Here is a 57,671-nt window from a genome sequence, read left to right on the forward strand (position 1 = left end):
CGGTTACCCGGATACACACGCATGTGTTGTCCGGGAACCGTCTTTTTATATAGTTATGACAATAAAGAAGCCGGATCTAAATGTTCCGCTTCGATATCTTTAAAGTAGCGATACGTTCCTACTTTCAGTTCGACAGTCGCTGCATCATCACACACAATGATACCCTTTTCGTGCATTTGCAAGGCGCTGATTGTCCACATCTGTGTAATAGCTCCCTCTACTGCATGATACAGTGCACGGGCTTTGTTGTGACCATTCACAATAATCATCACTTCGCGAGCCGATAAAACGGTACCCACGCCTACTGTCAACGAAGTTTTAGGTACTTTATTGATATCGTTATCGAAGAAACGAGAGTTGGCGATGATGGTGTCGTTAGTCAACGTTTTCTGACGGGTACGCGAACTCAACGAAGAACCCGGCTCGTTGAAAGCGATGTGTCCATCGGGACCGATACCTCCCATAAATAGGTCGATACCTCCATAAGACTTAATTTTCGCTTCGTAGCGAGCACACTCTGCATCGAGGTCGGCAGCATTTCCATTGAGGATATTTGTATTCTCACGCTTGATGTCGATGTGACCGAAGAAGTTGTTCCACATAAAAGAATAGTAGCTTTCGGGGTGTTCCTGAGGCAAACCTACGTATTCGTCCATATTGAATGTCACTACGTGTTCGAACGATACGATGCCCTTCTTATTCAAATCAATGAGACCCTTGTACATACCCAATGGAGAAGAACCGGTGGGACATCCCAACACAAATGGTTTCTCTGCTGTAGGTTTAGCTGCTCTGATTTTGGCGGCAACATAATGTGCGGCCCATTGAGATACCGACTGATAGTCCGGCTGAATGATTAATCTCATGTCGATTGTTTTTTTAGTAGGTTATTATGTTAGTTAAGAATTAACTTTTAGTCTTTCGGCCATTGCCCGTGCCAGGTTTTCGCACTGTTCGTAGGTGATGTCTTTCATAGCTTGCTTCATCTCCACCGGATCGCCTACCAATTCAAATTTACTCTTTTCTGCAAATTCGGCCATGCGTTTTACAGCTGCACCTGCCCACGTAAAGGAGCCAAATGTAGCCAGATAGCGACCTTTCAATTCGCGAACCAATATCTTCGAGAGTAACGATTCTATTTCCGGAAATATCTGGTTGCTATACGTAGGTGAACCGATAATCAATCCTTTGTATTTGAAAATATCCATCAAGATATACGAAGCATTGGTTTTGCTTACATTGTGCAACACGATATTTTTCACTCCTTGCGCCGATAGTTCGGCAGCAATGGCCTCTGCCATTTGCTCGGTATTACCGTACATACTTCCGTAGGCAATGACAACACCATCTTCGGCCGCATAGCGACTCAATTTATCATAGATGCCCACCACCTTGGTGATATTCTCAGTCCATACCGGGCCATGTGTAGAGCAGATAGCCGAGATAGACAATCCGCCCAGTTTCTGTAACGCTTTTTGCACAGGGCTGCCATATTTACCAACGATATTCGAATAGTAACGCACCATTTCGTCCCAATAGTGATCAGTGTTGATACGGGTATCGATAAATCCACCGTCCAATGTTCCGAAGCAACCGAATCCGTCACCCGAGAAGAGTACTCCGTCTGTTTCATCAAACGTCATCATCGTTTCGGGCCAATGCACCATCGGTGTAAGGTAGAATCTAAGTTTGTGATGTCCTAATGCTAAAAAATCACCATCTTTTACCACATATTGTTCGCCTGTTACCCCATAGAATCCCTCAATCATACCGAATGTTTGCTTATTGCCCACAATGACGATATCGGGATAATGTTGCTTAATCAAACGAATAGAGCCCGAATGATCCGGCTCCATATGATTTATAATTAAATAGTTGATCGGACGATCGCCAATCACTTGTTGTATCTTACGTAGATATACTTCAAAGTAACAAATATCGACTGTATCGACCAATGCTACCATCTCATCATCTATTAGATAAGAGTTATACGAAACCCCGTAAGGTAGCGGCCACATCCCCTCAAAAAGATGTTTATTACGGTCGTTAACTCCCACATAGTGAACGTTTCCTTTAATTCTTGTTTTCTCTTTCATTCTTATTTATAGATTAATATCTTCTGCAAAAATAGCTCTTTTTTCTGAAACCCCGAACTTCTTTCCTTGATAAGCACCCCTTTCTTTCATTCTTTTTTGAACTTGGGCGGTGAATTCATAATTTTTCAGACCCCAATGAGGAGCAATAAGCAGCTCGCGGGGCGACTGTGATACAAAACGTTCCAATACGATATCCGGACGCAATCGTTCGATGTAATCAATGACCAAATCGATATACCGATCCACTTCGAAAAGCCTAAAATCGTCGGGGCATTGCTCATATTCATGCGCCATGCGTGTGCCTCGAATGAGCTGCAACTGATGCATCTTAAGCGTAGTTAACGGTAGTTGCGATAACACGCCCGCTTGTTCCAGAATCTGCTCGTTACTCTCGCCGGGTAGCCCGAGTATCACATGACCGCCTACCCGAATACCACAATCTGCGGTACGCCGAACGGCTTCTATCGTATCGGCAAACGTATGCCCCCGGTTGATTCGTTTCAATGTTGCGTCGCACGTACTCTCAATGCCATACTCCACCAATAAAAAGGTCTGTCGGTTCAGTTCTTCCAGATAGCGCAACAAGGCATCGGGCATACAATCGGGACGTGTACCAATGACCAGCCCCACTACATTGTCCACACGCAATGCCTCTTCATACTTGCGCTTCAAACCCTCCAACTCGGCATAGGTATTGGTGTATGCCTGAAAATAGGCAAGATACTTCATTTCAGGATATTTGCGAACGAAGAACAGCTTCCCTTCTTCGAGTTGCTGATGAATAGACTTCTCCGTTTTACAATAGTCGGGATTGAACGTTTGGTTGTTACAGTACGTACACCCACCCTGCCCCTTGGTTCCATCCCGGTTGGGACAAGTAAATCCGGCATTCAAGGATATTTTCTGAACTTTATATGGAAAATGGTTCTTTAGAAAAGTAGAGAAATCATTATATAAAGGATATTCGGTCATAAACGGTGCGTCTTATTATTCATTAAAAGCAAGCAAACATAAGCAAAAAGAACGAGAAACAGCAGGAATGACTCAATTAAAAAAGCCCCTTCTCTCGAAGCGGCTTTTCTTGTTTGCCTCCCTCTTGTATAGCGAAGGGGTAAACCTTAAAGATGAAAAAAGGGGAAGTCTCACGACTTCCACATTTTTTCTAACCTTAAATCTAAATCTCTATGAAAAAAACGTATTGCAAATATAGTGGTTTGTTTAATACGAGGTTGTTAATTAAACTTATAAAAAGATGATAAAAAATTAATATACTCCAAAAGCTTGTTAAACATTTTGCTCCCTTACTAATTTTATCAAATTTAAGTACAATCGGTTCTCCATTAACAGCTCCCGAACGCCCGTTAAAAACAACTGCTTCCGAGCACGAGTCAGCGCTACATTTAGCTTTCGGTCAATCAATATCCCACGTTCTTCTGTGAGGTTGGAAAGTAGACGTAATTGGTATGGATAGTTAATGCAACAAGAGTAAATAATTACATCGCGCTCGCTCCCTTGAAATCTTTCGACCGTATCGACCAAAATTGAATCTAAAGCAGGAATGGCAAGTGAGGCTATTTCCTGCCGTATCAACGCAATCTGGCTACGGTACGGTGTGATAATGCCCAAGGTAGTAGCTTCATCAAAGTTTTCGGCATACTGCTCATAGATTTCGGCGGCTAAACGGGCAACAATGCGGGCTTCCGAATGGTTCGTTTTGGGAGGCATCCCTATCGGCTCTGCCTCGGAAGGATAGAAAGCCAACCGAACGATATCCTCCGAACTTTCCATCTGATGGGGCAATCCCACAGGGAGCAATCGGCTTTCGTAGAAAGCTCGATTCGCAAAAAGTGCCACATCGGGGTGCATACGCCCCTGCTTGCAAAGCATATCGTAGCAAGGATGCGCAATAGCCTGGCCATCATCGACCAAGCAGATGTTGCGATATAAACGTTCAAACAGAGAATCCTTAAGGTTCTTCAACCCGATGCCACGCAAAGCTTCGTCGTGTACCTCGGCGTGTTCTTCGCGCAGCAACACCACTGCCGGCAGTTGCTTGTGATCGCCAATGAGGATAAACTTGCCGACAGCATTCCCTCCCGCTACATTGCGCATACAGAGAATACCCAAGAGTTGGGGCTCGAGAATCTGAGTCGACTCGTCTACAATCGCCACATCGAAACTCTTGAGTTGAAACAGTTCGGGCTTAGCCGACACAGAAGCCACCGTACCCACAAAGATACGGCAACGGGCAATGCGTGCATTCACCTCGGCTCGTCGGGAGCAAGGGTCCAGTACATTTTCCATCAGGTGTGCCCGATACGCCTCATCGCACGATAATTCACTACCCACGCGAATAAAATCGACCTCAGGCGAAATACGGGAGAGGGCTTTGCAAATCTCATCGACTGCCCGGTTGGTATACGATAGCAATAGAATCTGCGTGTTCTCATTCGCATAAAATGCTTCGACCATCTGCTTCAATGCCCACGATGTTTTGCCTGTACCGGGTGGGCCGATGAGCAAAAAATAGTCGCGCGCTGCTTGTGCTTTGAGCACCACACGGGCAAAATCATCCGAAGCCGTAGCAATCCGTGCATCAAACGAGGTATCAAAGGCGGGTGGACGTTGCCCCAGCAACAAATCGCGCCGGTCTTGATTGGCTGACAAGAAAACCGAAAGCCCTTGATACATACTCCGAAAGGAGGTGTCCATCGCGTCGTGCTCAATGGCATAGCGACTACCCGAGGGAAGTACGGCTGCGTTCTGCTGAGTAGCACGGAGTCGAATGCGTATTTCCTGCGCCGTCAGCCACTCGATATTGCCTTTAAAAACCATCTGATTGGTTACATTGTCCGTATCGGCATTGCGCTGATAAAGAACAATGGCATCGCCGTAGCGAAAGTTGGGCAATGTCGTTTCCGTTTGCGGGATCGTGAGCGTGAGGCTCGGCTTGTGCTCGTCGCCCGCTCGGTTCTCGCAGATGAGTAAATCGTAGAGTATTTCGCCTGCCTCGCACTTTTCGGCCAATGTAGACAGCCACAAAGAAGCAGCTCCTGCACGTCCGTCGTAGTCGGCATCACCCGATTTCGATGTATAGAGTTCTTTGGTGATAAAATTATAAAGGGTGTAGAAATAAGCCCGTTCGAGGGTTGACCGCTCGCGCAGGCGATCGGCAAAGGCATCGATGGAGGGACGCAGGTATTGCTCCCAGAAGCGTCCGGTGAGTGCCCGCTCGTTCAGGGTTGCAGCATTGATTTCGCTCAACTTACCGGCCGTATAATCGAGGTTATTGTGCAACTGAATACCGTATTCGTTTGCCACAATCCGGTTGCGCAGGTTGATGGCACGACGCACCATCGCCCACGACGGACGAGCCGGATAGAGCAGCGGATAGCGCGTATACAACAGATAGGGTTTTACCTTGGCATGCGGCTGTCCCATGGCATATTGCAACACCGCCTGATAGAGCATCATCTGCACTTTGTTGTTCTCTTTGGGCTCTACTTTGCCACGAATCACATATTCATCGGCCTTGCCCGATTTCATCTCGATAAAGGCCGACATATCACGCTGCATATAGTCCAGTCGACCTTGCAGCCCCAACGCCTCGCAAATATAGGATGGTTCGAGCACCGCATCCCGCTTGTCGAGTTCATAGCCGGGCGCATGAAAGGTTTCGGTAACCACGCGCTTCAGGTGATCGAAGTGTTTGCGGCAATCGGCAAAGAACTCCCGTTCTTTGGCCGGATCGCGAAGATCCTTGCAGGCAGCCAGTTCGATCGGATAGCGGCGAAAGGCTTTCTGCATACAAGCGGCATAATCTACCTCGCCTTCGGCATGTATCCATTCATCGAGAAAGAGGTTGGCGATGTTTCCCAGCAGCAACGGACGGGCATTATCGATGGACTGAAAACGGGCATAAATATAATTCATCGGGTGATGTCCATAGTCGCGAAAACACTCGGCGAGCGTACTGATATCGACCAGATAATCGGGTTCGAGCACTATAAACGAGGGAGTAAGTATCCCGGCATCATCAATGGCCACATCGAGCAGGTTGATCTGTGCATGAGCCCATAACGCAGCGCACGTATCGTTGAACTCATCATTGACCTGTGACACGCCGTAGCGCACACGCAGCGGTTCGTCAGACAGTTCCTCGGTAGGCATTACGTAGAGATACTGCTCGTCGGCATATTGAAAGCAAACACGCATGCGGTTGCGGCGTTCGCGGGCAGGCGGAGCCACCAGATAGGTGGCATCGGCACGGGGCAATAATCGGTACAGCTCGGCGGGAATCTCCTCGCCCGACAATTTACGGACAAAAAAAGCCAGTGTCTTGACATCGCGCAACAGTTGTTCGCGCGTGGGTTCGCTCTTCCTGTTCAAAATAGCATTGGAGGTAAGTCGAAAAGTATGTAGACGGTTTTGCTCCACCACAGACAACCCCACTCGTGCCGCTACAAAACTGATACGTGCCGACAAATCGGTCATTTGCAGGCTCTGATCCGTCATCTGTGCCCGGCAAAGACGCTCGAGCAGATCACGCAATTGTTTATAGTCGGTAGCCAAATGGGTATCGTCGGTGCAACAAGCACCCAGTAGCAGTTCGAAAGATTCTTTTATTGCTTGTTCCATACCAAGCAAAGGTAGAGAAAATTTAGAAATATCCAATGGTAAGGGGCAAAGGTTCCGACCATCCACCAGAAAGATTCCGACCATTTGCCCCAAAGGTTCCGACCATTTATCTACTTAGAATTTGCACCAGCCTTGCGTCCACTCGGGATACACCACCTGTCGACGCTCCTCGAAGCGCACGTCTTCCATCCCCCCGGGCGTACCTTCGACCTGCGAAGGGTATCCGCTAATGGTAGCACCTACAATCGAGACCTGTGTATGCACATCGAGCTTAAGCGCAGCACCGAACAGCCCCAGCAAACTTTCATTGTCGGGGCGGAGATTTCCGCCATTGATGTAAGCGGGCGTATTGACAAAGTTCGGGTCAGCATCGGCAGGACCGAAGATGGTAACCTGTTCAAAGCGTGGCGCAGTGATGGGAGTGGCCGGGCTGTCTTGCCCATTATTGCTGCATTCGAATGCGTGCGACTGGGTTACATCTGCCAATCGAGGATGACGGATGCCCAACAGATTCGTACAAGTACCCCGATAGCCGTTATCGGCATCAAAATCATCATCCCAGGCACGATAAGCAACCAGATGGGTGCAGTTGACCGTCCCGCCAAACCACTCGAAAGCATCATCGTTCGAGTAGCTCACCTGAATGTGATCGACCTGCGTTCCACTGCCTACCGAGCCAAAGGTAAGCCCGTTTATCTCCTGATCTTTTTTAAACGGGTGTCCGGCATATTCAATGCGTAGGTAACTGAGCACACCCGAGTTATCGGCATCATTCGATCCGCCGTGCAGGGTGCGCGGGCCACCTTCTATCTGCATAATGGCTTGGTTGTTGCGCGCATTGCCACAAACGATGATGCCGCCCCAGTCGCCCGGTCTTTGCGCTCCATCGGGCATGGCAGAGGTAAAAACGATGGGAGCATCGACAGTGCCGCGGGCAATAAGTTTGCCACCCGGCTCTACGATCAGTGCCGCGCGTGTTGCTTTATCTCCCTTAATAACCGTTCCGGCCTCAATGGTAAGAGTCGATCCGTTGGTAATGTAGCACCAACCTCTCATCACATACGTGCCCCGGCGAATGTATTGGTGATCGCGGATTTCGAATGTTTGCTCGCCGTTGCCGATCAGGTTGCCGCCATAGATAATGCCGTTTTGTGTAGGGTCCGAAGAGGTACAGCCTACAGATACGAGCATAAGCAACAAAGAAATAAATAGTGAAAAACGGAAGATGACAGTGAATCGTTTCATCAATTGAGAATTAAAATGAAGAGTGAAAAAATATAGAGTGAGTGGTTGGTTAACAGCAGGAATGGACGGTAAGCAACTCTTTCTTGCCAACCGCCCACTTCCCGTGATTAATCAATAGATTATAGCTTCGACCAGCCTTTCGTCCAGTCATTGTCGGCACTTACCGCACCCTTATAAGGAGCGTTGATGAAGAAGTTATCTTTCGTAGAAAGATCGGCTCCTCCGGCTTGCGTACCGATGATGGTTTTGGTGAACGTGATATTCTGATTGATCGCATTGTTGTTGGCAGCGGCCGTAAAGAGTGCCGATGAGTAGCCTCCGTCTCCCTTGGCACTGATATCGCCGACAATGGCGATGTAGTTCAGTATCGAGGTTCCGTCTACCAAATATCCTTCGGTCTGGCGCGTTTCGGTAGTCAGGTTGCTGCTCTTTCCGGTCACAAGGGCATTGTATATCTTGGCTTGTGTGCCGGCACGCAGACGAACACCGCGTTTTCCCTCAGGATTGTCGGCACCGATCAGTGTGAGGTTGGCCAGTGTAGGGCTCGATACGGGTTTCGCATCCATGTTCTTATCGTAATTATCGGCTTCGATCAAGCAGTCGCAAGTATAGCCCAGCGTAGCAGCCGATTCTTGATAGGCAACAAGAAACTGTGCCTTACCGCTCCATCCCTCTGTCCAGTCGAACGAGTCGTCGCTGTTGCTTACCGACATCAGGTATTTGGCATTGACCGTTCCGCCAAACCATTCGAAACCATCGTCCGAACCTTTGTAGGCTTCGAGGTATTCGAGCGTAGTACCGCGTCCCACTCCGTAGAAGGTGAATCCGTTGCACTCCTTTTCGCTGGTGAATTTGTATCCGGCATATTCCAGACGGATGTATTTGAGCGTACCCGAATTATCATCGGCATCGGTACCGCCATAAGGAGCATCTCCTACTTCCGATTTGCCGGTAGAACCGATATTGATCGGTGCCCGTCCGCAGATATGCAAACCGCCCCAGGCGCCTGCCTCCTCGTTTTCGGCAGTCATTACAATCGGTGCAGCGGCCGTACCTACGGCTTCGATCTTTCCGCCCTGTTCTACGAGGATGTAGTCGATCACGTTATCGTTGCTCTTGGCGGTGATGGTCACCCCTTCGGCAATACGCAGCGTACTTCCTGCCTTTACGGTATACTCTCCACTGAGGGTAAAGTTGAAACCTTTGCTCAGGATGATGGTTTTCTCGCCATCGATGTCGCCGGTCAGGGTGGCGTTGTTGGCCAAAACGAGTTCTTTCTCGTTGTCCTTACCATTGTCTCCACCATTTTCACTTGTACTACAGGCAGTCAGTGTGGCAATGCTCATCAGAGCAAGCAGCGACCATACATTTCCATTCATTAAGTTACTTTTCATAATCGTGATTTGTTTAGAGTGATTTGTTTCATGTGATTTTATTGAGAGTGATCTCTTTGTCTCTTTATTAGAATTTATATACGACTCCGATCTCGGCACGGGTACCGGGGCGGAAGGATTCGACGGTGATGTTCTCGCCCGTTTGCGGTATCTCCTGCTTCAGACGAATGGTGCTGTTGAGGATGTCTTTCACCTTGAGGCTGAACGAGAAGTGACGGTTGAGGGTATATCCGGAGATAAAATCGAGCGTGTGCAGCGTTTGCTGCTTTATGTTGCCGGTTTGGTAGATACCTACCGTTTCGATGCGTGGTCCCTGCACGTTGTAAACAGCTGCGAGCGACAGGTTGCTCTCCTCGCCCAAGCGTGGAGCGTACGTCAAGTCGGCATTGATAAGGAAGGGCGAAGCTCCCTGCAAGGCACGCTCGGTGTCGGTATACACACCGCCTTCGGGCAGAACGACGTTGGTGTACATATACGAACCATTGGCACCGACGCGCAGGTTCTTCACAATCTCTTTGCGGAACTCGATCTCCACCCCCATGGCTATGCCGTCTTCGGCATTGCGGAAAGAGCGTACCACGGTTCCTCCGGACGACTCTTGCGTCTGCTCGATCGGTGCGTCGAGTTTCTTAAAATATCCGGTGATGGAGAACATATCGCCGCTTCCGTTTTGCGAGAACAGGTCGTAGCGCAAGTCGGCATTGTAGTTATAGGCATTCTTGAGTTGGTCGTTACCGCGGATGTAGGCGCTTCCGTAAGATTGTTGGTAAAGGAAGGGAGCCATTTCGATAAACGAGGGGCGCGTCACGGTGCGCGAGAGCGAGAGGCGCAGGTTGGAGGCCTTGCTAAGCGTATATTTTAGATTCAGTGCCGGGAAGAGGTCGCCCTTGTTCAAATCGGTTTTCACCTCCTTGCCCCCATCGGTCCAGTAGCGCACCCATTGGTTGGCTTGTTCGTAGCGCAGACCGAGATTGACCAGCAGCGATGCCGTAGGGTAGTATTCGACCTCGGTGAAGGCTGCCCACACATCCGTTCCGGCGTAGTAGTTATAGCGCGGCTGTGCATCGAGGTTTACTTTGATGGTGCCGTTGGCGATGTTCTCGTTGTTGAGGTAGCTGTCGGTATCGTAAATCGTGGTTATATCGGCATTGAGTGCATTCAGATCGTAGTAGAAGTTGGCACTCTCGAAATCGCGCTTCTTGTTCTTATACGTTCCGCCCAGCCGAATCAGGTTGCTCTCGCCCCAACGGTAAGAGGTACGGAGATCGGCCACACTTTCGCGTTCTTCGAGCTGACCGAAGTAGCGGTTCGTGGTTTGGTTTAGTTTGAACAGGCTGAGCTTATCGTTGCTTTCGCTTCCTTCGCGGAAGAAGATAATCTGCCGGCGGTCGGGCTCGTCGCTGTTGGTGATTCCGTAAGATACACTCCAGTTTACATCCCAACGCGAGGAGAGTTCGTGATGTCCCAACAGCTGATTGTTGAGCAGGGCATACGAGCGGTAAGCACTGTTGCTCGAAACGATGTTGTTGCGTTCGGCATCGATACCCTCGCGGCGCATATAATCGTCTACGGCGTTGCGGGCATAGAAGAGTGTGTAATTGATGCGGTCGGCCTTGCCGAAGCTGTAGCCCACGTTGGCGAGTGCGGCCATTTTCAGTGTAGTGGCATAGCTGTCGTAGCTGAACTCATCGAGGTGCGTGCCTTGCGCGGTCATGGTGGTTACGTATGCATCGCGAAGCACTTGATGATCGTTGCTCAACCCCACAGAGGCCAGTGCGCTCCATCGGTTGCCATTGGAGAGTGTCCAACTCTTGCCTGCACCGATATTGGCACTTAGTTCGGGCAGCGAGGTGCGGCGGTTGATCGAGAAGGAGGTTCCGAAGGGATCGTTCGTGCGGGCATATTCGCGAAACTCTGTACGGCTCATGCCGAGCAGAAGGTCTTTGTTGCGCAGGTTGCCCGTACGGAAAAGTCCGCCTTTGCGATCGCTGTAATAGAAGTCTTTGCCCAAGGTATTGATGCGTCCACCCGTAGCGAAACCGATCGAGAAGAAATCGCTTCCGGTGTTCTCTTTGGTGCTGATGTCGATGTGTGCGCCCGAGTAGTCGGCAAACGCACCGGCTTGGTACACCTTGCTCACGGTGATATTCTGTACGGTCGACGAGGGAAAGAGGTCGAGCGGAATGAGTTTATTGTCGGGGTTGGGCGATGCGATGGGCAGTCCGTTGAGCGTCGTGGTGCTGTATCGGTCGCCCAGTCCGCGTACGATCAACTGTCCGGCACTGGCAATGGAGATGCCGGTGATTTTCTTCACCCCGTCTTCTACGTTCGACACGCCTTTGAGGCTCATCTCCCTGGCTCCCATGCTTTCGATGGCGAGTGTAGAGAGTTGGCGTTGTTGCATCAGTGCCTTTTCGCCTTCGAGGTTTTTGCGAGCCACCACGGCTACTTCCGAAAGTACTTGGGCATCGGCCTCCATCTCGAAATCGAGTGTGAGTGGTTGCGCTGTGTGAATGACCACACCGTTGCGGATGATATCGCGGTTGCCGATATACTTCACTTCGATGCGATACGTTCCGTTTTGAATGTCGGGAAGCTGATAACGACCCTCCATGTCGGCCACTGCGCCGAGCGAGGTTCCTACAATCCGCACGGTGGCTCCCATCAAGGGTTCGCGGGTTTGTTTGTCGATGATGATTCCTTTGAGCACTCCCGCTTGTGCTGTCAGAGTCAAGGCGGCAATCAGTAAAAGGGTAGCAAACGTTCTGCTTAATGCTTGTTTCATTTTCATTTCTATGCGTTACTTTTTCAAGTGCAAAGATGAAGCAATAGCATGACAGCCGTATGACGCAAATAGTACATTTCATTGACGTGAATATGACAATCGTGTTATCATTTTCTCGCCCCCCAATACCGAAACAGGCTATTCTTGATCCCAATTATTGCCGGGGGTACAAGAATGCAGCGTTCTAAGTCCGATTTATTTTTTGGGGTATGAGAATGCAGCGTTCTGAGCTTAACTTATTTTTTTTAACCCAAGAATGCTGCATTCCGAGTCCGATTTGGATTTTTGGATACAAAAATGCAGCGTTCTGAGCTTAACTTCTTTTTTTAGCCCAAGAACGCTGCATTCCGAGTCCGGTTTAGGTTTTTTGGTGCAAGAATGCAGCATTCTTGCCTATTTTTTCTCCGTTGCGAGCAATTTACATGCCGAAACTCAACTTATCGATGTTTCCATACACCATGCTAAGTACTCCCAAGCCAATAATACCCAGCGTGCAGAGTGCCAACGCCAAACGGGTATGGTTATCGGTACGGAAGGCAGGAGCCGGATCATCCGAAGGATTGATATACATCGCCTTGACAATGAGCAGGTAGTAGTACAGCGAAATCACCGTATTGATGAGCGCAATAAATACCAACAGGTGGAATCCTGCCTGAAAAGCAGCCATGAAGATGAAGAACTTCGAGAAGAAGCCGGCAAAAGGAGGAATACCGGCGAGCGAGAACAGTGCCAGCGTCATCACAAAAGCCAATTTGGGGTTCGTACGGTACAGACCGTTGTACTGCTCGAGCGTATAGCGATGCGTGCGCAAGGCAATGATGGTAATAATGGCGAATACCGCCAGATTGGCCACCATATAAACCAATACGTAATAGACCAACGACGACATGCCGGCAGCCGTACCACCGATCACGCCCAGCATGATGTATCCTGCCTGCGAGATACTCGAAAAGGCCATCAATCGTTTGAGGTTCTGTTGGCGAATGGCAAACAGGTTGGCTATCGTAATAGAGGCAATGATGACCCAGTAAAGCACCTCTTGCCAATCGGAAATCATGGGGGCAAACACCTTAATCAAAATGGTGAGCAGCACGAAAGCTGCCGAACCTTTCGAGATCACACTCAGGTAGGCCGTTACCACGCTCGGCGCACCTTCGTACACATCGGCCGTCCAGAGGTGGAACGGAACGAGCGATATCTTAAAGGCCATCCCCGAGAAGAAGAACACGAACGCCATCACCTGCAAGTGATTGCCGTCGATAAACGGAGGCAGGTCATTGAAGTAGAGCGTACCGCACGTACCGTACACCATCGAAAGACCAAACAAGAGCAGAGCACTGCTGAAGAGTGCCGTCAAGATATACTTGGCTCCCGCCTCGGCCGAGTGGTGACGGTATTTATCGAAGGCCACCAGAGCAGCCATCGGAATCGAAGCCATCTCCAAACCGATGAAGAACATCAGGAAATGGCCGGCGGAGATCATAAAGAACATACCGATCAGCGTCGAGAGCGTCAGCACATAAAACTCGCCCTGACGGATGCGGCAATCGGGCAGCTTGAGCCACTCGTGAGCCATCAGGAAAACAATGATGGTACCGATGCTTAACACCGATTTGATAACCGTGTGCATGGGCACATAGTGATACATACCGCCAAAGGCCTCGGCAGCCGGCGCCGGCACCAAGTTGAGCAGTGTGTGGATGGTGAGCAAAATCACCGGTAAGAGGGTATTGAGCCGCGCGCGACCATCCGTTTTGTGGGCATCGGGGCTCATAAAGAGGTCGGCCACAAAGAGAATGAGCAACACAGCTATCAGCGAGAGTTCCTCGCGCATATATAGGAATTGAGAGTAATCCATGTCAATAATTGGTTAATGATGAATGGTTAATGGTTAATGCCCCAGCAGCGCAGCAATCACGGGATTGACACTACCGGATATCATATCGCTGATCCACCAAGGGGCCATACCCAACCCTGCCACGCAGGCAATCAGGCAGATCACGGCTACGCGTTCGTCCCAAGTAGCATCGGTCAGTGCCAAATGGTGCTTGTTGGTACAAGTGCCGTAGAGAATCTTACCGACCAAACGCAGAATGTAAACCGCCGTAATCACGATCGAGGTGCAGGCAATCACCGTCAGTGTGCGGTGAAATACATCGGGGTTCTCGAACGATCCGACGAAGATCGTCATCTCGGCAACGAATCCGCTCAACCCCGGCAGACCGAGGTTGGCCAAACCGGCAATCACGTAGCAGACACTCAGAAAGGGCATCACCTTCATCAGCCCGGACAGCTCGCGTACGTCACGCGTATGTGTGCGTCCGTAAATCATACCGATCAGGGCAAAGAAGAGAGCCGTCATCAGTCCGTGGCTCAACATTTGCAATACGGCACCGGTAGCGGCCGTACGGGTCATCATCAAGATGGCAAAAAGCACCAGTCCGCAGTGGCTCACCGAGGAGTAGGCGTTGATGTACTTCAGGTCGGTTTGCACACAGGCCGAGAAGGCTCCGTACACCACAGAGATACCGGTTAGGATGAGGAATATCCACGACAGCTCTTGTGCCGCTTCGGGCATCAGGTACATCGCAATGCGGAAACAGCCGTATCCACCCAGTTTCATCAACACACCGGCATGGAGCATAGAGACAGCCGTCGGGGCCGAAGCATGACCGTCGGGGCTCCATGTGTGGAACGGGAACAGCGCGCCCAGCACGCCAAAACCCAAAAAGGTAAGCGGAAACCAAATGCACTGCTGCGCAAACGGAATGTTGTGCAGGGCGGCAATATCGAGCAGATTCATCGTCGTAGCTCCCGAACCGAAGTAGATGCCCAGAATACCGATCAGCAAGAAAGCCGAACCGCCCATCAGCATCAACGTCAGTTTCATCGCGGCATATTCCTTACGCCCCGATCCCCAAACGCCGATAAGCAGGTACATCGGTATCAACGCTATTTCGTAAAACATGAACATGGTAAAGAGATCGACAGAGATGAAGAAGCCGAAAACACCCATCGACAGCAGCGTAAACCACAAGAAGTACTCCTTCGTAAGCGGCTCTAAACGCCACGAAGCAAACGTTCCGGTGAAAACGATAACGGCCGAAAGCAGCAACATCGCCACCGAAATGCCGTCGACACCCACCGAATAAGCTATATGCAGCGGTTTATACCAAGGCAGATCGGCACGGAAAAGCATCTCGGCAGTATCTCCCGCTGCCCGCGCATCTATATAAAGGAAGGTGAGGGCTACGGAGAGGATCAGCAAAGCCGAAGCTCCGACAACCATCACAGATCTGATGGCTCGAATGCTGCGTGCCAACCAAAGCCCAACCAGCATTACAAGAGGAATCAGTACGAATAAGGATAAGAAGTTCATATCGTTAGTCATTATAAGATTAATAGAAGAATCAGTGCCAAGGCTCCACAAATAAACACGAAGGTGTATTGCTGTATCTGTCCGCTCTGCAAACCACGAATTTCATCACTCGTTGTATGCGTAGCCCAAGCCAGGAAGTTGAAGAAGCCGTCTACCACGTTGCGGTCGAACCAAGCTATCGGTGCGCTGATACCGGCAAAGATAATGCGGTGCGTAACGAACAGATACACTTCGTCGATATAGAAACGGTGCGCAGCAGCACGGTGAAGCTTGGCAAAACGACGAGCCAGGTAGTTGGCGAACGTATGCTTGGCACCTCGGTACATCCACGTAGCCAAAGCAATGGAGAGAATAGCCACAATAACACTGGTAACGGCTACCGACAGGTCGAGGTGAATCGTATAATCGGTTCCGTTCGAGCTAACGAACCAACCGAAAGGAATGAATCCGGCCAGACACGTAACCAAAGCCAGCACAAGGAGCGGAATGGTCATCGTCAGCGGGCTTTCGTGAGGGTGGCTCGCGTGTGCAGCCGTATCGCCATGTGCCGTGGCAACAGCTGCATGGGTATCGCCTGCCGAAGCTCGCCCGGCCGGCGAGGCCGACCAGAAAATGCGGTAATAGAGACGGAACATATAGAAAGCCGTCATTGCTGCAATCACTGTCATCACAGCACCCATCACAGGGCTGTATTCGTAGCAAGCCGTCAGAATCTCGTCTTTAGAGAAAAATCCCGAGAACGGGGGAATACCCGCAATGGCCAAACAGGCAATGAGAAAGGTGATGTGCGTAATGGGCATGTACTTCCGTAAACCACCCATGTGCTCCATCTCGTTCGAATGTACGGCATGAATAATGCTACCGGCACCCAAAAAGAGCAAAGCCTTGAACATGGCATGCGTAAACAGGTGAAACATAGAAGCCATATAGCCCAAACCACCGTGATGCGGATCGGTCGAGGTACAAACACCCAACGCCACCATCATAAAGCCGATTTGCGAAATGGTAGAAAAAGCAAGCACTCTTTTGATATCGGTTTGCACACAAGCAATGCTAGCGGCAAAGAAAGCGGTGAAGGCACCTACCCAACCGATGAGTTCCAACACATTCGGCGCATAGGCGATGAACAGCGGAAACATACGTGCCACCAGATACACACCGGCAACTACCATCGTAGCCGCATGGATCAAGGCCGACACAGGCGTGGGACCTTCCATGGCATCGGGCAACCAAATGTGCAGCGGAAACATGGCACTCTTTCCGGCACCACCGATAAACATCAACCCCAATGCCAACGGCATCATGGCTGCGCCTCCGGTAAGCAGCGACATGGAATCGGGTTCGAAACCAAAAGTTCCCCCGTAATATCCGTAAATAAGGATACCGATAAGAAAGCCCAAGTCGGCAAAACGAGTCACGATGAATGCTTTCTTAGAAGCCGCCACCGCTGCCGGACGAGTATAATAGAAACCGATCAGCAGGTACGAAGACACACCGACCAACTCCCAGAAAAGATACATCTGGAAAATGTTTGTAGCAACCACCAAGCCGAGCATCGACATGGAGAAAAGCGACAAAAAGGCGTAATAACGCTGAAAGCCGCGCTCTCCTTTCATGTATCCCAACGAGTACAAATGCACCATCAGCGACACGGTAGAAATAACGACCAGCATCATCACCGCAATAGGATCGAGGCGGATACCCAGATCGATGTGCAGCGACTCGGTCAACGGCAGCCACGTCATATTATAAGGAGTCAGCGTTTGCCAAGCACCATCGGCTCCGCGTGGTGCAGTAAAATAGAGTACGGCAGTGAGATAGGAAAGTACGGTAACAACGGCCATAGCCAAAGTACCCGTAACTCCTGCTGCACGATGCGACATCCACTTACCACCCAGCCCCAACAAAAGGAATGTAGCGAGTGGAAGTAAGAGAATCAAGATTGTATAGTCCATAACTGTTCTTTTTTAGTATTTCATTTCGTCGAGCTGTTTCACTTGTATCGACCGTATATTGCGGTAGATATTGATCATGATCGCGATAGCCACAGCCGTCTCTGCCGCCGAAATGGCAATGGAGAAGAGGGCGAAGAAGTATCCTTCCATCCCATCGGGAAAGAGGAAACGGTTGAACACGGCAAAGTTAATATCGGTGGCATTCAGCATCAGCTCAATACAAATGAGGATGCCCAACGTATTGTGTCGTGTAAAGAATCCGTAAATGCCGGCGAACATCATAATGGTCGAAACCACCAGGTAATATTCCATATGTATCATAGGGCAAAAATAGTTAGATGAATAATTAGAAATAAAATCATCGCTTACGGGCAATCATTAAACCACCAACGATACAGGCCAGCAACAAGATACTCACTACCTCGAAAGGAAGGATATAGCCGTATTTATCGGCTGAAAGCAGCGCATAGCCAATCGATTTAATGTTCTTCTCGAGCGGTTCCAGATTGGGAGTCGCCACAAAACGGTGAGTCAGTGTGATAAACAACACGATGGCTGCACCGCCCACAGTGGCTATAAGACCTGCCAACAGTTTACCTCCGCGCGGGAAGGATAAACGCCTGTCGCCCTCGCCACTGGTAAGCAGGATGGAGAATACGTATAGCACCACGATACCCCCTGCATAAACCATAATCTGCACAGAACCGAGAAAGGTATAACCCAATAAAAAATAAATGCCGGCGGTACCGAATAGTACCATCAATAAGTAAGTGGCCGAGCGGACAATGCGACGAGTCGTCACAGTCAGGATGGACATCACTGTAATGAAAGCGGCCAGAAAGTAGAATACTACTGTTTCGAGTGTAAATTCCATATCGTTATTCTTTTGTCTTTTCGATGACTTTACTACCGGCGTGGTTAAGCGTCAGTACGAGTTTCTCTCTATTGAACACAGCATGCTCGAAGTTCTGATCGAACGTAATGGCGTCGTGCGGACAAGCATTGACGCAAAGCTGACAGAACATGCACGAGCCCAAATCATAGTGGTATCGGGCAAGTATCTTTTTCTTTTTGCCCTCGTCCGTTTCGATCGTTTCGGTTTCAATGGCAATCGTATCATTGGGACAAGCATTCTGACAGAGTCCGCAGGCAATACAATGATGCTGGTTTTGCTCGTTATGAGGCATGGTAAGCGTTCCGCGAAAACGATCGAACATCACTAGTTCGGCTCTGTTCTCGGGGTATTGCTCGGTAGTCTTTTTGCGAAAGTAAACGGTGATGGTGGTCTTCATTCCAGTCATCAGTGAGCCAATGCCCTGCAAAAGACCGCCTAAGTAAGAGTTATTGTTCATATTATCTATATTTTATATTAGCACTTAGAAATGCCATCCGAACACCACCATCAGTGTCATCACTAATAGGTTTACCAATGAAATCGGTACCAGGTATTTCCATTCCAGCGTTAAGATCTGGTCAATTCGCAAACGGGGGAAAGTCCACTTAATCCACATCAGCAAGAAAACTACAAAGAAAGCCTTGCCAAAGAACCAAACGAAACCGGGAATATAATCCATCACTGCATTAAACCCGTCGAGACCGCCGATATGCAAAGGCATCCATCCTCCGAGAAAAACAGTAGCAGCTACAGAAGCTACGATAAAGAGGTTCAGGTATTCGGCCAAGTAGAAGAATCCGAAGTGCATACCCGAATATTCGGTATGATAACCGGCGGTAAGCTCACTCTCGGCTTCGGGAAGGTCGAAAGGACCACGGTTACATTCGGCATTACCGGCTATGAGATAGATCACAAAAGCAATCAGCACGGGGATATGCCCACGAAAAATATTCCATCCGGCAGCCTGACCTTCGACTATTTCCGAGAACTGCATCGTACCCATGAAAACAACCATTGTCAGGATGCTGATACCCACCGAGAGTTCGTAGCTGATGATTTGTGCACCGCTTCGCATGGCACCAATCAACGAGAATTTGTTGTTAGATCCCCATCCGGCCAACAAAATACCGACTACACCAATGCTTGAGGCAGCCAACAGAAAGAAAATACCGACATTAAAATCGAGTACTCCCATTCCTTTATTAATAGGAATACAGGCAAACGTGAGCATCGAGGCCAGAATCACCATGAAAGGTGCCAGCTCGTAAAGGAATCGATCGGAGTGCTTAAGGGTGATAATCTCTTTGGTGAGCATCTTAAACACGTCGGCAACCACTTGAATGCTACCGTAGGGACCTACACGCATCGGGCCGAGACGACATTGAAAGAAGCCGCATACCTTGCGCTCCATATATATCAGGATGATGGCCAGTATAGCATACATTAAGATAATGCATACACCTATCACCACACATTCGATGAATACAGCCAACCCTTCGGACATCACCGAGGTGAGGAGGGTGTGTATCCAGTTTGTTACAATACTAAAGTCAAACATAATCTTATCTATCAATATCCGGTACTACATAATCCAATGTTCCGCCGATGGCAATTAAATCGGCAATCTTCGCTCCGCGACAAATGGTATCGACCACCGACACCAACGGCAAACCGGTTGAGCGGTAATGCAATCGGTAAGGGGTTTTATCACCGTGACTTTCGAGGTATACTCCAAACTCACCGCGGCTACCTTCGACAGCAGCATAATAAGCACCTTCGGGAACGCGAATGATGGGCTTCATCTTCTCCTGCGTAGCACCCTCGGGGATATTGTCTATCAATTGTTCGATGATGTGGAGCGATTCGAGAATTTCATCCATACGCACCATGTAGCGGGCAAAGGAGTCGCCTTCGGTGTAAAGCACCTGACGGAAATCGACTTTATCATACACACCGTAAGGCATTCGTTTGCGCACATCGCAAGCCCAGCCCGAAGCACGCCCCGTACCACCGGTAGCACCGAAGGCAATCGCGTCTTCGCGAGTCAGCACACCCACACCTTTGAGACGTTGCTGCGCAATAATGTTTCCAGTAAATACCTCGTGATACTCGTGAATGATTCCACGCATATAAGGAATAAACTCTTTGACTCTTCGTTGAAAATTAGGATGCAAGTCGGCTTGTACGCCACCAATCGTATTGTAGTTCATGATCAAGCGGCCGCCACAGGTTTCTTCAAAGATATCAAGAATCTTTTCGCGGTCACGGAATCCATAGAAAAAAGCGGTAAGAGCACCCAAGTCCATACAGAGACAAGAGTAGAAGAGCAAGTGCGAATCGATACGCTGAAGTTCGTCCATAATGGTACGAATGGTCTTCACCCGGTCGCTTACTTCGACTCCCATGGCTTGTTCGATACACATGCAAAGAGCGTGCCTGTTTTGTTGGGCACCCAGGTAATCGAGCCGGTCGGTCAATGCCAGTGTTTGAGGATAGGTCAGACTCTCGTTCATCTTCTCAATGCCTCTGTGAATATAGCCACAGTTAGCATCAATCTTCTTGATGTTCTCTCCTTCGAGAGAGACACGGAAACGAAGCACACCGTGCGTAGCCGGATGCTGCGGGCCAATATTCACCACATACTCGCGGTCATCGAAAATAACACTCTCCGTATTGACCGTTTCTCCCTCCTTGTCCAGACCGATTTCGGTCGTTGTATCGATAGTCTCTTCGTTATCCATTCGGAGCGGATTATTCGCTTCGGGATCGTCGTCCTTGCGAAGCGGATAGCCTACCCAATCGTTGCGCAGGTAAAGACGACGCATATCCGGATGCCCATTGAAGCGAATACCAAAGAAATCGTATACCTCCCGTTCGTTCATCTCGGCTGCTTTCCAAAGATCGGAAACGGAGGGAAGTTCGGGATTCTCACGATTAAGGGTAGCCGTACGTAACGCCATACGTTCGCCTGTTACCGTCGATTCAAGATGATAAACCACACCTAATCCACGAGCGGTGTCGGGTTCATCTTTCTCATCTGTCACGCCCCAGTCCATTCCGGTAAGACTTTCGAGAAAGTCCATTTTGCGGTCGTTGCGCAGACGTAGCATTTCGTCATGCAGTTCCTCGGGTGCAATGTATTGTATTTCCTTCATAATTATCTTTTTATTTCATCGCTTGTTGAAGCCTCTCCTTGCGGAAGTGCCTCTTTTTTGTTCACTCCTCCAAAGAACTTCTCTATCTTCACTTTGCGTTGTAGTTGCATAAGTCCATAGTAGAAAGCTTCCGGACGTGGAGGACAACCGGGAATATAGACATCGACCGGCAGAATTTTGTCCACTCCGTTGAGCACGTGATAAGACTTTTTAAAGGGGCCGCCACTTACGGCACATCCGCCTACGGCCACCACATATTTAGGGTCGGCCATCTGGTCGTAAAGCCTCTTCAGTACCGGAGCCATTTTATTGGTTATCGTTCCGCAAACCATAATCATATCGGCTTGTCGCGGACTGGCACGTGCTACTTCAAACCCAAAGCGGGCCATATCATAGCGGGCGGCACCTAAAGCCATAAACTCGATACCACAACAACTGGTAGCAAACGTTAACGGCCAAAGCGAGTTACTGCGCCCCCAGTTGATAAGATCGTCCAGCACGGCAAGAGCAACATTTGCTCCCCCTTCATTTAACTCCTGAATCATCTTTTCGAGTGATTCGTTGTCGACAAACTCCTCATAAGGAATCGACTTAATAACGGGTTTCTTTATCATTTCCATTCCAAAGCTCCTTTCCGCCAAGCATAAGCCAAGCCCAGCACCAATACGATCAGGAAGAAAAGTACATTCACCAAGGCCTGTACCCCTAAATCACGAACAACGACTGCCCAGGGAAATAGGAATACCGTTTCTACGTCGAACATCAGAAACAGAATGGCAAACAAGTAGTATCCTACACGGAACTGCATCCACGATTTACCACGAGTAGGAATACCACATTCGTAAGTTTCAGCTTTTTGCAGATTGTACGAGCGCGGTGAGATAGCTTTAGAAAGAGCTATCACAATGCCGACAAATGCAATTGCCGTTAACAGAACAACAATTAACAATGTAAAATTCATAATTCAATATCGTTTAGATTGAATATTAAGGATAAACAACAGTGCCCTACTCCTCTGAGCAGAAAACACGTGTGTTATATAAAAATCAGATATAATTACGAGACGTGACTATACAACAATCTTCCTAAGCCCATATATATAATAGGCTATAGGATTAGATAAACCATATATTGGTAGATTTAATGCGTCGTAAAGATAAAAAGGATTCACTGCCTTATGTTCGCGAAAGCGAGAGAAAAGTCGTAACAGACATTTGTCGGCAGGAATGTGCAATACATTGGAGTGCCCTTGTTCGCAGGGCGTATTAAGATAGTAAATTTGAAACCGTTCGAAATTATGAGTAGAATGAGCTTGCGAAAAGAAATACTCTCCATGGCTATCGTCAACAGGTGTGTCAATTACTCCTGCCGCCTTCATCGTCACCGAAGAAAGCAGCAAAATAAATGCCACTAACAGTCCATATTTTAAGTATTGTTTCATCATTCACCATTAATCGGTGCAAATATAGAACTTAAATTCATTCTTTTTGCAATCTGGGGGTAACAAAAAAATATTTTTTAGCACAACACTAGCTCTTCTTCCAAAAATCTGAGCTAAACAGGAGTAATACCGTAAAAATCTCCAAACGCCCTAATAGCATCAAAAAAGAGAGCAACCATTTACTTGAATCGGGCAGTGCATTCCAAGAATAGGCAGGTCCGCAAAGACCAAGCCCGGGACCCATATTTCCGATACTGGAGATAACGGTTCCGATAGATTCGGTTAACCCCACACCCATTCCCATCATTAATAAAATACTAATAATAATGATTACAGCATACAGAAAAGTAAAAGCCAATACTGTAGATTTTATAGAAGGCGAGATTACTTGCTTATTGACACGTACAGGCAGTACGGCATTGGGGTGAGTAATATGTTTGAACTCATTCCGTGCTACTTTGGCCAGTATGACCATACGAATACATTTCAATCCGCCGGTCGTACTTCCGGCACAGGCTCCCATAATCATGATAACAGTTAGTGTTCCCCAAAGCATCGGAGCCCAGGTCATATAATCGGCGGTAGCAAAACCGGTCGAGGTATGCAGGGATACAACCTGAAAGAGCGATTTACGAAACGCCTCCTCGGTACCCATCGAACTGGTGTAGTATAAGACTACGGCAATAAAAGCGGTAAAGCCAAGAACCGAATAGAAATACCATTTCAACTCAACGTCGTGAATCAACTTGCGAAACTTACCACTTACAAACAGAAGCAATAACGTAAAGTTAACCCCCGAAAGAAACATAAAGGTAGAGATGACATATTCTATATAGGGTGAGTTATAATAAGCAATACTGGCTTGTTTGGTAGAATACCCCCCGGTACCGGCTGTCGTGAACGAATGGCACACACTATCAAACAAACTCATGCCTCCGCAAAGCAACAAAATCGTTTCGAGAAGTGTTAGTCCGGTGTAAACACTCCAAATCCATTTGGCAGTAACACCAATACGAGGGTGCACTTTATCATAGGTAGGTCCACTTGTTTCGGCGGCAAACACCTGAATACCCCCTACACCAAAGATAGGAAGTACGGCAATGGTAAAAAACACAATACCCAGACCACCAATCCATTGCGTCATGCTTCGCCAAAAAAGCAAACCATGCGGAAGCGATTCGATATCATCAAGAATAGTAGCACCGGTACTACTAAACCCGGACATTGTTTCAAAAAAAGCATTCGTAATACTCGGTATGTGGCCACTGATATAAAAAGGTAGCATACCGAAAGCAGAGAAAGTGACCCAAGCAACGCTTACAATCACATAACCGTCACGCCGTCCCAATCTCTTTTCAGCCCTGTGTCCGATGGCAAGCAATGCCATTCCCACAACTGTAGTGAGCAAAGCGGAAACCAGAAAGCTCCATAAATCGTGTTCTCCATATATCAACGAAATGCCCGAACAACAGAGAAACAGGCATGTTTCAATTAATAATAGAAAACCGATAATACGGATTATCAACTTCGAGTTTATCATTTCAATTAAAGTACTTTTCTATCTTTTTAATCATCATATTCAAGCAAAACACCACAACATGATCACCTGCTTTCACCAATGTTTCGCCGGTTACCAGCATACCTTCGCCATTGCGTATCAATCCGCCAATCGTGGTTCCTTTCGGTAGACCGATATCTTTGATCAGAGATCTCGTTATCTTTGAATCGGCCTTTACGGTAAACTCGGCAACATCGGCATTGGCAAACGTAAGGCATTTTACATTCGAGACATCGGCATCCAACATCATTTGATAAATATGGCTGGCCGCAATCATCTTTTTATTAATGACTGTACCAATATCCAAACTCTCGGCCATACTGATGTAGTCAATGTTCTCTACCTCGGCTACCGTTTTATCGACTCCCATACGTTTGGCAGCCAAACAAGCCAATATATTGGTTTCCGAATTACCCGTCAACGCCACAAATGCTTCGGTATTGCGCAACCCTTCTTCTAAAAGCAGGTCCATATCGCGCCCATCACCATTAATAATCATTGTTTTATCATCGAGCAGCTCGGTCAGTCGATTGCATCGACTGATACTGTTCTCTACTATTTTCACCTGCATATAGTCGGGAACGTACTGAGCGGTACGCACCGCAATACGGCTTCCCCCCATAATCATCACATTGCGTACATCTGCATAGTCCTCTTTGCCGGCTATTTTGCGTACGTACGGAATGTATTTGCGGGTAGTGGTAAAATAAACAATATCGTGTAACTTAATCGTATCATCGCCTCGCGGAATAATGGTTTCTGTTCCGCGCTTGATCGCTACTACATGATAGGGTATGTCGGGTGCCCCCAACTCAGAAAGTGTTATGTTCAGGATCTCTGCTTTCTCGCGCATCTTGGTTCCGATCAGAATCAGTGCGCCGCCACAAAACTCCCACCATTGCCGAACCCAGCTCATACGCATGGAGGAGACAATCTCTTTGGCCGCCAACATTTCCGGGTAAATAAGTGAGTTTACCCCCAGCTTCATGAAAAACTCTTTGTTCTTGGGCAAAAGGTACTCGTAGTTATCGATACGGGCAACTGTCTTTTTAGCCCCTAAGTTGGATGCGAGCATACAGGCAGTCATGTTACGACTCTCATCGGGAGTTACGGCTATAAACAGATCGGCCTCCTTTACACCTACCTCTTTTAACCCCGAAATGGAAGAGGGTGAAACCGGGACGGTCATTAAATCAAAATTAGAACTAAGGGTACTTAGTTTTTCTTCATCATCATCCATTAGGATGATATCTTGTTTCTCGCGAGATAGCAATTTAGCCAAGTGCGTACCAACAGCACCTGCACCTGCAATGATTATCTTCATTTTGAATCAATTACAAATTTCTTTATATATTCCTTCTTCGTCCATTCCACACAGTTCAAATAGCTGAGCTACTGTGCCGTGTTCGATAAACTGATCGGGGATTCCGATACGACGTATGTGCGGGTGGTATTCATGATCGGCCATAAATTCGAGCACAGCACTGCCCATCCCCCCTTTAATCACCCCATCCTCAATCGTGATTACATTCGTAAACGTACGACCGATTTCATGTAGTAAGGCTTCGTCAAGTGGTTTTATGAATCGAAGGTCATAGTGAGCGATAGACATCTCCTTATCCTTCTCGGCACGTGCAATGGCTTGTGCAGCCACTTTACCAATGGGACCAATCGTTATTACAGCCAGATCGGTACCCTCTTTTATCTTGCGTCCTGTTCCGACTTCTATTTCGGTAAGGGGACACTCCCAATCAGTTCGTGAACCACGTCCACGAGGATATCTAATCACAAAGGGGCCTTTATCGGGTAGTTGCGCCGTGTACATCAACCTACGAAGTTCATGCTCATCCATCGGCGAAGCAATAGTCAGGTTTGGTACAGAACGCAGATAAGCCATATCAAATACACCGTGATGGGTAGGGCCGTCTTCGCCTACCAAACCGGCACGATCCAGGCAGAACACCACCGGCAATCGTTGAATGGCTACGTCGTGTATCAAGTTGTCGTAGGCTCGCTGCATGAACGAAGAGTAAATGTTGCAGAAAGGCAGTAGACCGTCTTTTGCCATCCCTCCCGAGAAGGTAACCGCATGCCCTTCGGCTATTCCCACATCGAATGCACGATCGGGCATCCGATCCATCAACATATTCATCGAACACCCGGTTGGCATGGCAGGAGTAACGCCTACAATACGCTCATTCTTCTCGGCTAGTTCGACCAATGTATGTCCAAATACATCCTGAAAAAGAGGGGGTAATCCGTCGGTATTCACCACAAAACGTTTTCCCGTATTGGGGTCGAACTTTCCAGGTGCATGCCACAAGGTAGCATGTTTCTCTGCCGGTTCGAAACCTTTTCCTTTGATGGTATGCAGGTGCAGAATTTTAGGTCCTTTCATATCTTTAAGGTCACGCAGCACCCGGGCTATATTCATCACATTATGCCCATCGATGGGACCAAAATAACGAATATTCATCCCTTCAAAAATATTCTGTTGCTGAGCTGCGATAGACTTCAAGCTATTTCCAAAACGAATCAGTGCTTTGCGACGCTCTTCATTGAGAAGCCCCATTTTGAAAAGTATCCGGGATATTTTAAAACGCAACTGATTATAGCGGTTAGACGTAGTCAGATTAAACAGATATTGCTTCATTCCACCCACACTGCGGTCGATGGACATATCGTTATCATTCAATATAATCAGGAGATTATTAGGAGTAGCAGAGGCATTGTTCAGCCCTTCGAAAGCCAAACCTCCACTCATCGAGCCATCGCCTATTACAGCCACGACATGACGGTCGTGTTCATTCTTCATTTCGGCTGCTACCGCCATACCCAAAGCAGCCGAAATAGCATTCGAAGCATGGCCGCAAGTGAATGTATCGTAGTCGCTCTCTGCTGGTGAAGGAAAAGGACGGATACCTCCCAGTTTACGGTTGGTAGAAAAAGCCTCACGTCGTCCTGTCAATATCTTATGCCCGTAAGCCTGATGTCCTACATCCCAGACAATCCGGTCGTAAGGAGTGTTATATACGTAGTGTAATGCCACGGTTAGTTCTACAACCCCCAAACTGGCAGCAAAGTGCCCGGGATTGCAAGAGAGTTCTTTAATGATGTCTTGCCTCAACTCATCGCAAACCTCCGGAAGCTGTTCTACACTTAACCGGCGTAGGTCTTGAGGATAGTTTATTGTATTTAGCAAATTATAAGTGGATTCATTGTTCATGATTCGGGCAAATTTATGGCAAAAGTACGAAAAGAAAAGGATTATCCGAATTTTATCACTTGAAAGTTAACTATCAATATAGGCAGTACCCCATTTGAGCATATGCTATGATGACAACACATGACCAAACGAGGCACTGAAAAGAGAAGGTAGATCACCAGCCTACCCATGAAATCAGGAGCTTCGCAAATAGCTTATTTAAAGACCTGTTTCATCGGCCTTCCGATCCATACTTGTGGTTGTTTAAGAGCGAAGATAGAGGCAATGGTCGAAGCAACATCAAACTGCATCATGCTTTCGTCAAAACATAGTCCTTTTTTAATATTCTTTCCACTGATAATAAAAGGTGTCTCCATCTCTTCCATGGTTTTGCCACCATGTCCCTTTTTGATACCGCCATGATCGGAGGTAACAATAAAGATGGTTTGATCCAGCATACCGGCTTCTTCCACTGCTTTTATAATTTGTCCGATGTACTCATCCAGCTCTTCTAGTTTTGCATAATAAGCAGGCGTATCATGCCCGTCGACATGACCTGTATGATCAGGACTATCGAAAATAAATCCGGCTAAAACAGGCTTTTTTTCTTTGATGTATTGAGAAGCCATTTCGCTCATCGCCTTCGGATACTTATTGTAATCGGGCACCTGTTGCTGATAACTCATTGCAAGCGAATCAATCAGATACTTAATTCCACCCCACTCGTACAAACATCCTATTTCGACCTTGGGAGAGCTTTCTCGAAGCAATTGAAAGACGGTTGGGAAGATACCATGTGCATTCAGTTCACGAGAAGGCAGCTCGGGCGTTTTAGATCCCCAGTCGGTATATCCATGCAATTCAGGACCGGCTCCCATAAACATAGAGGCCCAGTTCACCGCACTCGAAGAAGGAAGTACACTTCGCTTCTTTAATGTATAAGCACCTTCTTTCATCAATTTCTTTACATGTGGCATATTGGCTTTTTCAACGCTGTAAGAACCCCAGCCATCCAATCCGATAAGAATAACATGTTCCGCCTTCCATTTCGCTGCAAAGCCGGTAGACGGCATCATAAAAAGAGTAAGTACTGCCAGTGTCCATTGTAAAATTTGTTGTTTCATTGTAAACGATTATTTAGATTAAAAACGATGTATTACATTTAAAAATTCACTTTCTCATAAGCTATTCAGTCTTACGTTGAAAATCGCAAAAGTATATAGAAATGATCAGCTAATCTAATAGAATTTCTGCATTTTGTAGTATTTTCGCTTATTTGCATTATTTATCTATAGAAATCAACCTCATTTTTAAAAATAAATGATAATTTTGTCTTCGCCAATAAATCTAGCTATTCACTACCATTAATATAAAATAGTATGATTAACACAGAGCTATTCAAGGAAGTATCGCCATTATCACCCAAAGATTGCTTTATATTGATAGAAAGACAAAAGAGTAATTTCAACTTTCCCATCCATATACACCCGGAGTTTGAGCTTAATTATATAGAAAATGGCAAAGGTGCTCAACGAATCGTAGGTGATTCGATGGAGGAGATTGACGACGAAGAGTTAGTATTAATTACCAATCCAAGGCTGGAGCATGCTTGGATCGATCATCATTGTCAATCGCAAAACATTCACGAAATTACGATTCAATTTCACCCACACCTACTTTCTGATGAGTTTCTGAACAAGAATCAACTCATCAGTGTGCAGCAATTATTCCAACAGGCCGAAAATGGCATTGTATTCAGTCGGGAAACAATTTCGAAGGTACGACCCTTACTAAAAACACTCACCTGCGAAAACGATAGCTTTTACTCTTTGATAAAGTTGATGATTATTCTACACGAATTATCCATCGATAAAGAAATGCGTCAACTATCCAGTTATCTATTTTCGAACAATGCACAGGAATCGGGCAGTAACAACCTTAAATTAAATAAGGTAATGAACTATCTCCAAAAGAATTACTCTGAAACCATCCGGCTGTCCGATGTAGCCGATATGATCAATATGAGCGAAGCCTCTTTCTGCCGGTTCATCAAGCAACACACATCCAAAAGTTTTGTGGATCTCTTAACAGACATGCGTCTGGGCATTGCCACCCGCTCACTGATTGACTCACCGCTCAGTATTGCCGAAATTGGTTATAGCTGTGGATTTAATAATTTGTCGAACTTCAACCGTACCTTCAAAAAAAAGAAGGGAGTTACTCCTACCGAGTTTCGCGATAATTACCGAAAGAAAAAAACGATTATTTAAATACCTCCGCCTGCGTATTCTGATACGCGTGCTTAATCGTAGCTGCATCAAAGGGCAAAGAAGTTGCCGACAGTTCGGGTATGTTGTACGATTTAAAAGTATAGTCATAGTATTCGGGGTCTTTTTGTGGCAATACAAAGGGTTTATGTGTATTGCCTTGCTTATCGACATAAGAGAAATAAGGCTTCCCGTATTGTCCGTCTCCGCGCTTACTTGCAAAGACAAACCAACGACTACCCGAAGCCCAACTATGGTAGGTATCCGAACGATCGGAGTTTACTTGTTTCAAAGCGTCTATTATTCCGGTTTGCAAATCAAGTAAACGTAAGTCCGTTTCCTGATGCCAGATGGGGAACGTGCCATAGTCGGCTACGGTGAAAAGCATATAACGACCATCGGGAGATACCTTGGGGAAACAAACAGAACCTGCCTGTTTATTCGCATCCCAGATCGTATCGATCCGATTTCCCCATCTACCTGCTTCCGCATCAAAGCCAATGCGGCAAAGTGAATAGCGAAGCTGCTTCACACTATCCGGCAAGACAACCATTGGTGCGGCACAATAATAGATAAACCGACCGTCTGCCGAGAAAGTAGGAAAAGTTTCAAGAATGTCCTTACGACTAACCAAGGAGGAGGTAATCATACGATTGTTATCGAAGTCGGCTACAGCAAGATCTGATTTGGTATCAAACACTTCTAAACGACGGTTGTTTAGTGCATGGAAAGCGGGTATGATACTATTAGATGAAAACACGCCATACCGTCCGGAAGGATGAAAATCGCCATAGACAGCCGATGATACCATCGAATCATTTTTCAGTACCAACTTACGCAATTTCCCATTTCGATTCAAAATCGTTCCTCCATTCTTACCGCGCAAATGAAAAAAGGAGAGCTTACCGCTTTGCTGTCCATATATGTGGCAATTCATGCAATTACCCTCTGTCAGGTTATTATCAGCAATCACCCTTTCATCGAAGTTCTCCAAATTCCGTTCACACAGCTGCAAGGCATTCCAAACTTCATAACCCGGTTCAATCAACCGATAACTCATATAGCCATCAATCGCTTCGGGAGCTATCCTCCAAGAAAACGGAGCATACTGCAACCATTGTCCTTTTACCAATGCCACTACATTGACCGTCAACATTTCACCTTTCTCTGCCTCCAACAGCCTTTTCCATTTTTTTATCGAGAAGCAAACTTTATAGTCACCTGTCTCTACCAGACTATCTTTGCGCCCGCAAACAGATACCCGATAAGCGGTAGCCTCATTCGTTAACATAAAGTTAAGCGGTGCGATATTATAGGGTATGGTTACGTCTCTGTAATCGGGATATATCGGAGCCGCTTCATTTACAAGTTCTATTTGTTCGGGTCGCGGGGTACATGAGAATAAGCTCAACCCTAAAAGAGCAACAGTCACATATTTTTTTATTTTCATCTTCTTCTTTTTTTATTGAAATTGTGCATAATGATAATAGAACCAGTAAGTTTTTCCAAACTGACCACTCAATGCATCCGGATGACCACCAAACTGATTATGGAGGCGATTGTATTCATTAAAATCGATCACGACTTCGGGAGACATACCTGTCTTTTTCACTTCTTCGCCCATAGCCTGTTTCTTCATCAATTGAATAAGCAACGCCTCGGCATACAGTCTGCTTGGTTTTTCATGATAAAACTGTTGGTAATCTTTCGTAAAAGCAGGAAGATCTTTCATCAACAAATGAAAACAAAGTAGATAATCGCGAGCCATTCGATTCTCTGCATTTGCTTCGAGGAGCAAACGAAGAGATTTGGCTACATCCAACGAAGAAACGCGTAAGGTATCTTTTTCAGGAAGAAATGTCCGTTTCCAGTTAAGCCACTGCTTTACCTCGCTCGTTTGTTCGCCCGGCATACGATCTTTCGCCCATTGTTTGTAAGCCAATGTACGAGAGAGTGTCTTTAGGTATTTCTTTGCTGCCACCTCATCACCATTGATCAAATTTATTTCTGCCAATCGCTGAACCATACGAGCTCCTTTATGCTGTGGAGAAAAAATCATACTTAACATGGCAGCATGTTCTGCCATGGTCATATCTCCCAAATGGAACCAAACCTCATTCGCCAATTGAGTTGAGAAATATGTAGAAGACTCATCGATTGGAATAAACAATCCCAGACCCGCCGGTTGGTATTGATTCATCAACCGCCCCGACAAGTCTCCTTGCATGGCGTGTGCCAAGTTCGAACAAACCGAGGTCAAACTCATCCTCATATCAGGCTGTGCTAACTGTATAACCTTCTCCCAGTTTGCTGCATGTAACTCTATATTCATGCCCAATAAGCGTTCATGCATTAAATCGGGTTTACTCCACCATTCCGTTGCCGGATACTGATAAGCCTGAGGCAGTGTCAGCAAGTATGTATTACTTAGACACGCCGGAAGAGCCATACCCGCTACCAGCATCAAACCTGCCACCAAATATTGTTTCATGGGAGCCACGACCAGCAAGCAAGCAAAAAACAAAAAGACAAACACTCCATAACCAAACAAGACATAGCTCAGCACTACTCCTATCATGCCGCCACAAAGCAGTGCTCTTTTCCCCCTTAATTGTTTAAACAATAAAAAAAGAAAAAGACCACCGATCAATGAAACTGTGGACGAAAGCGGATAGGTTAGACTACAAAGACGCGCTCCCTCCCATCCGATCATTATTACCCCACCGACTAAAGCGATCCAAGGTTTCACCCACACACGAAACACCCAATAACCCGTACCACCCAGCAAGAGTAATAAGCTGGTAATAATGGCTGCACCTGCTCCGTTATAGTGAAAAAACTGGAGTAAAAAATCGCCTGATAAGCAAGATAAAACAGCCGGTTTCTCTATGTAAGAGAGTAATTGAAGAAGTGTGTAAGTAAATAAAGAAGTCTGCTCCCGATAAAGCAAATGATAAGAATAAGCAAGCTGAAAGAAGCCAAAACAAGCCAGCCCACAGAGTAATATCAATCCCCAAGTAAATATAGTAATGTTTTTCATTGAATCATCCGTCAAAAAGGTTTCTTGATACAAAGGTAAATAAAAAAGAGAAAACCGGTTAGTACTTTATCCTCAACTAATAATACTATTCTTTCACAATGAATCAGATACTTGTTCAGCCCAAACTTTATTACTTCTTTTGCACATAATCCGTTCAATCTTAAAAGAATAACACCATGAAAAGAATACCAAACTTATGCTGTATCATTTTACTCCTGGCAACAATTTCTTGTAAGCTGAATGCGCAAGTGGCATTGGTTAAAGAGGGCAAACCGATGGGGCGAATTGTTACGACAGACAACCCGATTGACAACCGAGCAGCCCAACTACTACAAGACTTCGTTTCGCGCATTACCCAGGTTCGCTTGCCAGTCGTCATCACAAATTCCACCCGGAAGAATGACGTCATAATAGGTTCCGGCAACACCCAAGGCCTAACCGAAGATGGATTCCGCCTAACCACCCAAAAGCATCAATTATACATTAGCAGCGGAGGTGATAAAGGCAGCATTTACGGAGTTGTTACACTATTAGAGAAATACATGGGTGTTTCATACTATGCACCCCATTGCTATCATTTAGAGCAAAGCCGTACATTGACTATACCTTCACTTGATCTGGCCGAAAACCCAACCTTTCGATACAGACAGAGTCAGAATTACGCGTTATCCGAAGATACGGTTTACAAAGATTGGCTTCGTCTGGAAGATCCGCAAGATGTATTTGTCAAAGGATACTGGGTACACACCTTCAGCCGGTTATTGCCGGTAGCCGAATTTGGAGAAACACACCCGGAATATTACTCATTCATTAACGGTCAACGCCGTCCCGGAAATGCTAGCCAGTTATGTCTCACAAATCCCGAAGTACTCGAAATCATAACTCACCGGATCGACTCTATTTTTAAAGCAAATCCCAAAGCAAAAATCATATCCGTTAGTCAAAATGATGGAAATGACACCTACTGCACTTGCCCTACCTGTCGTTCCATCGATGAGTACGAAGGCAGTCCCACCGGAAGCCTGATACATTTTGTTAATCAATTGGCGAAACGCTTCCCGGGTAAAGAATTTTCAACACTGGCGTACCAATATACGATGCATCCGCCCAAACACATAAAACCGTTGCCCAATGTCAACATCATGTTGTGCAATATCGATTGCAGAAGAGAGGTGCCCCTCACTGACAATGCTTCGGGCAGGAATTTTGTCAAAGCGATGGAAGGCTGGGCAGGTATCAGCAATAATATCTTCGTTTGGGATTATGGTATCAACTTTGATAATTACCTGGTTCCCTTTCCCAACTTCCCCATTCTTCAACAAAATATAAAATTATTCAAAAAGCACCATGCCACTATGCATTTTTCACAAATAGCCGGTTCAAGGGGAGGAGATTTTTCTGAGATGCGCACCTATATGGTCAGTAAACTAATGTGGAACTCCGAACTGAATGCCGACTCACTAATGCGTAGTTTTATGGATCACTATTATGGTGCAGCCTCTCCTTATATTTATCAATATGAAAAACTATTAGAAGGCGCATTGCTTGCCTCTAACACCGACTTATGGATCTACGACACTCCTTTATCTCATAAAAACGGCATGCTGAACAAGCATTGCCGCAAACGCTATAATGAATTATTCGATCAGGCCGAAGCTGCTGTTGCCACCGATCAGGAGTTATTGAATCGAGTTCGCTTATCACGACTGCCTTTGCAATACTCCGATTTAGAGATGGCTCGCGTCGAGCAAGGAGAGAGCATAGAAAGCCTCAACAAACAACTAAGATTATTCGGCGAGCGCACCGATTACTTCAAGGTAACTGCACTAAACGAACGAAACAACACCCCGAAAGAGTACTGTCTACTGTACCCCGAACGTTATCTGCCTAACAATCGGCAGAACCTGGCCAAAGAGGCAGAAATCAACTGGGTATCAATCCCTGCCGAACCTTATAAGACAGAAGCAGAAACAGTATTGACCGATGAACAGTTCTCGGGAGACTCCTCCAAAGAACCCGGATGGATTGGATGGCAAGGTACCGATGCTGTTTTCACTCTCGATATGAAGGAGGTTAAAGAGATTACTTCTATTCAGTGTGACTTCATTCAGCAATTGGGTCAGTGGTCACTATTCCCTCAAGAAGTAACATACAGTTACTCCGTAGATAATCAGTGCTATAATTTATTCGGCAAGCACTCTATTGCAGAAGATCGCTCTCCGAAAACAAAATTCCACCAAGCCGTTTGCACGGTGAATACTCCCATAAAAGCTCGCTATATCCATGTAGTGATCAACAGCGGAAAGGTTTGCCCGGGTTGGCATTTCGGAGCCGGACACCCTTCCTGGTTCTTTATCGACGAGATTACTGTGCGATGATAGAACAAATTGATAAGATTCCATCACATTATGATTTAATACTATTTGAATCAACCACTTACACAGGAGTATCTTTGCAATGAAGATTAGCTTGATTTTCGAAAATAACCATTTAAAACCTATTCTACATGAAAGCATTTACAATTATTTCGGGCATTTTTGTCTGCTTGGCTTCTCTGGCCTCTTGTTCTGATGAAAGTATTCCCTCACTATCTGAGCAGAATTCCTCCCCAAATTCCAGAAGTGTTAGTAGTTCTGATGTCATTCTTCAATGGACCGTCGAAGAGCAAAAAATAGATGGCTTCGGCGTAGCACAAGCCGGATGGGCCGACTACTTATATGCTCATCGCAAACGCAACGAAGTGATGGGTATACTCTTTGGACAAGATGGACTTAAATTAAGTATTTTACGTGGTGAAGTTTTCCCGCACTATTGGGAAAATACTGCTGACAAAGATTTCAACCTGGATGCAGATATTAATCTTTCTCTGGACGATCCTTTTTTTGATACCGATTTCAGTGCCGATGGCAACGAAGCTGCAGAAGCCATTGCACAGCGAAACGGTCAGTTATGGATCTCTCAGCAAGCTAAACAAACGTATCAGGTTGATAAATTAATATTCTCTACGTGGACTCCCCCAGCCTATATGAAAAGCAATGGAAGTACCTCTAAAGGCTATTTGAAATCATCTTATTACCAAGCCTATGCCGATTATCTATCGGCTTTTTGCAGTGCCTATGCAAGCAAAGGACTTCCTGTTTATGCCATCTCTCCGGCCAACGAACCCGAATATGCCGCTACGTGGAATTCCTGCTTATGGCTGCCGGGTACTACAACCTTAGGTCCATTCATTGTAAACAACTTAGGTCCCACATTGCGAAATACAAATCCCACTACTAAAATTATTTTTGGCGAAAATGGTCAGTGGACAGGTATTCTCGGATTCATCATGGGAAGCCAGAATTATGTACGTGATATTTTAAACCTAAATAGCAGAATCACCAATTTTCCGATCATTGCTGCCGGACACGGGTACATTGATCCCGTTACCAAGAAAGATCCGGGCATTGCACCTTTCGAGAAAGCAGAATCTAAGAACATTCCTGTTTGGCTCACCGAAATCAGTGATCCGAGTACCAGCTATGACCCCACCATGACCGATGCATTGCGTTGGGCCAAAGTATTTCACCGGTATTTATGCGAAGCCAATGCCGGAGCAATTGTATGGTGGGCAGGTGCCCTACCCGACAGAAGCACTACCGAAGGAATGATATACATTAGTAAGAATCGTACTGACTATGAAGTGCCTAAGCGTTGCGAAGTGTTCGGTAACTTCTCTCGCTATATTCCGGTAAACAGTACCCGTATTTCGGCACAATACAACCCGGATTTAGGTTATATGATTTCTGGTTATAAATCAGGTAAATCATTTACTGTAGTTGCCATCAATCCGGCAGATACGGAAACGACTGTCAATCTTACGCTGAGCAATGCCCAAACGAGCGGTTCACTGCAAGGATATGTCACCGATGCAACACGTAAATGGGAAGCCGCTACACCCATTCAACCAATAGGAAATAGTTATACATTAGTATTACCGGCTCGAAGTGTCGTTTCTTATACAGGTATGGTACAATAGGTTAAACTGCCATTACCTTCAACACATTACAAAAGGTTATGCTCCATAAAAAGAGCATAACCTTTTCTTTATAATATAATACTTTTCCCGCAGCCGATGATACTTCCTTGCCCATGTATTTATGTTTCTATAACAAATAACAAAATAAAAAAGAAGAAGCACCCTACCACCATGGTATACAGTCGTATAAGCGGTATTTATATCATTGATAATATTTCATTATCTAATGCTTAAATTTCACTTGGATAAGCTTTATTCACAAGTTACTTTTGTAACATCATTATTATATATCATTAACTCAAGTTTCGGATTTAGGCTGACATCCTAATTCTAGACATAAAAAAAGCTTTGAGACTTTCCGTAAATCTCGGAAATTTAGTAAATTAGCAGTGACCAAACAACTAATTAACCATTCTCAAAGCCATGAGCAAAATTACTAAAATTCCGTCAGAAATCCGCAATATTTTGAGTGAAAAACGCCGTTGCTCTGTGATGGACTCATTTTCAGGACTGTTAGAGTCTCTTCATCTTGACAGCCGTTGTCTTGGAGGGAACAAACGTGAAAACTGTCAGTTGACCAATCTTCAGCTGTTTCAGATTCTTGTCCTGATGCCGTTTTTCGCCATAAAAGGTTTTTCCCATTATCCTGATTCGGCTTTAAGTCGAATGTTCGGCGGCAAGAAGGATGTCTTGTATTCGTTTATGTCACATGATAATATCAACTGGCGCAATCTGATATACCGCATTGTTGTCAAGCTGATAGCCAAAGTGACTAACCGTCAGGATTTCAAGAAGAGTCATCTTCCTGTAGTACTCATCGCTGATGACTCTGACTTGCCTAAAACCGGAATGCGTATGGAGTCTATCGGCAAGATATTCTCACATGTTCATCAGAAATGTATTCTTGGGTATAAAGCGCTTATGCTGTGCTGGAGTGACGGGCGCACCCAGTTTATGCTTGACTCATCTCTGCATGGAGAGAAAGGCAAGGTAGAGGGTAAGGAACAGGGGTTAAGCGCAAAGCAACGACAGAACCGTTATAATAGGAAACGAGATGAGAACTCCCATGTGGCCAAACGTAAAGAGGAATATTTCATGAGTAAGGGAAAGAAACTCATTGAAATGGTCAGACGCGCCATCAAAGCAAAGATTCCTTTTGAATATCTGCTTGTTGACAGTTGGTTCACTTGTTCCGGGCTTGTCGATTTCGTATACAACAGTCATAAGAAGTTTCACTTGTTAGGGATGGCAAAGATGGGTAATACCAAATATCTCACCAAAAAGTGGGGTGAACTGACGGCAAAAGCCATAATCAGTAAGCTGCTGGGCTCTAAATCTGTGATATACAGTAGACGGTACCGTTGCCACTATGCGTCGGTGGACGTGATGCTCGGTGGGCGCAAGGTGCGGCTGTTCTTCTGTCGCAGAGGAAAGAGAGAGGGATGGAAAATATTGCTGACAACCAATGTAAAACTTGATTTCTTGCGGGCATATGAAATCTATGCAATGCGTTGGGCTATTGAGGTTTTCTTTGCCGATAGCAAGCGATTGCTTAATCTTGCAGGATGCTCGGCAAGAGACTTTTCCTCGCAGATAGCGCACGTATCACTGGTTATGATACGCTACAATTTGCTTGCCTCGGTAAAAAGGAGTCTGGACTACGAAACAATCGGTGGGTTGTTCAACGATATTTTTGCCGGAGTACACGAACTGACTGTTATGGAGAAGATATGGGCAATCATATTAGAAGTAGTGGCAGTCGTGGCTGAACTCACAGGGGCTGATGAAGAGCAACTGATGATACAGATCATAGAAAATGACAGACGACTTGCAGCACTCCGAGCGTACGCTCAAACGGCTTGATTTCTAAATCCGAAACTTGAGTCATTAAATACTTAAAATCTATTATTGTATGAGCACACTATTTCTTCAAACACCTTAGCGAAGTTTAATCACTTCAAAGCCTTTATGAGAATCATTCAGAATTAGATCCTTTTTAAGGCGTAAAAATCAAAGACTCTTTATACTTAAGAAAACATTAATTCTAAGAAATTATGAACAAACAAATCGTGTTAAGTTTTGTGCTGTGTATCTTTAGCATACTTAGTTATGCACAGCAGCCCATCACCGTAAAAGGTACGGTAACGGACCCTAACGACTATCCACTTATCGGAGCAGCCGTTTCAGTGGTTGGAACATCGGCCGGTGTTATTACCGACATTAACGGTAACTACTCAATTAAGGTTTCCCCCAATCAAAACCTAAAGTTTTCGTATGTAGGTTATCAAGAACAAACAGTCAATGTAAATGGTCGTAATACTATTGATATAGTACTGGAAGAGGGACAGCAACTCGACGAGGTAATCGTTATCGGTTACGGTACAGCCAAGAAAAGTAATATTTCGGGAGCTGTTTCATCCGTTTCTGCCAAAGAGTTGCAAGGCGACATTGCCCGCAGCACTGCCAGTGCATTGCAAGGTAAGGTAGCCGGTGTCAACGTAACGACAATTGGTGGCCAACCCGGTTCAGGCATGAATATCACCATCCGCGGTATCGGCTCTATCAATAATACCAATACCCCGCTGTATGTAATTGATGGCGTTTATGGCGATATTAATATGGTCGATCCTGCCGATATTGCGTCAATGGAGGTATTAAAAGACGCCTCAGCAGCCGCTATCTATGGTTCGCGTGCGGCCAATGGTGTTATATTAATTACCACCAAAGGAGGACGCAAGGAAATGAAGGCAACCGTTTCTGCCAATGTATTCACCGGCGTTCAGTCCGTAACCAATAAGTTAGATGTTATGAACGGTGACCAATGGTCTAAGTTTCTATTAAAGAATTATTATGCAGACCCATCAGCTGCACCGGAGATATTAAGAACCTGGAACGGTGGTGCAGGAACTAATTGGCAAGATGAGATATTCCGCACTGCTCCTGTAACAAAAGCTACGATTGGAGTGAATGGTGGCTCAAAAACGGCTACATACAGCCTTTCGGGAGGATATTTAAATCAGAAAGGTATTCTGAAAACAACCGGATATGAATCATTTAACATACGTGCTAAAGGAGGTTTTTCTTTCTTAGACGATCATTTGCGTTTAGGAACAACGATTTTAATTAAGACCTGGACGAAAGATTATGATGATTTCAGAATCACCGATGCTTTACGCCAAAACTCTTTGGTACCGGTATATGACGAAACCAATTCTGTTGACGGACATGGACGCTTGGATGAGTCATTTAAAAACATTGATAACCCGGTGGGACATCTCGATATGTATGATTACAGTAGAACCGGATTGGATCTATTGATCAATGCATACGCCGAAGTCGACTTATGGTTAAAAGGGTTGAAATATAAACTGAACGTAGGTATTAATAAGAATAACTACAATGATTCGCAATGGATCGGCAAATACAACTGGCAGACTCAGTGTAAGAATGATAATCCGCGATTGAATGAGAATGCTTATTGGGAAGACCAGTGGTTGATCGAAAACACCTTACACTATGATAATACTTTCGGTAAGAATAATATATCGGCATTGTTGGGGTATTCGGCACAAGAGTTTAAATCGAAAAGTTTGAATGCTTATCGTCAAGGATTTATGGATGGTGCACCTCCTACACTTGATGCTGCTCCTAATACAGGTATGACAAACTCCGGAAGCAGACAGGAAAGTGCATTGGTTTCTCTCTTCGGCCGTGTTATGTATAGTTTTGACGAACGTTATATGCTATCTGCCTCAATCCGTCGCGATGGTTCATCACGTTTCGCAAAAGGTCATCAATATGGTTGGTTCCCCTCTATCTCGGTAGGTTGGAATATTGCCAATGAGGCTTTCTTTGAAAATGCAAAAGAGGTGGTCAATGAACTTAAGTTACGCGGTAGCTACGGTGTACTAGGTAATCAAGAGATTGGCAACTATAAAACTCAACCGACGTTGACTTCCGGATTGAATTATATGCAAGGATGGGATGGCAAACAAACATCTTGGCAGGGTATGATACCTAATGCAAGCTGGGTTTCTCCGGAAGACCTGACTTGGGAACAGTCTAAGACATGGGATATTGGTTTAGATGTAAGTGTTTTCAATGGTAAATTAAGTTTTACCGCCGATTATTATAACAGACGTACGGAAGATTTGCTGTTGAGTATCTCTATGGCAGGCAATAGCGGTTTGAAGGGATCGCCGACCATGAATGCAGGTACCATTGAGAACAAAGGTTTAGAGTTATCAATCAATCACCGCAACACGATTGGAGATGTATATTACTATGTAGGCTTAAATGCATCGACCATTTCGAACGAAGTGAAAGAAGTCACTTTAGGTAATGTACAGGAGTACGGAGGTTATAACCCCCAAGGCGAAGGTACAGTAACGTGGACAAAAGTAGGTTACCCTATCGGTGGTTTCTTCCTGACTAAAACAGATGGTATCTTCCAAAATCAAGAGGAGATTAAGGCTCATAACAAGAATGGTCAATTGATTCAGCCCAAAGCAGAGCCGGGTGATATTCGCTTTGTTGATTATAACGGAGATGGAAAAATAAGTTCGGACGACAAGCAGTACTGTGGTACTCCATTCCCCAAATGGACTTTGGGATTCCGCGCAGGTGGCGAATGGAAAGGTATTGACCTGAATCTGTTCTTCGACGGATCGTTTGGAAATAAAATATACAACTATACCCGTGCCCGCATGGAATCAACCAATGAGTTGAATAACTACGGTGCATCTGTATTAAACTCATGGACCAAAGAGAATCCGAATACAAATATGCCTCGCTATGCCAAGAAAGACACCAACGGTAACTACTCACGCTGGACCGATCGCTGGTTAGAGGATGGTTCTTACTTCCGCCTGAAAACATTGGAGTTGGGTTACACACTACCTAAAAACTTTACAAATAAATTTAAAGTTGGCAATTTACGTATCTACACAGCCATGGATAATTTGTTTACTATTACCAATTACACCGGTTATTCTCCCGACTTAGGAGCCAATGACGACATGATGGGTGGCGGTAGTGGTATCATGACATCCGGTTGTGATCATGGACGTTATCCACTGGCACGTACTATTAGTTTCGGCCTTCAACTTGATTTCTAATCATTTTAACTTATGCAGAATATGAAAAATAATATAGTAAAATTAGCTTTGATCCCTCTTCTGGCCGGTTCGTTAACCGCTTGCAATGAAGCCGATTTTTTGAATAAAGTAAATCCTAATATCGCTACGGAAGGAACCTTCTGGGTGACTGCCAAAAACTTAGATCATGCCATGGGAACCATTTATTCGCCCATACGTAATCAGTGTTATGGCTATTTTGGTGCACACACCGGCTACTTAATCATGACCTCCAGAGGAGACGATGTGTTCCTCATTCCGAATGAAGATGGTGATATTAAATACTTTTCTACCTTCACCAACACGCCCAATATGGACGGAGGAAGCTGGAGCGACATGTACAAAGGTATTCAACGTGCCAATGTGTTCCTGGCCAATGTAGATAAGGTGCCCGATGTAGCCGTAAGCCCGGATGAGAAAAACGTATGGAAAGCCGAGGCTTCTTTCATGCGTGGCATGTACTATTTCTTGCTTGCCAGCAATTATGGAAATGTGCCGCTACACCTAACGCCGGTCAATAAGCAGGAAGATACATTTATTGCCGCTACACCCGAGCAGCAAGTATGGGAACAGGTGGAGAAAGACTTTATTTTTGCCGCTACCTATCTGCCCGTAGAGCGTATTAGTTCTCAGATAGGGCGTGCCACCCGTGGTGCCGCACTTGCCTATTTGGGCAAAGCGTATGTATTTCAAGGAAAACATGATAAAGCAAAAGTAGAATTAAGCAAACTCTTGTCGGCTCCCTATACCTACGATTTAATGGATGATCCGTACGATAACTTCAAGCCGGATACAAAATTCAACAAAGAGTCTGTGTTTGAAATAGCCTACAATCCTCAATTCGGTGGTTCGAGCACTTGGGGATCGGAGGAATCCAACACTTGCCAAGGTATGGTATTGCCCACCTACCTGGGACCGGAAGGAACAGGTGCATGGTTCAAAATGGCTCCGGCACCCTTTGCAGTCAAAGAGTTCATAAAAGAACTTCGCCCGGCCAATTCGGATAGTAAGTTTGATAAACGTATGTATATTACCTTCTATTTCAACCAAAATGAATTGGGAGATACCAAACCGTATGAGAATAATTATGAGAAAACCTTTGCACAGTTATGGGAAGTTCCATCGAAAGGTAAGTTATCACGCGACCCTGACAATTCTTACAAAGCAAATCCGAAAATCGACGGAGTACAAGTACTCGCTTTAGGGAAGAAATACACCAACTTCTTCGGTAAGAGCAATGATGCCATGTATACTCCTTCCGACCGCGACAACAACTTACGTGTATTCAGATTCGCCGAAGTGTTGCTACTCCATGCCGAAGCTTGCGCACAGACTAATGATATGGTAGGTGCCAATACCGATCTGAAGCGTATTTGCGAACGTGCCGGTCTGGCATACAAAGACTTCAGTACGGCTTCTAAAGAAGTGGTGATGAAAGAAATCGAACATCAGAAAACGCTGGAATTCTGCATGGAAGGACAACGCTTTTATGATATCAGAAGATGGTATACAGCCGCTCAAGCAAAGCAGCACTTTATAGAATGCGGAAAAGTAGGTGGCGAAAACTTCCAGGAAAAGTATTTCTACTATCCTATCAATGAAGGCGAGATGAACAACAACCCAAGTATTGATCAGCATCCCTTGTGGAAATAACTCATTCTAATTTTCACTTATTGAATTGAAGGATACGGTGAGATATCCATACTCACCGTTCCTTTAATTAAATCTAAACACATTCGCTATGAAATATACTATTCCATACCTAAAAGTACTACTCATTTTCAGCCTGTTTACAGCCTGTAGTAATGAGAATGACGGTTCATCCGATCATACCGAAGAATACAATGCAATTCAGCAGGTTATTAACGAAGGCAATTTATTACTTCACACCGAAGAGCAAGGTGGGCAAACGATATTTACATTTGAAAACAGAGAGGTTACTATTCCAACAGAAACGATAGAAACCATTCGGGAAGATGTGGAAAATTGGAAAACCATTCTCACCCTCGTAAACAAGTCGGAGTTGAATATTCCAACGCTTGGCAAATCACTTCATCTTACCTCAAAAAACATACAGGTTAACCCAACGGGGTACGCTCCTCTTAGTGCGCAGCTCACTATTTCCTTCCCGGTAGAAGGAAAGCTCAAAGTCTGCATCAAAGGAAAGAATGGTCATCAGAATGACCTCTCTCACCTTTTCTCCAAAATTGGATATAATCACCAAGAATATATACATGGTCTTTACCCCAACTGCGAAAATAAGATTTATATAACGTTCACCGATAAGAACGGGAAAGAACGTTTAACCGATTCGGTTACCGTAACGACTACCACACCGGACGACCTGGTTCCGGATTTCTTTGCCAAAATTCAGGTAAAAACGAGCCATCCGGATCAAATGGAGCCGGGGCTTACGATTGTTCAGGATATGGGGGGCGGTGAATACGATGCCCACCGCCCCTATATGTTGGATAGTGATGGAGACGTACGTTGGTATCTATGGCTACGCAACCATCCCGAATTAAATATCAGTGCCCATACGGGCTTCAAACGCCTGAAGAATGGAAACTTCTTATCGGGCGATTCGAAAACCGGAAACCTGTTTGAGTTCGATATGGTCGGGAACCTGATAAAAAAATGGAATATTAAGGGAAAAGGATATACTTTCCATCATGAAGTAACCGAAATGCCCAATGGAAACTTATTGGCAGCCGTAACTAAAGACAACCATAAAAACAGCCTGGGAGAATACACCAAGTTCGACTTTATCATAGAGGTAAACCGTGAATCGGGAGAGATTGTAACCGAATGGGACCTGAATAAAAGTCTCGATTCTACACGCGACGCCCTTATCAGCATACAAGAAGCAGAAGGCTTCAAACAGAATTGGGCACACAGCAATGCCGTTCTTTACTCCCCCGAAGACGACTGTATCATTGTGTCGAACCGCTATCAAGGGCTGATTAAGCTAACGCGAGACAATAAACTCAACTGGTTTCTGACCCCTCACAGAGGAACTCAAAAGTTGCAATATGCACTACTGACACCCTTAGACCAATCGGGACAGAAAATAGTAGATGCGGATGTTTTAGACGGCAACAAAGAGCATCCCGACTTTGATTGGGAGTGGGGAGGACACTGCCCTGTATTCCTTCCCAATGGACATATTCTCTTATTCGACAATGGTTATAGACGCAGACACAAAGAGATCGATCTGTATGGAACCGAAGGGTACAGCCGTGCAGTAGAATATGCAATAGACGCCAAAAACATGACTGTAAAACAAGTCTGGGAATATGGACACCACGAGCGGGGACGCAATTGCTACGCAGTTGCCCTATCGTCTGTTCAATATTTACCTCAAAAAGACCATGTTTTATTTGGTCCGGGCGTAGGTACCCCCAACCTAAACGGTGGAGGAGGAAAAATCGTAGAAGTAGATCGAAAGACCAAGGAAGTAGTCTACGAAGTCCACCTGTCTCGCCCCGGTTATATGGTTTTCCACAGAGTAGAGCGAATCCCCCTTTATCCCGATAATTTATAAACAATTATATAAGCAAACAACATCATGAACGATACTTTTGAACAACGCGCGGCACTATTAGTTGCTCGGCAAGAAGAGCTACTGACACGCAAAAATATGCCTGTAAATACTTCCAACGGCATTATAACACGATATCATCACCCCGTAGTTACCGCAGCGCATATTCCGCTTACGTGGCGATATGATTTCAATCCGGCAACCAATCCTTATTGTATGGAGCGAATCGGATTTAACGCAACCATGAATTCGGGAGCCATCAAGTGGCAGGGAAAATATATATTATTGGTACGCGTCGAAGCAGCAGACCGGAAGTCTTTCTTTGCCGTTGCAGAGAGCCCCAACGGAATTGATAACTTCCGCTTCTGGGAGTATCCGGTCGTATTGCCGGATATCAATCCGGAAGAGACGAATGTTTACGACATGCGGCTCACCATACACGAAGACGGATGGATTTACGGAATCTTTTGTAGTGAGAAACATGATCCGCAGGCTGCTTTGGGCGACCTCTCCTCGGCTGTAGCTTCGGCAGGAATTGTACGCACCAAAGACCTTGTTCAATGGGAACGGTTGGCCGACTTAAAAACCATCAGCCAACAACGAAACGTGACACTACATCCCGAGTTTGTGGAAGGAAAATACGCCCTTTATACACGTCCGCAAGATGGATTTATCAATGCTGGAAGCGGAGGCGGAATCGGTTGGACCTTGGTAGATGATATTACGCAGGCAGAAGTCAGTCGCGAGCTCATCATCAACCAACGAGCCTATCACACCATTAAAGAAGTAAAGAACGGCGAAGGGCCTCACCCCATCAAAACGGCAAAAGGGTGGTTGCATCTGGCACACGGCGTTCGCGCATGTGCTGCCGGATTGCGCTATGTACTTTATCTCTACATGACCGCGATCGAAGATCCGACACGTATCATTGCCGAGCCCGGTGGGTACTTCATGGCTCCTATAGGAGAGGAACGTATCGGCGATGTGTCAAACGTATTGTTCTCCAATGGCTGGATAGCCGATGAAGACGGAACGGTCTATATCTATTATGCATCTTCGGACACTCGAATGCATGTTGCCACTTCCACTGTCGACCGATTGATCGATTACTGTTTTCATACACCTGCCGACGGTCTACGTTCGGCAAGTACAGTGGATAATATTGTAGCACTTATTGATAAAAACAAACAATTATAAACCGAGTTTGCATGAAAAGAACTATTTTTGCAAGAACAAAACCCCAATCTACTCCAGCATGAAACTACACGAAATAGACTTTCTGATTATTTGCCTTTACCTGGCACTAATGATCGTCATCGGATTATTGCTCAAAAAGCGTGCAGCCCAAAACATCGACTCTTATTTCCTGGGAGGCAAATCTTTGCCCTTTTATATGCTTGGGCTATCCAACGCATCGGGTATGTTTGACATTACAGGCACCATGCTCATGGTCTATTGGGCCTTTGCTTACGGATTCAAGAGTCTTTGGATTCCTTGGCTGTGGCCGGTATTCAATCAGATTTTCTTAATGGTTTACCTATCGGTATGGCTACGCCGATCGAATGTACTAACCGGGGCAGAGTGGATTAAAACCCGCTTTGGCAAAGGCAAAGGAGCCTCTTTGTCGCATACCATTGTCATCATATTCGCTCTGTTGAGTGTGTTGGGATTTCTTAGTTACGGGTTTATCGGCATTGGCAAATTCATGGAAATATTTCTCCCTTGGGAGGTTGTTGCTCCTTTTGTACCGTTTGACGTACCTGCTGCTTACGTACCTCATTTTTATGGCATATTCTTTACAGCCATTGCAACGTTCTATGTTATGCTGGGTGGTATGCTTAGTATTGTATGGACCGATGTGGTGCAGTTTCTCATTATGACCGTAGCCGGGGTCGTTATTGCCGTTATCGGTATGCAGTTGGTCGCTCCCGAAATGATACAAAGCTTTGTTCCGAGCGGTTGGGATTCTCCTTTTTTCGGGTGGACGCTCGAAATAGATTGGAGCCAACGCATGGGACTGTTGACCGAACGCATGGCCAATGAACCCTACAGCCTGATTACCATCTTCGTGATGATGTCTTTGTTGAAAGGAATCTTCATGAGCATGGCAGGTCCAGCCCCCAACTACGATATGCAGAAGATACTCTCTTGCAAATCGCCCAAGGAAGCTGCGCTGATGAGCGGATCGGTACCCGTTATTTTGCTTATCCCCCGCTATCTCATGATTATGGGCTTTGCCTTACTTGCTATTTATTTCTTCAAAGAAGATGGCGGCATGGCACAAATGGCTACCACCCGTAGCGACTTTGAAACCATTCTTCCGCACCTGATTACCAAATATGTGCCAACCGGATTGGCAGGGTTGCTACTTGCCGGATTGCTATCGGCATTCATGTCGACTTTCGCTTCGACGGTCAATGCCGCACCGGCTTATGTAGTCAATGACATCTATCTTAAATACATCAACCCGCAGGCAAGTATCAAGAAACAGATACGCGCCAGCTACCTCATATCGGTATTAGTGGTTATCATTAGTACCATAATGGGCTTCTTTCTGAAAGATATCAACGAGATATTTCAGTGGATTGTCGGCGCACTCTTCGGCGGATATATCGCTGCCAACGTGTTGAAATGGCATTGGTGGCGGTTCAATGGCGAAGGGTATTTCTGGGGTATGACAGCCGGTGTTGTCGCTGCTATTGTAATGAAATTCACCGTTCCGGACGGATGGATACTCTATTTCTTCCCGGTATTGTTTGCCATCTCTCTGGTCGGTTGTATTGCCGGCACATACTCGGCTCCTCCTACCGACGAAGAGACACTGATTCGCTTCTATGTTCGCGTACGTCCTTGGGGTTGGTGGAAGCCGATAGCGGATAAAGCCATTGCCCGGTATCCGCAAGTTGTACGCAACAAAAACTTCAAGCGCGATGCTTTCAATATCGTGATAGGTATTATTTGGCAATGCTGCCTCACGATCATTCCGATGTATCTGGTTACTCGTGGTCAAATAGGTCTGTGCGCTTCGATTGCGCTATTAATCGCAACCTCATTGATATTAAGGTATACCTGGTACAAGCCGCTTTGTCGGGAAGAGGTCGAGTACAATGAAGTAATGAAAGAAATTGGTTTCGACAAAAATAGTAAAGAATAAAAATACAAACAAATGTAATCCATCATCTGCTTGGGTTCGATCAATAAAAAAACAATCCTGCTAATATGAAAAAAGCAATCTTCGCCTTACTGTTTTCCTGTGGAGCTATCGCTGCACAAGCTGACGGCCTTATCAAACTGTCTGAAATGGATTTAGGTAAAGCCTATCAACAGTATGGTGGACTCAAAACAGGAACTTCAGTAACAGGCGAAGCACCCAGCATCGGTGGAGTTAAGCAAAATAACGTAATTGGGGTACATAGCAAAAGCCTCATCAAAATAGACCTTAAAGGCGATGCAACTGATTTCAGCACCGGAATCGGGGTGGCTGATAGCCACATGGATTGTCAGGCAGCCAATATCATGACCATCCCATTGGCAGATGGCAAACGGGTATTCTACAGCATTACCGATCAAAAGAAGAACTTTGTCGGTGTAGAGGGCGATCTCAACAAAGTGAGTATGGGCAGCGTTACTTTCCGTATTCTGGGCGATGGTAAGGAGTTGCTGAACCAACCGATGAAAGCCGGTGAGGCAATGAAAAATATTCACCTAAAACTGAATGGTATACAGATTCTCGAACTGGTAGTAGAGGATGGTGGCGACGGACCGAGTGGTGATTTTGCTCTATGGGTAGACCCCACATTCACCTATTTCGAAATTCCACCTACCACCGTTGAAGCAGATTATGTAGGCATTCCTCCCCAAATGGATACGCTACGCTGGAACTTCTTGAAGAATAAGATCGCCCGGCTACCCAACATCACCCTTCCTCTTAAAAGAGTCGACTTCGACTGGCTGATTACACCAAACAGTCATTCTGCAACTGTCTATCGGACATCCGACGAAAAGACGATCGTACTGAGCAACGGACTCATAGCGCGTACCTTTCGCATAACTCCCAACTTAGCTACTACCGACATGATTAATTTAATGACCGGTGAGAATATGCTACGGGCAGTAAGCAGTGAAGGGAGCCTGTGTTTAGACGGCAAAAGCTATTCGTTAGGCGGGCTACAAGGACAACCCGAGCGCGGATATATTAAATCCGAATGGATCGAACACATGGCTCCGATACCCCACTCTTTTCTTATTGAAGATTTTGAAATAACCCCACTGAAAGAAAGCATATCGTGGGCACGAAGTCGATGGGCACTTAATAAAGCGAAGCCAACCGGACAAACACTGACTTTCACTCTACGCGGACAGAATGCATTGTCAAAAACAGTAGTTAAACTGCATTACGATCTGTATGATGCCATACCCACTCTACGAAAGCGGATGGAGGTTATCAACGAGAGCGACATTCCTTTTACTATTGATTCTTTCAAACTGGAATTATTGGCATTTGCCGAGCCTGAAAGCCCCGTGGGTGGTGATCCACAACTATTTATCAAACCCAATATTTGTATCGAAAGCAACTACGCCTTTGGCGGATTCAACGATAGAGAATCGGAACAGACCGAAAAATGGATAACGGATCCCGAATACACCTCGCAATGCAATTATGCCATGCAAACGCCCTGTATACTGGAGGTATCTCCTAAAATAGGTCCCGATGTATTGGTAACCAAAACTGAGCCCTTTACATCGTTTGATGTGTATGAGATGCCTTATGACAGTGATGACCGCGAACGAAAAGGGTTGTTTAAACGCCGGATGTATAGCACCGTTGCTCCGTGGATAACGGAGAATCCGATCTTTATGCATCTCACCAGCATAGACCCCCAGGTAGTAAAAACAGCGATTGATCAATGTGCCGAAGTTGGATATGAAATGCTTATTCTCAGCTTTGGCAGTGGAGTAAACATGGAGAGTACAAACCCCGAACACCTCAAAGCAATAAAGCAACTGGTCGACTACGCCAACCATAAAGGAATAGAACTGGGTGGTTACTCCCTTTTATCGAGCCGGTGGATCAGCGATGAGGTAGACGTGATTAACCCGAAGACCGGGAAGCGCGGCGGAATGATCTTTGGCAGCTCTCCTTGCCTATGCAGCGAATGGGGCAAGAACTACTTTGAGCAGATCAAAACATTCGCACAGCAAACAGGTTTCCGGGTTTTTGAACACGATGGTTCGTATCCGGGCAATCTTTGCGCATCGACCACCCATAAATACCACAACGGACTACAAGACTCTCAATGGAAGCAGTGGAAAAAAATTACCGATCTATATCGTTGGATGTGCGAAAACGGAATCTACATCAACGTACCCGATTATTACTTCCTCAGCGGATCGACGAAAACCGGCATCGGATACCGTGAAGTGAACTGGTCTTTACCACGCGACCGCCAACTGATCCACGGACGTCAGGTCAATTACGCAGGCACATTCGACCGTCCTGCTTCTGCCTGCTGGACTTTTGTCCCGCTGGTCGAGTATCATGGAGGAGGCGAAGCGGCTACACTCGAACCTTTGAGCAAACACCTGGATAGCTATAAATTGCACATGATACAGAACTATGGTGCAGGCATTCAGGCCTGCTACCGGGGGCCTCGGTTGTATGACACCGACGCAACAAAACAGACCGTAAAAGAGGTTATAGATTGGTATAAGAAGTACCGCACGATTCTAAACAGCGACCTTATACACCTGCGCAAGGCCGATGGTCGCGACTGGGACGGGTTTATGCATGTCAACCCTGCGGGAGATGAAAAAGGGTTTGCGCTATTCTTCAATCCTACCGATGAGGAGATGAAACGAACCATCCACTTACCGCTTTACTATACGGGATTAACAGACAAAGCTGCTATCTCTTGCGAAGAGAGCAAAGCCAAAACCTACAAACTGAAGAGAGATTATTCGGTAGAACTACCTGTCACGATCCCCGCCAATGGCTATGTGTGGTATGTGATTCGATAAAAACAAAAAATTAACCGGGCACACACGATCGAGGTAACGTAAATAGTCTTATCTTTACAGAAGTAAACTTAAAGCCCGAACAGATGATAAGCCCCATTTATCTCCCCAACCAAGAGCGATACAGTAGTGGTATGAAGTATCGCAGATGCGGTAAGAGCGGTATCCTGCTTCCCGAAATCTCTCTAGGACTATGGCATAACTTCGGAGACGTAGACACCTTTGCCAACTCGTTGCAAATGGCACATTATGCCTTTGATAACGGAATCACACACTTTGATCTGGCCAACAATTACGGTCCCTCCTTCGGATCGGCCGAAGAGACATTCGGACAGATCATGAAGAAATCATTCATGCCTTACCGGGATGAATTGTTTATCTCCTCCAAGGCCGGACATGAGATGTGGGCAGGTCCTTACGGCGAATGGGGATCACGCAAGAACCTCATGGCAAGCCTCGACCAAAGTCTCAAACGAATGAATCTGGAGTATGTCGATATTTTCTATTCGCATCGGTACGATCCTAACACCCCTCTCGAGGAGACCTTACAGACACTTGTAGACATGGTTCGTCAAGGCAAGGCCTTGTATGTGGGTATCTCCAAATATCCCAAAGAAGCAGCTGCATTCGCCTATCAATACCTTAAAGAGCGCGATGTGCACTGCTTACTTTATCAAGGCAAGTACAACCTGTTTAACCGCGAACCCGAAAAAGAGGGTATTTTGCAACAGGCCAAAGAGAGCGGAACCGGGTTTATTGCTTTCTCGCCATTGGCTCAGGGACTGCTGACCAACCGTTACTTACACGGCATCCCCGAAGATTCAAGAATAGCACGGGGAGGATTTTTGAAGAAAGAGCAGCTAACCGACGATACATTGAAGAAAATCAAAGCACTGAATGAAATTGCAGCGCAACGGGGACAGACATTGGCCGAAATGGCTTTGGCATGGGTGTTGAAAGACGATTTGGTCAGCTCCGTTATCATTGGTGCAAGCTCGGTAAACCAGTTGGCAGACAATCTGAAAGCGATTGAAAACACCTCCTTCAGTACAGAAGAGATACGTTTAATCGAATCGGTATAAGATTCATTTGTTTATTTATTTCCCTTTCTCAACAGCTCTTCTATCTCTTACATAGCAAGAGTACGTACTTTATGCAGCAATCATATACTAGTTAATGGTGCATAGAGTACGTACTCTTACGGTCATAAAGTACGTACTCTTTTATTTGTTGAAAATCAATCGATTACAACAGGAAAAGTATTAAGATAGAACTATATCTTGTATATAAAAGTAACCTCAGCTTGTATGGCTGGTCGCGATGTCAGATTCCCCTTTAAGAGTTTCATTGTCAAATGTCCCGAATATGCAAAGCTTATTCATTATCTCATCATTACAAATAAAAACTCTTGAATGCTTATAGCCCCTTTACATCAAGATCAGCACTTCCACACTCAATAAATACATCGAGTGCCAAAGCGATTACCTTTCCGTATTCTGAATTATTTAGTTGTCTAATATTCATGGTCTATTTTGTAAACAACGACTTGATATATTGAACTATATCTTTTAGGCTCGTGTGATACTTTACTGCTATAATAGAAGTGCTAATGATCCACAATGCAACAAATATATTGATATACAAGTCTTTCAAATCACATACTACATTTAATGGCTTAAAGGAGATAAAATCAAGTACTCCATTTTTCCAAAATAGGATGCTGATATATGCGGATGCAAATCCTGCAGTTTGAAAAATTAAAGCTATGTCAAGAAGTCTATTCTGAGGATCTACTTTGTGGTAAAACTTATAGAGAATAATAAGTATAGCCCATATTAATGAAAACATTGTTAGGTGAGCTACAACTCCCATATTCGCACCAAGTTTTCCTGTCCAATAGCTGTAGGTTGGATTAAAAATTGGCTTAAATTCTAATAAATCGGGTGTAAACGTGTAGTTTGAATCCATAAATGAATGATACACGATTAGTTTTACTACCTGATCTGTAATAATCAGAAGAATAATCCAGAATATTATATTACGCCTTTTCATAACTATACAGATTGTATCACTCATTTATCGCTAAAACATATATCTGCTTCTCAGATTCATCGCTAAATGTCTCTTCATCAAAACCTCCAAACTTGTGAATAATATCGAAACCAACCTGTTTTAGATATGAATCTAGTTCTTGAGGAAAAAATAGTCTCATATCCAAATTCTGGATTGAATGAAACTCACCATTTATAAAATATTGCCATTCTATGCGATTGATTTGGGTTGTACTCTCATAACGCATAGTTTGCTTTATCAACACGTCTCGTCCATCGGCTGTTGTATATTGGGCTATGACGGCTTGCTCCTTCTCGCTCTCCACAATATACCGGATATTGGGATTAAAGCAATCTAACAGAAATGAGCCCCCTTCTCGAAGATGATTTTTAACGCACTCCAATACCTTAAACAGATCTTCATTCTGATATAAATGATGAATTGAATTAAATGGAATAAAGATAAGGTCGAACTTCTCTTGCAAATCGAACGTTCTAATATCTGCTTCTATAAAATTAATCCCTAACCCTGTTTTAACAGCTTTCCTCCTTGCTTGTTCGAGCATTGAGGGGGTGTAATCTACTCCACAAATATTATGTCCTTCCTGTGCTATTGGAATCGTCAGCCTACCCGTTCCACAGCACAGTTCAAGTATGCGAGCATCTCTATTTTTCGGTAGCCACTGTTTATAAAACAGCAGATCATCTGTGTGGGTGTTCATTCCATCATAGATACTCGCATCATAAATCAACTTGCCAACCTTATAGTCTATATTCATTTTACTATTTACATAATTAGTCTATTCTATCTAATTCTATTGTAGCTATTTCTTCTTTATTGGGACTTGCCTCATTTTGTATGAGGGTTATATGATTTTTGGTATAAGATTTAATTACCCAAGGGGCACCAGCAAGTTGAAAGGCAATATCATTAAATCTAATATATTTCCCCTCTATCGTATAAGTAATATCAAATTCTTCATAGTCTTGCCAATTCACTTTACCTTTTTTTGTATCTATGAATTGTATGCCTATACCTCTGTCTTTTATAGTCGTCCATGCACCACAATGTCCAGTACCACGCCATGAAGTCTGATAAAGAGCTTCAGGGGTCAATTTATCTACATCTTCTTTGTCTTTATCACAGCTTATAAAGCTAATTGTTAGTAGGAATAGCATAAGTATTCCAAATAAACTTTTTGTTTTCATTTTACTATATTAAAATTTACAGCAAAAATAGCCTTGATAGATGAAAAAAGCCTTGAAGTATTTCAAGACTTTCATTTTTGTCGTAACTTTCTCCGTATATTACTTACAGTTTCAGGGGTCACACCAATAAAAGATGCTATTTCTTTGAGTGTAATATATTGGGGTAGATTCGGACAACGTTTAAGTAATGAAATATAACGCTGCTCTGGGGTATCGCAATAAAAGCCAAGCAACCTTCCATACATTTCGATAAAAAGTTCTTCCGCTATTAATCTACCTAATCGTTGAGTATCCTTACTGATCTCCCAGTAATCATGCAAATCGTAAACCGATAATGAATGCACTTTGCTGTCTGTAACAGCTTGAACACTAATACAAGAATGAGAATTCTTTATTAATGCCGTATAATCACATACAAAATCATTCTGAAAACTATAACCGACTATATGTTCATCCCCATCACTCCCTATACGGGTATATCTAAATATTCCGCTTTCAATAAAACCAGAATATTTACTCAACTCGCCTTGCCGAATAAAATAATCCTTCTTTTTAATCTCAACAGGTTTTCCTTTCTCCAAACATAATGCTCGGATTTCTGAGAAATCAATCTCATTCAGATATTCATTGAAGTTTATCATATCATAATCTACTTATATATACAAAGATACTAAAATGATAGTTGTGTGGGCTGATAATTGAGATTTAAAAAAGATATTTATAGGAAAGTTATTTGAAGCAATGGAAAAACATACAGAGGGCTAAAGCAGTTCGCTCGTTTCTTATCCATTCCCTATTTAAATTCTACGTTTCACAAAATACTAATAATCAGAATAATATTCTAAAATATTATAGTAGTTGCAAACATGAGCCAGACATAACTCCCGGCACCATCGATCAAAACGTTAATTGCTTATAGCTTCTGAAATCCTCGCCCGTAGGGTTCTGGAATACGTGCAGATCAAATTCGGGGATAATAGCCAGTACATGATCGAAAACGTCGGCCTGCAATCCTTCATAGGGTACCCACGCCTTTACAGCAGAGAAAAAATAAAGTTCGAGGGGAATACCCAACTCGGTAGGTTGCAGCTGACGCACCATGCAGGTCATGTCTTGGTTTACATTGGGCAGGCTACGCAAATAATTGTTCAGGTAGACGCGAAATACCCCCAGATTGGTTTGCCGACGACCGTTGACCAGCACAGAATTATCAATGCCATTTTCTTTATTGTAAGCAGTAACCACCCGTTCGGTTTCTTCGATATAGTCTTTGAGCAAACGAATCTTGCGGTATTTATCGAGCATCTTAGGGGTGCAGAACTTTACGCTGTTCATGTCGATATTGATAGAGCGTTTCACCCGTCGGCCACCCGACTCTTCCATGCCTCGCCAGTTTTGAAACGAGTCGCTTACCAAGGCATAGGGAGGAATGGTGGTGATGGTATTGTCCCAATTACGCACTTTGACCGTATTGAGGGTTACTTCGATCACCGTACCATCAGCTCCGTACTTGGGCATGGCAATCCAGTCGCCTACTTTCAACATATTATTGGCCGAAAGCTGAATGCCCGAAACAAAGCCCATGATACTGTCTTTGAACACCAGCATAAGAATAGCCGCCGAGGCTCCCAAACCGGTGAGTAAAACAACGGGCGATTTATTTATTAGAATGCTGACAATGGCAATACCTCCGACAAAGATCAGCGTTACCTGAGCCGTTTGCAACAATCCCTTCAACGGACGGTCTCGGAACTGCTCGCGTTGGTTGTACACATGGTAAACGGCCGAAAGGAAAACACTGATGAAGCGCAAGAAAACAACAATGATGTAAATCATACAGATACGCTGAATGAAATCAAGCGTCGCTTCCTTCTCGATAGTCATCGGAATAAAAATGTAAATCAATACCGGAGGTACCAAATGGCTGAGGTGAATCATTACTTTGCGGTCGAACACAATATCATCCCAGGTTGCTTTGGTCTGCTTTACCAACTTATGCACAAGTTTGAGTATGATATGCCGACAAACCAAATCGGCTATAAAGGCAATAAGTATAATAAGCAGGGTAGCGATGACCTGATCCAGTGAATCGGCCCACGAGGGGGTTAACCCCATTGCCACGAGCATGGCATTTATCTTTTCAACAATCTGTTCCATATCTATTTGTTCTGAACAATAAATTCTTTAAGATCTTCGCGCAGCCATTGATGAAGATACAACGACTTATATGCGCTATTCTTACGTAACATAATCTCTACGTTTATCTGGCTATTCTGATAGCAGGTGAGTTCGTTCCGACACTGCTCTTCGGTGGTGGCCAACCGTTTTATCTCTTCTTCCCGCTCCCGGCGAAGGAGGGTGCAAACGGGCGTAAGAAGCTTCATCACAACATTGTCCATAATGTGGTGCCCTTGCATATACAAATAAGTCGTATCGGGTGCCAAGCCCAGTCGTTCCATCTCTTTTGTCAGAGCACCCACAGAGTCTGCCCATTGAGGGAACTCTGCTTTCAATGCCGCCAAACGGGTGTTCACTTTCTGTTGCATCTTCTCCAAACAAAGTTCCGGACGACGGACATTGACATCGAGCAAGCGGGTGCAGGAATTAAAATCGCTCATACTAAAGGTATTCGTATCGCGCTGACGATAG

41 protein-coding genes (1 of these 41 only partly in view) are annotated in these 57,671 nt (G+C 45.3%); 11 read left to right on the forward strand and 30 right to left on the reverse strand.

Translation table 11 applies throughout. The features are described 5' to 3' along the window. Positions 1–53: 53 nt before the first annotated feature. The 22 genes from nagB to TY03_RS07450 all read right to left on the reverse strand — a co-directional run bounded on the left by nagB (position 54) and on the right by TY03_RS07450 (position 28,822). Positions 54–866: a glucosamine-6-phosphate deaminase gene (gene nagB / locus TY03_RS07345; protein ID WP_042368641.1), complete on the reverse strand. Its 813-nt coding sequence runs from the start codon at positions 864–866 to the stop codon at positions 54–56. A 33-nt stretch (positions 867–899) separates the two neighbouring features. Next, positions 900–2,096: an FprA family A-type flavoprotein gene (locus TY03_RS07350; RefSeq protein WP_042368644.1), complete on the reverse strand. Its 1,197-nt coding sequence runs from the start codon at positions 2,094–2,096 to the stop codon at positions 900–902. Between the two features lie 6 nt (positions 2,097–2,102). Further along, complete coding sequence (locus TY03_RS07355; RefSeq protein WP_042368646.1) at positions 2,103–3,068, reverse strand: TIGR01212 family radical SAM protein; 966 nt, start codon at positions 3,066–3,068, stop codon at positions 2,103–2,105. A 312-nt stretch (positions 3,069–3,380) separates the two neighbouring features. Then, complete coding sequence (locus TY03_RS07360) at positions 3,381–6,734, reverse strand: DEAD/DEAH box helicase (RefSeq protein WP_042368648.1); 3,354 nt, start codon at positions 6,732–6,734, stop codon at positions 3,381–3,383. Positions 6,735–6,848: 114 nt separating this feature from the next. Beyond that, positions 6,849–7,925 carry a hypothetical protein gene (locus TY03_RS07365; RefSeq protein ID WP_081713085.1) on the reverse strand — a complete coding sequence of 359 codons (1,077 nt, stop codon included), beginning with the start codon at positions 7,923–7,925 and terminating at the stop codon, positions 6,849–6,851. A 173-nt stretch (positions 7,926–8,098) separates the two neighbouring features. Further along, a complete protein-coding gene (locus TY03_RS07370) occupies positions 8,099–9,373 on the reverse strand; it encodes a hypothetical protein (RefSeq protein WP_042368650.1) in 1,275 nt (424 codons plus the stop codon). A 67-nt stretch (positions 9,374–9,440) separates the two neighbouring features. Beyond that, the gene (locus tag TY03_RS07375) at positions 9,441–12,158 is read right to left on the reverse strand and encodes a TonB-dependent receptor (RefSeq protein WP_042369286.1); all 2,718 of its coding nucleotides are present in this window, start codon (positions 12,156–12,158) and stop codon (positions 9,441–9,443) included. 418 nt (positions 12,159–12,576) lie between these two features. Further along, positions 12,577–14,016, reverse strand: a complete 1,440-nt coding sequence (locus TY03_RS07380; protein WP_042368652.1) for an NADH-quinone oxidoreductase subunit N — start codon at positions 14,014–14,016, stop codon at positions 12,577–12,579. 33 nt (positions 14,017–14,049) lie between these two features. Next, entirely contained in the window at positions 14,050–15,537 is a 1,488-nt protein-coding gene (locus TY03_RS07385) for a complex I subunit 4 family protein (RefSeq protein ID WP_042369289.1), read from the reverse strand. 11 nt (positions 15,538–15,548) lie between these two features. Beyond that, a complete protein-coding gene (gene nuoL, locus TY03_RS07390; RefSeq protein ID WP_042368654.1) occupies positions 15,549–17,492 on the reverse strand; it encodes an NADH-quinone oxidoreductase subunit L in 1,944 nt (647 codons plus the stop codon). A 12-nt stretch (positions 17,493–17,504) separates the two neighbouring features. Beyond that, a complete protein-coding gene (nuoK, locus tag TY03_RS07395) occupies positions 17,505–17,813 on the reverse strand; it encodes an NADH-quinone oxidoreductase subunit NuoK (protein ID WP_042368656.1) in 309 nt (102 codons plus the stop codon). 37 nt (positions 17,814–17,850) lie between these two features. Further along, on the reverse strand, positions 17,851–18,366 hold the full coding sequence (locus tag TY03_RS07400; protein WP_042368657.1) for an NADH-quinone oxidoreductase subunit J family protein: 516 nt from the start codon (positions 18,364–18,366) through the stop codon (positions 17,851–17,853). Positions 18,367–18,370: 4 nt separating this feature from the next. Beyond that, complete coding sequence (locus TY03_RS07405) at positions 18,371–18,844, reverse strand: 4Fe-4S binding protein (protein ID WP_042368659.1); 474 nt, start codon at positions 18,842–18,844, stop codon at positions 18,371–18,373. A 24-nt stretch (positions 18,845–18,868) separates the two neighbouring features. Further along, the gene (gene nuoH / locus TY03_RS07410) at positions 18,869–19,945 is read right to left on the reverse strand and encodes an NADH-quinone oxidoreductase subunit NuoH (protein WP_042369291.1); all 1,077 of its coding nucleotides are present in this window, start codon (positions 19,943–19,945) and stop codon (positions 18,869–18,871) included. Positions 19,946–19,949: 4 nt separating this feature from the next. Further along, positions 19,950–21,542: an NADH-quinone oxidoreductase subunit D gene (locus TY03_RS07415; protein ID WP_042368660.1), complete on the reverse strand. Its 1,593-nt coding sequence runs from the start codon at positions 21,540–21,542 to the stop codon at positions 19,950–19,952. A gap of 2 nt (positions 21,543–21,544) precedes the next feature. Next, entirely contained in the window at positions 21,545–22,162 is a 618-nt protein-coding gene (locus TY03_RS07420; RefSeq protein ID WP_042368661.1) for an NADH-quinone oxidoreductase subunit B, read from the reverse strand. Continuing rightward, positions 22,153–22,503 carry an NADH-quinone oxidoreductase subunit A gene (locus tag TY03_RS07425; RefSeq protein ID WP_042368662.1) on the reverse strand — a complete coding sequence of 117 codons (351 nt, stop codon included), beginning with the start codon at positions 22,501–22,503 and terminating at the stop codon, positions 22,153–22,155. The genes TY03_RS07420 and TY03_RS07425 overlap by 10 nt, the downstream gene beginning before the upstream one ends. A gap of 108 nt (positions 22,504–22,611) precedes the next feature. Next, a complete protein-coding gene (locus TY03_RS07430; RefSeq protein WP_042369293.1) occupies positions 22,612–22,983 on the reverse strand; it encodes a hypothetical protein in 372 nt (123 codons plus the stop codon). Positions 22,984–23,071: 88 nt separating this feature from the next. Then, a complete protein-coding gene (locus TY03_RS07435; RefSeq protein ID WP_148335597.1) occupies positions 23,072–24,523 on the reverse strand; it encodes a TrkH family potassium uptake protein in 1,452 nt (483 codons plus the stop codon). Position 24,524: 1 nt separating this feature from the next. Continuing rightward, on the reverse strand, positions 24,525–25,865 hold the full coding sequence (gene trkA / locus TY03_RS07440; RefSeq protein ID WP_042368663.1) for a Trk system potassium transporter TrkA: 1,341 nt from the start codon (positions 25,863–25,865) through the stop codon (positions 24,525–24,527). A 6-nt stretch (positions 25,866–25,871) separates the two neighbouring features. After that, on the reverse strand, positions 25,872–27,767 hold the full coding sequence (dxs, locus tag TY03_RS07445) for a 1-deoxy-D-xylulose-5-phosphate synthase (RefSeq protein WP_042368664.1): 1,896 nt from the start codon (positions 27,765–27,767) through the stop codon (positions 25,872–25,874). Between the two features lie 194 nt (positions 27,768–27,961). Next, positions 27,962–28,822, reverse strand: coding sequence for an alkaline phosphatase (locus TY03_RS07450; RefSeq protein ID WP_230201952.1), 861 nt, complete (start codon positions 28,820–28,822; stop codon positions 27,962–27,964). Between the two features lie 303 nt (positions 28,823–29,125). Here TY03_RS07450 and TY03_RS07455 point away from each other — a divergent pair, with 303 nt between their 5' ends. Continuing rightward, positions 29,126–30,016, forward strand: coding sequence for an AraC family transcriptional regulator (locus TY03_RS07455; protein WP_042368666.1), 891 nt, complete (start codon positions 29,126–29,128; stop codon positions 30,014–30,016). On the opposite strand, the gene TY03_RS07460 is transcribed toward TY03_RS07455, so the two are convergent. Together TY03_RS07460 and TY03_RS07465 are read right to left on the reverse strand one after the other, a co-directional pair. Beyond that, on the reverse strand, positions 30,009–31,463 hold the full coding sequence (locus tag TY03_RS07460) for a TolB family protein (RefSeq protein ID WP_042368667.1): 1,455 nt from the start codon (positions 31,461–31,463) through the stop codon (positions 30,009–30,011). The genes TY03_RS07455 and TY03_RS07460 overlap by 8 nt on opposite strands. Positions 31,464–31,475: 12 nt before the next feature. Beyond that, entirely contained in the window at positions 31,476–33,053 is a 1,578-nt protein-coding gene (locus tag TY03_RS07465) for a DUF6057 family protein (RefSeq protein WP_042368668.1), read from the reverse strand. A 176-nt stretch (positions 33,054–33,229) separates the two neighbouring features. Between TY03_RS07465 and TY03_RS07470 the strand changes: the two genes are divergently transcribed. The 10 genes from TY03_RS07470 (at position 33,230) to TY03_RS07515 (ending at position 52,844) form a co-directional block, all read left to right on the forward strand. Continuing rightward, positions 33,230–35,431: a DUF4838 domain-containing protein gene (locus TY03_RS07470; protein ID WP_042368669.1), complete on the forward strand. Its 2,202-nt coding sequence runs from the start codon at positions 33,230–33,232 to the stop codon at positions 35,429–35,431. 128 nt (positions 35,432–35,559) lie between these two features. Beyond that, positions 35,560–37,071 (forward strand): glycoside hydrolase, encoded by a 1,512-nt coding sequence (locus TY03_RS07475; protein WP_042368670.1) that lies wholly within the window; start codon positions 35,560–35,562, stop codon positions 37,069–37,071. 423 nt (positions 37,072–37,494) lie between these two features. Continuing rightward, positions 37,495–38,934, forward strand: coding sequence for an IS4 family transposase (locus tag TY03_RS07480; RefSeq protein ID WP_042366734.1), 1,440 nt, complete (start codon positions 37,495–37,497; stop codon positions 38,932–38,934). A 191-nt stretch (positions 38,935–39,125) separates the two neighbouring features. Beyond that, positions 39,126–42,188: a SusC/RagA family TonB-linked outer membrane protein gene (locus tag TY03_RS07485; protein WP_042368671.1), complete on the forward strand. Its 3,063-nt coding sequence runs from the start codon at positions 39,126–39,128 to the stop codon at positions 42,186–42,188. Positions 42,189–42,209: 21 nt separating this feature from the next. Next, positions 42,210–43,859 (forward strand): RagB/SusD family nutrient uptake outer membrane protein, encoded by a 1,650-nt coding sequence (locus TY03_RS07490; RefSeq protein ID WP_042369297.1) that lies wholly within the window; start codon positions 42,210–42,212, stop codon positions 43,857–43,859. An 88-nt stretch (positions 43,860–43,947) separates the two neighbouring features. Next, a complete protein-coding gene (locus tag TY03_RS07495) occupies positions 43,948–45,750 on the forward strand; it encodes an aryl-sulfate sulfotransferase (RefSeq protein WP_042368672.1) in 1,803 nt (600 codons plus the stop codon). A 24-nt stretch (positions 45,751–45,774) separates the two neighbouring features. Next, positions 45,775–46,944, forward strand: a complete 1,170-nt coding sequence (locus TY03_RS07500; protein WP_042368673.1) for a glycoside hydrolase family 130 protein — start codon at positions 45,775–45,777, stop codon at positions 46,942–46,944. Positions 46,945–47,002: 58 nt separating this feature from the next. Next, entirely contained in the window at positions 47,003–48,901 is a 1,899-nt protein-coding gene (locus TY03_RS07505; protein WP_042368674.1) for a sodium:solute symporter family protein, read from the forward strand. Between the two features lie 65 nt (positions 48,902–48,966). After that, positions 48,967–51,765 (forward strand): NPCBM/NEW2 domain-containing protein, encoded by a 2,799-nt coding sequence (locus TY03_RS07510; protein WP_042368675.1) that lies wholly within the window; start codon positions 48,967–48,969, stop codon positions 51,763–51,765. Positions 51,766–51,848: 83 nt separating this feature from the next. Further along, the gene (locus tag TY03_RS07515) at positions 51,849–52,844 is read left to right on the forward strand and encodes an aldo/keto reductase (RefSeq protein ID WP_042368677.1); all 996 of its coding nucleotides are present in this window, start codon (positions 51,849–51,851) and stop codon (positions 52,842–52,844) included. Between the two features lie 445 nt (positions 52,845–53,289). Here the strand turns inward: TY03_RS07515 and TY03_RS23210 are convergent, their stop codons facing one another. The 6 genes from TY03_RS23210 to TY03_RS07550 all read right to left on the reverse strand — a co-directional run. After that, entirely contained in the window at positions 53,290–53,838 is a 549-nt protein-coding gene (locus tag TY03_RS23210; protein ID WP_052332424.1) for a signal peptidase II, read from the reverse strand. After that, positions 53,831–54,592: a class I SAM-dependent methyltransferase gene (locus TY03_RS07530; protein WP_042368679.1), complete on the reverse strand. Its 762-nt coding sequence runs from the start codon at positions 54,590–54,592 to the stop codon at positions 53,831–53,833. The genes TY03_RS23210 and TY03_RS07530 overlap by 8 nt, the downstream gene beginning before the upstream one ends. Positions 54,593–54,608: 16 nt before the next feature. Beyond that, positions 54,609–55,022, reverse strand: a complete 414-nt coding sequence (locus TY03_RS07535) for a hypothetical protein (RefSeq protein WP_042368681.1) — start codon at positions 55,020–55,022, stop codon at positions 54,609–54,611. A gap of 71 nt (positions 55,023–55,093) precedes the next feature. Next, positions 55,094–55,663, reverse strand: a complete 570-nt coding sequence (locus TY03_RS07540) for a Crp/Fnr family transcriptional regulator (protein WP_042368683.1) — start codon at positions 55,661–55,663, stop codon at positions 55,094–55,096. A 256-nt stretch (positions 55,664–55,919) separates the two neighbouring features. Beyond that, the gene (locus TY03_RS07545; RefSeq protein ID WP_042368685.1) at positions 55,920–57,179 is read right to left on the reverse strand and encodes a mechanosensitive ion channel family protein; all 1,260 of its coding nucleotides are present in this window, start codon (positions 57,177–57,179) and stop codon (positions 55,920–55,922) included. A 2-nt stretch (positions 57,180–57,181) separates the two neighbouring features. Further along, positions 57,182–57,671, reverse strand: partial view of a DUF4435 domain-containing protein gene (locus TY03_RS07550; RefSeq protein ID WP_042368687.1) — the final stretch only. The gene runs 512 nt beyond the window's last position; only the last 490 of its 1,002 coding nucleotides appear in the window; its start codon lies beyond the right edge, outside the window; it ends in the stop codon at positions 57,182–57,184.

The sequence above is a fragment of the Bacteroides neonati genome (genome assembly GCF_000499785.1).
Classification (GTDB): Bacteria; Bacteroidota; Bacteroidia; order Bacteroidales; family Bacteroidaceae; genus Bacteroides; species Bacteroides neonati.

What these genes read in the sequence shown, in the direction of transcription:
- TY03_RS07515 (WP_042368677.1), top strand. Translation starts at nt 51,849, where the DNA reads ATGATAAGCCCCATTTATCTCCCCAACCAAGAGCGATACAGTAGTGGT.
- TY03_RS07400 (WP_042368657.1), bottom strand. Translation starts at nt 18,366, where the DNA reads ATGGAATTTACACTCGAAACAGTAGTATTCTACTTTCTGGCCGCTTTC.
- nuoL (WP_042368654.1), bottom strand. Translation starts at nt 17,492, where the DNA reads ATGGACTATACAATCTTGATTCTCTTACTTCCACTCGCTACATTCCTT.
- TY03_RS07370 (WP_042368650.1), bottom strand. Translation starts at nt 9,373, where the DNA reads ATGAAAAGTAACTTAATGAATGGAAATGTATGGTCGCTGCTTGCTCTG.
- TY03_RS07505 (WP_042368674.1), top strand. Translation starts at nt 47,003, where the DNA reads ATGAAACTACACGAAATAGACTTTCTGATTATTTGCCTTTACCTGGCA.
- TY03_RS07470 (WP_042368669.1), top strand. Translation starts at nt 33,230, where the DNA reads ATGAAAAGAATACCAAACTTATGCTGTATCATTTTACTCCTGGCAACA.
- TY03_RS07405 (WP_042368659.1), bottom strand. Translation starts at nt 18,844, where the DNA reads ATGAACAATAACTCTTACTTAGGCGGTCTTTTGCAGGGCATTGGCTCA.
- TY03_RS07365 (WP_081713085.1), bottom strand. Translation starts at nt 7,925, where the DNA reads ATGCTCGTATCTGTAGGCTGTACCTCTTCGGACCCTACACAAAACGGC.
- TY03_RS07510 (WP_042368675.1), top strand. Translation starts at nt 48,967, where the DNA reads ATGAAAAAAGCAATCTTCGCCTTACTGTTTTCCTGTGGAGCTATCGCT.
- TY03_RS07535 (WP_042368681.1), bottom strand. Translation starts at nt 55,022, where the DNA reads ATGAAAACAAAAAGTTTATTTGGAATACTTATGCTATTCCTACTAACA.
- TY03_RS07385 (WP_042369289.1), bottom strand. Translation starts at nt 15,537, where the DNA reads ATGAACTTCTTATCCTTATTCGTACTGATTCCTCTTGTAATGCTGGTT.
- TY03_RS07500 (WP_042368673.1), top strand. Translation starts at nt 45,775, where the DNA reads ATGAACGATACTTTTGAACAACGCGCGGCACTATTAGTTGCTCGGCAA.
- TY03_RS07350 (WP_042368644.1), bottom strand. Translation starts at nt 2,096, where the DNA reads ATGAAAGAGAAAACAAGAATTAAAGGAAACGTTCACTATGTGGGAGTT.
- dxs (WP_042368664.1), bottom strand. Translation starts at nt 27,767, where the DNA reads ATGAACAATGAATCCACTTATAATTTGCTAAATACAATAAACTATCCT.
- TY03_RS07545 (WP_042368685.1), bottom strand. Translation starts at nt 57,179, where the DNA reads ATGGAACAGATTGTTGAAAAGATAAATGCCATGCTCGTGGCAATGGGG.
- TY03_RS07455 (WP_042368666.1), top strand. Translation starts at nt 29,126, where the DNA reads ATGATTAACACAGAGCTATTCAAGGAAGTATCGCCATTATCACCCAAA.
- TY03_RS07540 (WP_042368683.1), bottom strand. Translation starts at nt 55,663, where the DNA reads ATGATAAACTTCAATGAATATCTGAATGAGATTGATTTCTCAGAAATC.
- trkA (WP_042368663.1), bottom strand. Translation starts at nt 25,865, where the DNA reads ATGAAGATAATCATTGCAGGTGCAGGTGCTGTTGGTACGCACTTGGCT.
- nagB (WP_042368641.1), bottom strand. Translation starts at nt 866, where the DNA reads ATGAGATTAATCATTCAGCCGGACTATCAGTCGGTATCTCAATGGGCC.
- TY03_RS07420 (WP_042368661.1), bottom strand. Translation starts at nt 22,162, where the DNA reads ATGGAAATGATAAAGAAACCCGTTATTAAGTCGATTCCTTATGAGGAG.
- TY03_RS07490 (WP_042369297.1), top strand. Translation starts at nt 42,210, where the DNA reads ATGAAAAATAATATAGTAAAATTAGCTTTGATCCCTCTTCTGGCCGGT.
- TY03_RS07480 (WP_042366734.1), top strand. Translation starts at nt 37,495, where the DNA reads ATGAGCAAAATTACTAAAATTCCGTCAGAAATCCGCAATATTTTGAGT.
- TY03_RS07495 (WP_042368672.1), top strand. Translation starts at nt 43,948, where the DNA reads ATGAAATATACTATTCCATACCTAAAAGTACTACTCATTTTCAGCCTG.
- TY03_RS07355 (WP_042368646.1), bottom strand. Translation starts at nt 3,068, where the DNA reads ATGACCGAATATCCTTTATATAATGATTTCTCTACTTTTCTAAAGAAC.
- TY03_RS07430 (WP_042369293.1), bottom strand. Translation starts at nt 22,983, where the DNA reads ATGAAACAATACTTAAAATATGGACTGTTAGTGGCATTTATTTTGCTG.
- TY03_RS07475 (WP_042368670.1), top strand. Translation starts at nt 35,560, where the DNA reads ATGAAAGCATTTACAATTATTTCGGGCATTTTTGTCTGCTTGGCTTCT.
- TY03_RS07530 (WP_042368679.1), bottom strand. Translation starts at nt 54,592, where the DNA reads ATGAATATAGACTATAAGGTTGGCAAGTTGATTTATGATGCGAGTATC.
- TY03_RS07375 (WP_042369286.1), bottom strand. Translation starts at nt 12,158, where the DNA reads ATGAAACAAGCATTAAGCAGAACGTTTGCTACCCTTTTACTGATTGCC.
- TY03_RS07450 (WP_230201952.1), bottom strand. Translation starts at nt 28,822, where the DNA reads ATGATGCCGTCTACCGGCTTTGCAGCGAAATGGAAGGCGGAACATGTT.
- TY03_RS07425 (WP_042368662.1), bottom strand. Translation starts at nt 22,503, where the DNA reads ATGAATTTTACATTGTTAATTGTTGTTCTGTTAACGGCAATTGCATTT.
- TY03_RS07460 (WP_042368667.1), bottom strand. Translation starts at nt 31,463, where the DNA reads ATGAAAATAAAAAAATATGTGACTGTTGCTCTTTTAGGGTTGAGCTTA.
- nuoK (WP_042368656.1), bottom strand. Translation starts at nt 17,813, where the DNA reads ATGATACATATGGAATATTACCTGGTGGTTTCGACCATTATGATGTTC.
- TY03_RS07435 (WP_148335597.1), bottom strand. Translation starts at nt 24,523, where the DNA reads ATGATAAACTCGAAGTTGATAATCCGTATTATCGGTTTTCTATTATTA.
- TY03_RS07465 (WP_042368668.1), bottom strand. Translation starts at nt 33,053, where the DNA reads ATGAAAAACATTACTATATTTACTTGGGGATTGATATTACTCTGTGGG.
- TY03_RS07380 (WP_042368652.1), bottom strand. Translation starts at nt 14,016, where the DNA reads ATGGATTACTCTCAATTCCTATATATGCGCGAGGAACTCTCGCTGATA.
- nuoH (WP_042369291.1), bottom strand. Translation starts at nt 19,945, where the DNA reads ATGTTTGACTTTAGTATTGTAACAAACTGGATACACACCCTCCTCACC.
- TY03_RS07415 (WP_042368660.1), bottom strand. Translation starts at nt 21,542, where the DNA reads ATGAAGGAAATACAATACATTGCACCCGAGGAACTGCATGACGAAATG.
- TY03_RS23210 (WP_052332424.1), bottom strand. Translation starts at nt 53,838, where the DNA reads ATGAGTGATACAATCTGTATAGTTATGAAAAGGCGTAATATAATATTC.
- TY03_RS07485 (WP_042368671.1), top strand. Translation starts at nt 39,126, where the DNA reads ATGAACAAACAAATCGTGTTAAGTTTTGTGCTGTGTATCTTTAGCATA.
- TY03_RS07360 (WP_042368648.1), bottom strand. Translation starts at nt 6,734, where the DNA reads ATGGAACAAGCAATAAAAGAATCTTTCGAACTGCTACTGGGTGCTTGT.